The 53,382-nt window shown below is 61.4% G+C and carries 72 protein-coding genes (1 of these 72 only partly in view); 40 read left to right on the top strand and 32 right to left on the bottom strand.

All coding sequences use genetic code 11. The annotated features are described in order from the left end of the window. From rplS to trmD, 4 genes are all read right to left on the bottom strand, one after another. Positions 1-201 carry the 5' portion of a 50S ribosomal protein L19 gene (gene rplS / locus AB1E33_RS25425; RefSeq protein ID WP_306198144.1) on the bottom strand. It extends 183 nt beyond the left edge of the window, so 201 of the gene's 384 nt are visible here — the first part of the coding sequence; its start codon is at positions 199-201; its stop codon lies beyond the left edge, outside the window. Between the two features lie 273 nt (positions 202-474). Beyond that, positions 475-807, bottom strand: a complete 333-nt coding sequence (locus AB1E33_RS25420; RefSeq protein ID WP_372580035.1) for a YegP family protein — start codon at positions 805-807, stop codon at positions 475-477. Positions 808-1,212: 405 nt separating this feature from the next. Next, on the bottom strand, positions 1,213-1,353 hold the full coding sequence (locus tag AB1E33_RS25415) for a hypothetical protein (protein WP_372580034.1): 141 nt from the start codon (positions 1,351-1,353) through the stop codon (positions 1,213-1,215). A 152-nt stretch (positions 1,354-1,505) separates the two neighbouring features. After that, positions 1,506-2,300, bottom strand: coding sequence for a tRNA (guanosine(37)-N1)-methyltransferase TrmD (gene trmD, locus AB1E33_RS25410; protein WP_372580033.1), 795 nt, complete (start codon positions 2,298-2,300; stop codon positions 1,506-1,508). A 56-nt stretch (positions 2,301-2,356) separates the two neighbouring features. Between trmD and AB1E33_RS25405 the strand changes: the two genes are divergently transcribed. Then, the gene (locus tag AB1E33_RS25405; RefSeq protein WP_372580032.1) at positions 2,357-3,385 is read left to right on the top strand and encodes an aminoglycoside phosphotransferase family protein; all 1,029 of its coding nucleotides are present in this window, start codon (positions 2,357-2,359) and stop codon (positions 3,383-3,385) included. Here the strand turns inward: AB1E33_RS25405 and rimM are convergent. The 8 genes from rimM to ffh form a co-directional block, all read right to left on the bottom strand. Next, positions 3,377-3,880 (bottom strand): ribosome maturation factor RimM, encoded by a 504-nt coding sequence (rimM, locus tag AB1E33_RS25400; protein ID WP_372580031.1) that lies wholly within the window; start codon positions 3,878-3,880, stop codon positions 3,377-3,379. The two genes, AB1E33_RS25405 and rimM, sit on opposite strands and share 9 nt — an antisense overlap. Continuing rightward, positions 3,873-4,022, bottom strand: coding sequence for a hypothetical protein (locus AB1E33_RS25395; protein ID WP_372580030.1), 150 nt, complete (start codon positions 4,020-4,022; stop codon positions 3,873-3,875). Before AB1E33_RS25395 ends, rimM begins: the two co-directional genes overlap by 8 nt. A 6-nt stretch (positions 4,023-4,028) precedes the next feature. Further along, positions 4,029-4,664, bottom strand: coding sequence for a 5,6-dimethylbenzimidazole synthase (bluB, locus tag AB1E33_RS25390; RefSeq protein WP_372580029.1), 636 nt, complete (start codon positions 4,662-4,664; stop codon positions 4,029-4,031). Between the two features lie 11 nt (positions 4,665-4,675). Beyond that, positions 4,676-5,041, bottom strand: coding sequence for a 30S ribosomal protein S16 (gene rpsP / locus AB1E33_RS25385; protein ID WP_372580028.1), 366 nt, complete (start codon positions 5,039-5,041; stop codon positions 4,676-4,678). An 85-nt stretch (positions 5,042-5,126) separates the two neighbouring features. Next, positions 5,127-5,423: a chorismate mutase gene (locus tag AB1E33_RS25380; protein WP_372580027.1), complete on the bottom strand. Its 297-nt coding sequence runs from the start codon at positions 5,421-5,423 to the stop codon at positions 5,127-5,129. Positions 5,424-5,463: 40 nt separating this feature from the next. Then, positions 5,464-6,042 (bottom strand): GNAT family N-acetyltransferase, encoded by a 579-nt coding sequence (locus tag AB1E33_RS25375; protein ID WP_372580026.1) that lies wholly within the window; start codon positions 6,040-6,042, stop codon positions 5,464-5,466. Then, positions 6,039-6,593, bottom strand: a complete 555-nt coding sequence (locus AB1E33_RS25370; RefSeq protein WP_372580025.1) for a GNAT family N-acetyltransferase — start codon at positions 6,591-6,593, stop codon at positions 6,039-6,041. The genes AB1E33_RS25375 and AB1E33_RS25370 overlap by 4 nt, the downstream gene beginning before the upstream one ends. A 1-nt stretch (position 6,594) precedes the next feature. Further along, on the bottom strand, positions 6,595-8,103 hold the full coding sequence (ffh, locus tag AB1E33_RS25365; RefSeq protein WP_372580024.1) for a signal recognition particle protein: 1,509 nt from the start codon (positions 8,101-8,103) through the stop codon (positions 6,595-6,597). 304 nt (positions 8,104-8,407) lie between these two features. Between ffh and AB1E33_RS25360 the strand changes: the two genes are divergently transcribed. Continuing rightward, complete coding sequence (locus AB1E33_RS25360) at positions 8,408-8,938, top strand: prolyl-tRNA synthetase associated domain-containing protein (protein WP_372580023.1); 531 nt, start codon at positions 8,408-8,410, stop codon at positions 8,936-8,938. On the opposite strand, the gene AB1E33_RS25355 is transcribed toward AB1E33_RS25360, so the two are convergent. Continuing rightward, complete coding sequence (locus AB1E33_RS25355; RefSeq protein ID WP_372580022.1) at positions 8,935-9,690, bottom strand: aspartate/glutamate racemase family protein; 756 nt, start codon at positions 9,688-9,690, stop codon at positions 8,935-8,937. The two genes, AB1E33_RS25360 and AB1E33_RS25355, sit on opposite strands and share 4 nt — an antisense overlap. Before the next feature lie 104 nt (positions 9,691-9,794). Continuing rightward, positions 9,795-10,376 carry an FMN-dependent NADH-azoreductase gene (locus AB1E33_RS25350; protein WP_372580021.1) on the bottom strand — a complete coding sequence of 194 codons (582 nt, stop codon included), beginning with the start codon at positions 10,374-10,376 and terminating at the stop codon, positions 9,795-9,797. 113 nt (positions 10,377-10,489) lie between these two features. On the opposite strand from AB1E33_RS25350, the gene AB1E33_RS25345 reads away from it, so the two are divergent. From AB1E33_RS25345 to AB1E33_RS25335, 3 genes are all read left to right on the top strand, one after another. Beyond that, positions 10,490-11,368: a LysR family transcriptional regulator gene (locus AB1E33_RS25345; RefSeq protein ID WP_372580020.1), complete on the top strand. Its 879-nt coding sequence runs from the start codon at positions 10,490-10,492 to the stop codon at positions 11,366-11,368. Beyond that, a complete protein-coding gene (locus AB1E33_RS25340) occupies positions 11,356-12,279 on the top strand; it encodes a DMT family transporter (protein WP_372580104.1) in 924 nt (307 codons plus the stop codon). Before AB1E33_RS25345 ends, AB1E33_RS25340 begins: the two co-directional genes overlap by 13 nt. A 64-nt stretch (positions 12,280-12,343) precedes the next feature. Next, positions 12,344-12,628 (top strand): hypothetical protein, encoded by a 285-nt coding sequence (locus AB1E33_RS25335; RefSeq protein ID WP_372580019.1) that lies wholly within the window; start codon positions 12,344-12,346, stop codon positions 12,626-12,628. Positions 12,629-12,708: 80 nt separating this feature from the next. Here AB1E33_RS25335 and AB1E33_RS25330 read toward each other — a convergent pair whose 3' ends face one another. Further along, a complete protein-coding gene (locus tag AB1E33_RS25330; protein ID WP_372580018.1) occupies positions 12,709-13,059 on the bottom strand; it encodes an ArsR/SmtB family transcription factor in 351 nt (116 codons plus the stop codon). 79 nt (positions 13,060-13,138) lie between these two features. Between AB1E33_RS25330 and AB1E33_RS25325 the strand changes: the two genes are divergently transcribed. The 8 genes from AB1E33_RS25325 to AB1E33_RS25290 all read left to right on the top strand — a co-directional run bounded on the left by AB1E33_RS25325 (position 13,139) and on the right by AB1E33_RS25290 (position 17,682). Next, positions 13,139-14,050 carry a DMT family transporter gene (locus AB1E33_RS25325; RefSeq protein ID WP_372580017.1) on the top strand — a complete coding sequence of 304 codons (912 nt, stop codon included), beginning with the start codon at positions 13,139-13,141 and terminating at the stop codon, positions 14,048-14,050. A gap of 183 nt (positions 14,051-14,233) precedes the next feature. Further along, positions 14,234-14,563, top strand: a complete 330-nt coding sequence (locus AB1E33_RS25320; protein ID WP_372580016.1) for an AtpZ/AtpI family protein — start codon at positions 14,234-14,236, stop codon at positions 14,561-14,563. A 53-nt stretch (positions 14,564-14,616) separates the two neighbouring features. Beyond that, positions 14,617-15,324 (top strand): F0F1 ATP synthase subunit A, encoded by a 708-nt coding sequence (locus AB1E33_RS25315; RefSeq protein ID WP_372580103.1) that lies wholly within the window; start codon positions 14,617-14,619, stop codon positions 15,322-15,324. 48 nt (positions 15,325-15,372) lie between these two features. Next, the gene (locus AB1E33_RS25310; protein ID WP_249710612.1) at positions 15,373-15,597 is read left to right on the top strand and encodes a F0F1 ATP synthase subunit C; all 225 of its coding nucleotides are present in this window, start codon (positions 15,373-15,375) and stop codon (positions 15,595-15,597) included. 90 nt (positions 15,598-15,687) lie between these two features. Then, the gene (locus AB1E33_RS25305; RefSeq protein ID WP_372580015.1) at positions 15,688-16,245 is read left to right on the top strand and encodes a F0F1 ATP synthase subunit B'; all 558 of its coding nucleotides are present in this window, start codon (positions 15,688-15,690) and stop codon (positions 16,243-16,245) included. 5 nt (positions 16,246-16,250) lie between these two features. Beyond that, on the top strand, positions 16,251-16,811 hold the full coding sequence (locus AB1E33_RS25300; protein WP_372580014.1) for a F0F1 ATP synthase subunit B: 561 nt from the start codon (positions 16,251-16,253) through the stop codon (positions 16,809-16,811). A 259-nt stretch (positions 16,812-17,070) separates the two neighbouring features. Beyond that, on the top strand, positions 17,071-17,373 hold the full coding sequence (locus AB1E33_RS25295) for a class I SAM-dependent methyltransferase (RefSeq protein ID WP_372580013.1): 303 nt from the start codon (positions 17,071-17,073) through the stop codon (positions 17,371-17,373). Positions 17,374-17,412: 39 nt separating this feature from the next. Beyond that, entirely contained in the window at positions 17,413-17,682 is a 270-nt protein-coding gene (locus tag AB1E33_RS25290) for a hypothetical protein (RefSeq protein WP_372580012.1), read from the top strand. Between the two features lie 77 nt (positions 17,683-17,759). On the opposite strand, the gene AB1E33_RS25285 is transcribed toward AB1E33_RS25290, so the two are convergent. From AB1E33_RS25285 to AB1E33_RS25275, 3 genes are all read right to left on the bottom strand, one after another. Continuing rightward, positions 17,760-18,668 carry a hypothetical protein gene (locus tag AB1E33_RS25285; RefSeq protein ID WP_372580011.1) on the bottom strand — a complete coding sequence of 303 codons (909 nt, stop codon included), beginning with the start codon at positions 18,666-18,668 and terminating at the stop codon, positions 17,760-17,762. A 123-nt stretch (positions 18,669-18,791) separates the two neighbouring features. Then, a complete protein-coding gene (locus tag AB1E33_RS25280) occupies positions 18,792-20,012 on the bottom strand; it encodes a glycosyltransferase (RefSeq protein ID WP_372580010.1) in 1,221 nt (406 codons plus the stop codon). Positions 20,013-20,181: 169 nt separating this feature from the next. Further along, positions 20,182-20,952: an FCD domain-containing protein gene (locus tag AB1E33_RS25275; protein ID WP_372580009.1), complete on the bottom strand. Its 771-nt coding sequence runs from the start codon at positions 20,950-20,952 to the stop codon at positions 20,182-20,184. 158 nt (positions 20,953-21,110) lie between these two features. Between AB1E33_RS25275 and AB1E33_RS25270 the strand changes: the two genes are divergently transcribed. The 5 genes from AB1E33_RS25270 to AB1E33_RS25250 all read left to right on the top strand — a co-directional run bounded on the left by AB1E33_RS25270 (position 21,111) and on the right by AB1E33_RS25250 (position 27,131). Further along, the gene (locus AB1E33_RS25270) at positions 21,111-22,319 is read left to right on the top strand and encodes an aminotransferase-like domain-containing protein (RefSeq protein WP_372580008.1); all 1,209 of its coding nucleotides are present in this window, start codon (positions 21,111-21,113) and stop codon (positions 22,317-22,319) included. Positions 22,320-22,366: 47 nt separating this feature from the next. After that, positions 22,367-22,714: a hypothetical protein gene (locus tag AB1E33_RS25265; RefSeq protein WP_372580007.1), complete on the top strand. Its 348-nt coding sequence runs from the start codon at positions 22,367-22,369 to the stop codon at positions 22,712-22,714. Positions 22,715-22,836: 122 nt separating this feature from the next. Further along, positions 22,837-26,292, top strand: a complete 3,456-nt coding sequence (locus AB1E33_RS25260) for a chromosome segregation SMC family protein (RefSeq protein ID WP_372580006.1) — start codon at positions 22,837-22,839, stop codon at positions 26,290-26,292. Between the two features lie 262 nt (positions 26,293-26,554). Next, on the top strand, positions 26,555-26,716 hold the full coding sequence (locus AB1E33_RS25255; RefSeq protein WP_372580005.1) for a hypothetical protein: 162 nt from the start codon (positions 26,555-26,557) through the stop codon (positions 26,714-26,716). 55 nt (positions 26,717-26,771) lie between these two features. Continuing rightward, the gene (locus AB1E33_RS25250) at positions 26,772-27,131 is read left to right on the top strand and encodes a hypothetical protein (RefSeq protein ID WP_372580004.1); all 360 of its coding nucleotides are present in this window, start codon (positions 26,772-26,774) and stop codon (positions 27,129-27,131) included. On the opposite strand, the gene AB1E33_RS25245 is transcribed toward AB1E33_RS25250, so the two are convergent. From AB1E33_RS25245 to AB1E33_RS25235, 3 genes are read right to left on the bottom strand one after another with little or no spacing between them, the layout of a single operon-like run. Then, on the bottom strand, positions 27,126-28,295 hold the full coding sequence (locus AB1E33_RS25245) for a lytic murein transglycosylase (protein ID WP_372580003.1): 1,170 nt from the start codon (positions 28,293-28,295) through the stop codon (positions 27,126-27,128). The genes AB1E33_RS25250 and AB1E33_RS25245 overlap by 6 nt on opposite strands. Positions 28,296-28,307: 12 nt before the next feature. After that, entirely contained in the window at positions 28,308-29,228 is a 921-nt protein-coding gene (cbiB, locus tag AB1E33_RS25240; protein ID WP_372580002.1) for an adenosylcobinamide-phosphate synthase CbiB, read from the bottom strand. Further along, positions 29,225-30,187, bottom strand: coding sequence for a threonine-phosphate decarboxylase (locus AB1E33_RS25235; protein WP_372580001.1), 963 nt, complete (start codon positions 30,185-30,187; stop codon positions 29,225-29,227). Before AB1E33_RS25235 ends, cbiB begins: the two co-directional genes overlap by 4 nt. A gap of 193 nt (positions 30,188-30,380) precedes the next feature. Between AB1E33_RS25235 and AB1E33_RS25230 the strand changes: the two genes are divergently transcribed. Beyond that, positions 30,381-30,743: a response regulator transcription factor gene (locus AB1E33_RS25230; protein WP_372580000.1), complete on the top strand. Its 363-nt coding sequence runs from the start codon at positions 30,381-30,383 to the stop codon at positions 30,741-30,743. Here the strand turns inward: AB1E33_RS25230 and AB1E33_RS25225 are convergent. After that, complete coding sequence (locus AB1E33_RS25225) at positions 30,725-31,714, bottom strand: glutathione S-transferase family protein (protein ID WP_372579999.1); 990 nt, start codon at positions 31,712-31,714, stop codon at positions 30,725-30,727. The genes AB1E33_RS25230 and AB1E33_RS25225 overlap by 19 nt on opposite strands. 207 nt (positions 31,715-31,921) lie before the next feature. Between AB1E33_RS25225 and AB1E33_RS25220 the strand changes: the two genes are divergently transcribed. After that, complete coding sequence (locus tag AB1E33_RS25220) at positions 31,922-32,272, top strand: hypothetical protein (RefSeq protein ID WP_372579998.1); 351 nt, start codon at positions 31,922-31,924, stop codon at positions 32,270-32,272. Here the strand turns inward: AB1E33_RS25220 and AB1E33_RS25215 are convergent. Both AB1E33_RS25215 and AB1E33_RS25210 read right to left on the bottom strand, forming a co-directional pair. Next, on the bottom strand, positions 32,269-32,799 hold the full coding sequence (locus AB1E33_RS25215; RefSeq protein ID WP_372579997.1) for a L,D-transpeptidase family protein: 531 nt from the start codon (positions 32,797-32,799) through the stop codon (positions 32,269-32,271). The two genes, AB1E33_RS25220 and AB1E33_RS25215, sit on opposite strands and share 4 nt — an antisense overlap. 1 nt (position 32,800) lies before the next feature. Next, positions 32,801-33,973, bottom strand: coding sequence for a MalY/PatB family protein (locus AB1E33_RS25210; protein WP_372579996.1), 1,173 nt, complete (start codon positions 33,971-33,973; stop codon positions 32,801-32,803). A 95-nt stretch (positions 33,974-34,068) separates the two neighbouring features. Here AB1E33_RS25210 and def (AB1E33_RS25205) point away from each other — a divergent pair, with 95 nt between their 5' ends. Genes def (AB1E33_RS25205) through AB1E33_RS25185 form a run of 5 tightly spaced genes read left to right on the top strand, consistent with a single transcriptional unit; the run spans position 34,069 to position 36,479 of the window. Beyond that, positions 34,069-34,587, top strand: a complete 519-nt coding sequence (gene def, locus AB1E33_RS25205; protein ID WP_372579995.1) for a peptide deformylase — start codon at positions 34,069-34,071, stop codon at positions 34,585-34,587. Next, on the top strand, positions 34,584-35,078 hold the full coding sequence (gene def, locus AB1E33_RS25200; protein WP_372579994.1) for a peptide deformylase: 495 nt from the start codon (positions 34,584-34,586) through the stop codon (positions 35,076-35,078). Before def (AB1E33_RS25205) ends, def (AB1E33_RS25200) begins: the two co-directional genes overlap by 4 nt. 5 nt (positions 35,079-35,083) lie before the next feature. Beyond that, entirely contained in the window at positions 35,084-35,989 is a 906-nt protein-coding gene (fmt, locus tag AB1E33_RS25195) for a methionyl-tRNA formyltransferase (protein WP_372579993.1), read from the top strand. 12 nt (positions 35,990-36,001) lie between these two features. Further along, positions 36,002-36,238: a hypothetical protein gene (locus tag AB1E33_RS25190; RefSeq protein WP_372579992.1), complete on the top strand. Its 237-nt coding sequence runs from the start codon at positions 36,002-36,004 to the stop codon at positions 36,236-36,238. Between the two features lies 1 nt (position 36,239). Continuing rightward, positions 36,240-36,479: a GlsB/YeaQ/YmgE family stress response membrane protein gene (locus tag AB1E33_RS25185; protein ID WP_372579991.1), complete on the top strand. Its 240-nt coding sequence runs from the start codon at positions 36,240-36,242 to the stop codon at positions 36,477-36,479. Positions 36,480-36,482: 3 nt separating this feature from the next. Here AB1E33_RS25185 and AB1E33_RS25180 read toward each other — a convergent pair whose 3' ends face one another. The 6 genes from AB1E33_RS25180 to AB1E33_RS25155 form a co-directional block, all read right to left on the bottom strand. Next, a complete protein-coding gene (locus tag AB1E33_RS25180) occupies positions 36,483-37,106 on the bottom strand; it encodes a trimeric intracellular cation channel family protein (RefSeq protein WP_372579990.1) in 624 nt (207 codons plus the stop codon). After that, the gene (gene rnhA, locus AB1E33_RS25175) at positions 37,103-37,570 is read right to left on the bottom strand and encodes a ribonuclease HI (protein ID WP_372579989.1); all 468 of its coding nucleotides are present in this window, start codon (positions 37,568-37,570) and stop codon (positions 37,103-37,105) included. Before rnhA ends, AB1E33_RS25180 begins: the two co-directional genes overlap by 4 nt. Beyond that, positions 37,563-38,147, bottom strand: coding sequence for a class I SAM-dependent DNA methyltransferase (locus AB1E33_RS25170; protein WP_372579988.1), 585 nt, complete (start codon positions 38,145-38,147; stop codon positions 37,563-37,565). Before AB1E33_RS25170 ends, rnhA begins: the two co-directional genes overlap by 8 nt. Further along, positions 38,144-38,596: a DUF3429 domain-containing protein gene (locus tag AB1E33_RS25165; protein ID WP_372579987.1), complete on the bottom strand. Its 453-nt coding sequence runs from the start codon at positions 38,594-38,596 to the stop codon at positions 38,144-38,146. The genes AB1E33_RS25170 and AB1E33_RS25165 overlap by 4 nt, the downstream gene beginning before the upstream one ends. Next, positions 38,593-39,543, bottom strand: a complete 951-nt coding sequence (ispH, locus tag AB1E33_RS25160) for a 4-hydroxy-3-methylbut-2-enyl diphosphate reductase (protein WP_372579986.1) — start codon at positions 39,541-39,543, stop codon at positions 38,593-38,595. Before ispH ends, AB1E33_RS25165 begins: the two co-directional genes overlap by 4 nt. 190 nt (positions 39,544-39,733) lie before the next feature. Beyond that, the gene (locus AB1E33_RS25155; protein ID WP_249710646.1) at positions 39,734-40,306 is read right to left on the bottom strand and encodes a LabA-like NYN domain-containing protein; all 573 of its coding nucleotides are present in this window, start codon (positions 40,304-40,306) and stop codon (positions 39,734-39,736) included. A 133-nt stretch (positions 40,307-40,439) separates the two neighbouring features. Between AB1E33_RS25155 and folK the strand changes: the two genes are divergently transcribed. The 15 genes from folK (at position 40,440) to recO (ending at position 52,432) form a co-directional block, all read left to right on the top strand. Then, a complete protein-coding gene (gene folK / locus AB1E33_RS25150; protein ID WP_372579985.1) occupies positions 40,440-41,009 on the top strand; it encodes a 2-amino-4-hydroxy-6-hydroxymethyldihydropteridine diphosphokinase in 570 nt (189 codons plus the stop codon). A gap of 91 nt (positions 41,010-41,100) precedes the next feature. Further along, positions 41,101-41,454 carry a DNA-directed RNA polymerase subunit omega gene (gene rpoZ, locus AB1E33_RS25145; RefSeq protein WP_249710648.1) on the top strand — a complete coding sequence of 118 codons (354 nt, stop codon included), beginning with the start codon at positions 41,101-41,103 and terminating at the stop codon, positions 41,452-41,454. A gap of 28 nt (positions 41,455-41,482) precedes the next feature. Further along, positions 41,483-43,615 (top strand): RelA/SpoT family protein, encoded by a 2,133-nt coding sequence (locus tag AB1E33_RS25140; RefSeq protein ID WP_372579984.1) that lies wholly within the window; start codon positions 41,483-41,485, stop codon positions 43,613-43,615. 33 nt (positions 43,616-43,648) lie between these two features. After that, positions 43,649-44,338 carry a DUF2062 domain-containing protein gene (locus AB1E33_RS25135; protein WP_372579983.1) on the top strand — a complete coding sequence of 230 codons (690 nt, stop codon included), beginning with the start codon at positions 43,649-43,651 and terminating at the stop codon, positions 44,336-44,338. Position 44,339: 1 nt separating this feature from the next. Continuing rightward, positions 44,340-45,086, top strand: a complete 747-nt coding sequence (locus AB1E33_RS25130; protein ID WP_372579982.1) for a pyridoxine 5'-phosphate synthase — start codon at positions 44,340-44,342, stop codon at positions 45,084-45,086. Next, complete coding sequence (locus tag AB1E33_RS25125; protein ID WP_372579981.1) at positions 45,083-45,703, top strand: LysE family translocator; 621 nt, start codon at positions 45,083-45,085, stop codon at positions 45,701-45,703. The genes AB1E33_RS25130 and AB1E33_RS25125 overlap by 4 nt, the downstream gene beginning before the upstream one ends. A 43-nt stretch (positions 45,704-45,746) precedes the next feature. After that, a complete protein-coding gene (locus AB1E33_RS25120; protein ID WP_372579980.1) occupies positions 45,747-46,370 on the top strand; it encodes a LysE family translocator in 624 nt (207 codons plus the stop codon). A gap of 52 nt (positions 46,371-46,422) precedes the next feature. After that, complete coding sequence (locus AB1E33_RS25115) at positions 46,423-47,400, top strand: NADPH:quinone reductase (protein ID WP_372579979.1); 978 nt, start codon at positions 46,423-46,425, stop codon at positions 47,398-47,400. Between the two features lies 1 nt (position 47,401). Further along, a complete protein-coding gene (acpS, locus tag AB1E33_RS25110) occupies positions 47,402-47,845 on the top strand; it encodes a holo-ACP synthase (RefSeq protein ID WP_372579978.1) in 444 nt (147 codons plus the stop codon). Between the two features lie 30 nt (positions 47,846-47,875). Continuing rightward, positions 47,876-48,712: a signal peptidase I gene (gene lepB / locus AB1E33_RS25105; RefSeq protein ID WP_372579977.1), complete on the top strand. Its 837-nt coding sequence runs from the start codon at positions 47,876-47,878 to the stop codon at positions 48,710-48,712. Beyond that, positions 48,709-49,395, top strand: coding sequence for a ribonuclease III (gene rnc / locus AB1E33_RS25100; RefSeq protein WP_372579976.1), 687 nt, complete (start codon positions 48,709-48,711; stop codon positions 49,393-49,395). The genes lepB and rnc overlap by 4 nt, the downstream gene beginning before the upstream one ends. After that, positions 49,392-50,300 (top strand): GTPase Era, encoded by a 909-nt coding sequence (era, locus tag AB1E33_RS25095; RefSeq protein WP_372579975.1) that lies wholly within the window; start codon positions 49,392-49,394, stop codon positions 50,298-50,300. Before rnc ends, era begins: the two co-directional genes overlap by 4 nt. Further along, positions 50,297-50,626 (top strand): DUF1491 family protein, encoded by a 330-nt coding sequence (locus tag AB1E33_RS25090; RefSeq protein WP_372579974.1) that lies wholly within the window; start codon positions 50,297-50,299, stop codon positions 50,624-50,626. The genes era and AB1E33_RS25090 overlap by 4 nt, the downstream gene beginning before the upstream one ends. Positions 50,627-50,898: 272 nt before the next feature. Continuing rightward, on the top strand, positions 50,899-51,639 hold the full coding sequence (locus AB1E33_RS25085) for a DUF6268 family outer membrane beta-barrel protein (protein ID WP_372579973.1): 741 nt from the start codon (positions 50,899-50,901) through the stop codon (positions 51,637-51,639). A gap of 67 nt (positions 51,640-51,706) precedes the next feature. After that, positions 51,707-52,432, top strand: coding sequence for a DNA repair protein RecO (gene recO / locus AB1E33_RS25080; RefSeq protein WP_372579972.1), 726 nt, complete (start codon positions 51,707-51,709; stop codon positions 52,430-52,432). Here the strand turns inward: recO and AB1E33_RS25075 are convergent. After that, positions 52,416-52,808 (bottom strand): META domain-containing protein, encoded by a 393-nt coding sequence (locus AB1E33_RS25075; protein ID WP_372579971.1) that lies wholly within the window; start codon positions 52,806-52,808, stop codon positions 52,416-52,418. The two genes, recO and AB1E33_RS25075, sit on opposite strands and share 17 nt — an antisense overlap. Positions 52,809-52,941: 133 nt before the next feature. Then, positions 52,942-53,382, bottom strand: a 441-nt coding sequence (locus AB1E33_RS25070; RefSeq protein WP_372579970.1) for an electron transfer flavoprotein subunit alpha/FixB family protein, incomplete at its 5' end; no start/stop codon positions are given.

Here is a 53,382-nt window from a genome sequence, read left to right as displayed (position 1 = left end):
AATCTTGCGAACGGTGAACGAACCGGCAATGCCATTGCCGTTCTTGCGGCTGATGCAAACGCCTTCGTAGTTCTGCACACGGCTCCGCGTGCCTTCGGTCACCTTGTAGCCGACGCGAATGGTGTCGCCGGGTTTAAAATCGGGAATGTCCTTCCCAAGAGCAGAGATCTGCTCCGCTTCAAGCTGTGCGATCAGGTCCATCTGATCTACTCCTATCTGCTCGCGGTTGATCCACGAAGTTGGTGTCGCCTCAGAGCTCTTGGTCTTCACCGGGTCCGCCGTGGCGCCCGCCAGAGATCAGGTCGTCATTTCTTCGGTTTTTGGATCTGTGGCCTTTGACCTGTCGAAGAAACAGGCATGCCAATAAACCCAAGCCGGGCGACTCATCTCTGAGCCCCGGCCAGCGGTGTATAAGAGCAGATGCGCGACAGATCAAGAGGCCCCGAGCATGGCGGGACCCGCTTGCCCGACAGTTCAGGTCTTGTCGTCGGTCCCGGCGTCGGCGGCGTTCTTTTTGACCGACTCGATGCCATTGTCGCGGCCCGAGGCGCTGGCATAGCTCTGCGAGGTTCCGATCACCTGACCGTTGCTGGCCTTGAGATTGAACATATGCTTGCCCGCAGCGGTTTCCTTGCGCTCATACCGTGCATCATCACCGGCGTTTTCCTTAACCGACTTGATGCCGTTTTCAGCGCTGGCCTTCTGCTTATAGCCTTCGCTGGCCAGAATGTTCTCACCATTGCCCGCCTTCAGCCGAAAGCGAAATTCACCAGCATTGTCTGTGTAGAGTTCGAATTTTGCAGCCACGGTACACCTGTCCCTAATCGATAATGTTGGCCGAGCTTACACAGGAGCGACGATCTGCGGCAACAGGCTATTTCTGAGTGCCGAAACGCGCGCTTTTGGCGCGCGACCGGCTTTCCCCTTCGGGTGATATTCAGAACGAATTTGCTGCAGTGGTCTGAAATCCGCTGCCGATCAGCTCATCCAGCAGGACGCTCCGTTGCTAGGGCGCGCTGGGCATGAGTTCCCGCAACTCAGTTGCCGGAAGCTCGCGACGCTGAAAACCGCGCCGCGACAGGTGCCCGTCGATGCCGTCATATTCTCCGTTGGTCCGGGTTTCCTGTTCATTTGGGGCGACGATGACGACACCAACAAGCCCAGTTAGAACCAGCCCTCCGGCATATCCCCCACAACGGCGTTCAGCCCCGATTACAGCGCGGTTGGTGCGCAAGCTTGGAAGGCGGCGCGCGCGCTGTCGAGGTTCTGCCCCGACTGATAGGGCACAGAAGGACCGGGCAATTGGCCGCAGGCCGACGGCAGCGTGACCGCAGCCAAAGCAGTTCTTCTCATGGAAAGTTCCCCAAAAAGTAGTTTCAGTCTACCCGGTAGAGGACTCACCTTTGGCGGATAAAATCGATCAAAAATGATGGCACGAGGGTTGATCGTGCTAACTTTTCGGTTGGGAGGCGTCGAGTTTAAAAAATTGAGATCTTGGCGTAGCATCAGCCATCGTCATCCGACAGCTTTTGCCACAGATCCGGGCGGCGGATCCGGGTGATTTCCCTGCTCATGTCCCGCCGCCATTGGGCTACCTTGCCGTGATGGCCGGACATCAGCACATGGGGGATAGTGCGGCCCTTCCATTCGGCGGGGCGGGTATATTGCGGGTGTTCCAGCAGCCCCGAGGAAAAGCTCTCCTCCTCGGTCGAGGCCTGATTTCCCAGCACGCCGGGGATCAGGCGGACCGTGGCGTCGATCAGCGCCTGCGCCGCGATCTCGCCGCCGGTCATCACGAAGTCACCCAGCGAGACCTCCTGGATACCGTAATGCTCCAGCACCCGTTCATCCACGCCCTCGAAACGGCCACAGAGCAGGGTGACGCCGTCGGCGCGGGCCAGGGACTGCATCATCTGCTGGTCCATGGGTCGCCCGCGCGGGCTGAGATAGATCATCGGCCAGTTGCCCTGAACCCCCGCCATTGTGTGTTCAATCGCGTCGCTCAGCACATCCGCGCGCAGTACCATGCCCGCACCACCACCGGCGGGCGTGTCATCGACATTGCGGTGCTTGCCGACCCCGAATTGGCGTAGATCGACCGTTTCCAACTGCCAGAGCCCCTCTTGCAGGGCCTTGCCGGTCAGGCTTTCGCCTAGCACGCCGGGAAAGGCGGTGGGAAAGAGCGTGATGATCTTGGCTTTCCACACGCCATGCAGGTCTGGCGTGGTGGACATGAGTTCTTGGGGCCGCAGTGTCGGGCGAATCGCCTTGCGGCCATGAGATTTGCTTGGCGCTGTCATGGGGTGCTTGTAAAACAAACCCAAGCCTAAGCAACCATAAGCAAATTGAGGCGGCAGTGAAGCAGATTGAGATCAACCGGCCCCTCGTGGCCGGACCTAGCGTGTTGGAGGGTGCGGCCAGCCTTCTGTGGCAGGATGTGGCATCGGAAATCGGTTGGCCTGCGCAGGCCTGTTCGATGCGGGCGCTCAAGCTGGACCCCACCAGATCGGTTGCAGTTGTGAAAGTCACCGGTGCAGATACCAAGGCGGTTGTTCTGAAAGGTGAATTCGGCCGCTATCGCCCCGACAGGCTGGCCCGCGATCTGGAAGCGTTGGAGCGCGCCCGCACCGTGCTTGCCCCGTTTTCCGATCTCGTAGTGCCCGAGATATTGTGGAGCGATCCGGCGCGCGGTGTGTCGATCCAGTCCTTTGTGCCGGGCGACAGCGGCCGCAAGGCGCTTGCCTGGGCGCGGTTCGGGCTGGGTGACCGGCGCGACATCCTGCGCCGGTGCGGACGCTATGCCGCAGCCTTGCATCGGGGTGGGATGGATCAGACGGGCGGTTTCAGGCCGGGTCGCTTTCTGGGCAAAGTCTCGGAACGCGCGGCAAAAGTCCGGGAAGGCGCGGTGGCGATGCCCCGGCCCAAGCGGTTCCTTGGCCTCTGCGCCTATCTGCACCGTGCCGGGCGCCGCTGCCGGAGCGCCCCGGCCCAGCTTTGCCGCACCCATGGCGATTTCCATCTGCTGAACCTGATCGTCACCGATGACAGACTGACCGCGATCGATTTTCGCAGCCGGGGGCGCGATCATGGCTATCGCGATCTGGCCCGCTTCTGGCTGAATGCCGGTGACGCTTTTGATCCGACCGGTTCAGAGGCGTTGGGCTTCGCGGGGCTACCTCTGGCGGACCTGCAAGCGTTTGAAGAGGGATATGGGCGTCGCGCCCATGAAGACCCGGTTTTTGTGTTTCTCTTCGCAGTCCAGATGTATGGGGAGTGGTGCAAACTGGCTGGAACCGGCGGCAAGTTGCGACCGGATCAGCGGCAACAGCTCAACCGGCTGACATCGCGGCTGGATGCGTTGCAGGCTGCCGAGCGCCTAGAATAAACCTTCGGGCGGATCGGCGACGATCCGGCCCTGCGCAAGATCGACGGTCGGCACGACCGCAAGCGTGAAGGGCAGCAACACCGTGGCTTTCAGGCCGGGACCGTGGATTTCCAGCAGGTCCGCCGCGCCGTGGTTTAGCACCGATTTCACCCTACCCAGCAGAGCGCCGCCGGTGTCATATACCTCCAGCCCGATCAGGTCGGCGTGGTAGAACTCATCGTCGGGAAGCGACGGTAGTTGATCGCGTCGAGCAAACAAACGCAGGCCGCGTGCGGCGTCGGCCTGTTCCTTGGTCTCGACCCCGCCCAGCCGGGCGGCAAAACCGTTCTTGATGGCGCGGGTCAGCGTCAGCGAATAGCTCTTGTCGCCGACCTCGTCGGTGAGCGGCGAGTATTGCTCGATGTCTTCGGGGATGGCGCAGAAGCTCTTGAGACGAATCTCTCCCCGGACCCCGAAAGAGCCGGACACGGCACCCACGCAGATAAGGTCACTCATTCGGCAGCCCCGTTCCAAGACATAAACCATCGCGCCAGACACCGCGTTCCTCGCAGACCGCGTGCTGGTTATTGCGCTCATAAAGAACACCGGCCACGAAGGCGACCATCAAAAGCACGGGCAGGCGTATCAATCCGAACATCGGTCCTCAGCGGGTCTCAAGATTGAGCGCCTTGTTGCGGGTTTCCCAGCCCGCGCGCTCAAGCTCAGGGCTGTCTGATACCTCTTCGGGCCAGCCGATGCAAAAATAGCCAATCAGGCTCCAGTCTTCGGGCGCGTTCAGATCGCGGGAGAGTTGGGCGGGATCGAGGATCGAGACCCAGCCCAGCCCCAACCCTTCGGCACGCAATGTGAGCCAGAACAGCGTTATCGCGCAGGCAACGGAATATCGCCGCATTTCGGGCATGGTGCCCGCACCGAGCCCGCGGCCTTTGCCGGTACTGTCATCGCAGAACACCGCCAGCTGCACCGGCGCGTCCTGCATGCCCGACAGTTTCAGCTTGCTATATGTGGCGGCATCGACGCCGGAATAGCCCGCCAGCGCAGCGCTATTGGCGGCTCGGAAATTGTCCAACGCGGCGGCGCGGGCATCCGCGCTTTCGATGCGCAGGATGCGCCAGGGTTCCGACAGTCCCACCGAAGGGGCCGTCGAAAAGGCAGAGAGGCAACGCATCAGCGCTGCCTCTTCCACCGGGTCGGTCCGGAATCGGCGCACATCGCGCCGGAGCCGCATCAACAGGTCAAGCTGTTTGCGGAAATCCTCGCTGAAACTCAGATCCCGCACCTGGCCCTCCCTTATTCTTCCGCAGCAGCTTCGGCGGCTTCAGCAGCCTTGGCGGCTTTCTCTTCGGCACGCTCCTGGGCTTTCTTGCCGGGTGCGCCTTTGTTCGGGTTGTTGCGGTCGGCCTTGTCGCGGGTGCCTGCTGCTTCCAGCATACGTGCGATACGGTCGGTGGGCTGGGCGCCCTGGTCCAGCCAGTACTGAACGCGCTCGACGTTCATCTTCACGCGCTCTTCGCTGTCTTTCGGCAGCAGCGGGTTGTAGGTGCCCAGTTTCTCGATGAAACGGCCATCGCGCGGCATGCGGCTGTCAGCAGCCACGATGCGGTAGAAGGGGCGTTTTTTCGAGCCACCACGGGCCAGACGGATCTTCATTGCCATTGTGTTTTCTCCTTTGAATGGCGGTCACACCAAAGGTGTGCATTTGGGGGCATGCGATGGGATGAAGTCCCATCCTGCAGATTGGTTATTCCTGTTGTTTCTTGTGGTGCCGGATGACTTCCTGAATGATGAAATTCAGGAAGGCCCGGGCAAAGTCGGGGTCTAGATCGGCTTCTTCGGCCAATTGTTCGAGCCGCTCGATTTGCGCCGCTTCGCGGTTGGGATCGGACGGGGGCAGGTCGTGTTGCGCCTTGAGACGGCCCACGGCCTGGGTGTGCTTGAACCGCTCGCCCAGCGTGTAGACGAGGATCGCATCGAGGCGGTCGATGCTTTCACGGTGGTCCTTGAGAAGTTCCGCGGCGCGGCTGACGGGATCAGTCACGGGAAGATCCTTTCGCAGTGTCGGGCTGTTTCGTGTCGCATCAGGCCACCTCCGGCTTCGGGTGGCGGTAGATGATCGAAGGGGCGGGATCGCCCGAATAGGCCAGCGTGCCATCGGCAAAGGCGCCGATGCGCTCGGCCAGCGCGATGGATCTGTCATTGCCCGCGTCGATATAGCTGACCAGCGAGGGCAGCTTCATATGCTCGAACCCATAGGCACGGGCGGCTTCGGCGGCCTCGCTTGCAAAGCCGTGGCCTTCGGCCTCTTCGGTCAGCATGAAGCCCAGTTCCGGCTCTTCATCACCCGGCTCGAACCCGAGCACAATAAAACCCAGCAGCGTGCCATCCTGCCGCGCTGTGACAGTCCACAGCCCGTGGCCGCGCAGCAGCCACCCCGCGACCATGTTCGAGAAATCGTACCAGGCCTCGGCACGTGTCGCGTGGCCCAAATGCGCCCCGCGCGGGCTGAGCGCGATATCGGCATAGACGCGGAAATCTTCGATCCTCGGCGCGCGCAGCACCAGACGGCGGGTTTCCAGCACCGGTATCCGGTCGGCCAGTTGTCGCGCCTGCATCGCGCAGGGGCCTTTGACGGGAAGTTCGCACATCATGCGGCTCATGCGTAGGCCTCCATCCCGCCGTTTTCGAGCTGATCGGGGGAGGGATGACGCCAGACCAGCATCTTGCCGAATTCGGGGTGCTGAATGGGCGCTTCGGGCGTTGCGCCCATCCGTTTCGCCAACGCGATCGAGCGGGTGTTGTCCGCCATCATGCAACTGACGACGGTGTTCCAGCCAAGCACATCGTAGGCATAGGCGCGACTGGCGAACGCGGCCTCCAGAGCGATACCGCGCCCCTCCGCGACGTCAAAGACGGACCAGGCGATCTCGGGTTCGGGCCAGTCTTCGCGATAGAACAGCCCGACAACGCCAAGCGCATTGCCCGTGGCGGTTTCCGTTACCATCCAGCGCCCATATCCCCACAAATGCCATTGCCCGATCAGCGCTGACATCCTGTCCAGCGCCTGCGCGCGCGAAAACGGCCCGCCAACTCCGGCAGAGCGTGGCGAGGCGCAGAAAGCCGCATAAGCGTCGAGATCCGACAGGCGCGGGGCCCGCAGGATCAGACGCTCGGTTTCAAGCGTGGGGATATGGAGGGTAGTTCCGTTCACGTTACTTCTTCTTGCCGAACCCGCTCAAACCCGGGGGCAGGCCCATGCCGCCACCCATGCCAGGCAACCCACCGGGCATCTTGCCGCCCATTGCCTTGGCCGCCTGTTCCAACGCCTTGGGGTCCATGCCCTGCGCCATGTCGTCGGGAGAAGGGCCGCCTTTGCCGAACATGCCCTTCATGGCCTGTTTCAGCATCTTGCCTTTGCCCATCTTGCCCATCTTCTTCATCATGTCCGACATCTGCCGGTGCATCTTGAGCAGCTTGTTGATGTCGCTGACATGCATGCCCGAGCCCGTCGCGATACGTTTCTTGCGGCTGGCCTGCAAAAGCTGCGGATTGGCGCGTTCTTTCTTGGTCATCGACTGGATCACCGCGATCTGCTGGCGCAGCATCTTGTCATCCAAACCTGCGGCATCCATCTGCTTGGACATCTTGTTCATGCCCGGCATCATACCCATGACGCCCTGCATGCCGCCCATCTGGATCATCTGTTCCAGCTGCATCTTCAGGTCGTTCATGTTGAACTGACCCTTCATCATGCGCTTCATCATGCGCTCGGTCTGTTCGATCTCGAGCGTTTCCTGCGCCTTCTCGACCAGCGCGACAATGTCGCCCATGCCCAGGATACGGCCTGCGATCCGGTCCGGCTCGAAGGTTTCCAGCGCGTCCATCTTCTCGCCCAGGCCGACAAAGCGGATGGGCTTGCCTGTGACCGCGCGCATGCTGAGCGCCGCACCGCCGCGCCCGTCGCCATCCATCCGGGTCAAAACAACGCCCGAGATACCGATCTTGGCGTCAAACTCCTCGGCCACTTCGACGGCGACCTGACCGGTCAGGCCATCGACCACCAGCAGCGTCTCGCGCGGGGTGACCACATCGCGGACATCCTCGACCTCCTGCATCAGCACTTCGTCGATCTGCAACCGGCCAGCGGTGTCGAGCATATAGACGTCATAGCCGCCCAGGCTGGCCTGCTGTTTTGCGCGTTTGGCGATATCGACCGGTTTCTGGCCGGGCACGATGGGCAGGGTATCAACGCCGATCTGGTTGCCCAGCACCGCCAACTGGTCCATCGCAGCCGGGCGGTAGACGTCGAGCGAGGCCATCAGGACTTTCTTGCCCTCTTTGTCCTTCAGCCGTTTGGCGAGCTTGCCGGTGGTGGTGGTCTTACCGCCGCCCTGCAGGCCAACCATCAGGATCGGCGCAGGCGGGCTATCGATTTTCAGCGTGCCGGGGTCTTCTTCTCCGCGCAGCACATCGACCAGCGCGTCATGCACGATCTTGACGACCTGCTGGCCCGGAGTGACCGATTTGGTCACTGCCTGACCGGTGGCCTTGTCCTGGACCTTTTTGACGAACTCGCGTGCGACGGGCAGCGAAACGTCCGCCTCAAGCAATGCGACGCGCACCTCGCGCAGGGCGGCCTTCACATCCTCTTCCGAGAGTGCGCCCTGCTTGGTCAGTCGGTCAAAGACGCCTGAGAGGCGTTCGGATAGATTTTCAAACATGCCTCGGCCTCCTTAGCCGTTTTACGCGTGGCGCTTCCCAGATAAGAAACACCGGTGAATTACACAATCGCCCCCGCCCCCTTAATGTGGAGGCAATCCAAATGGATTTGCCCCCACGGGCGAAACTCGCTGGTGGGGGGCGATCCCTTTGATGAAAGGGACCGGAAGGTTTCACGCTTCCGGATGTTTGGGGTGGCGATACTAGAGACCCTCTGCGTTGTCAACTCAGACACTGGACTTCAGGGCGCTCTTGCCTCTGCCGCCATTTCGTTTCAAGAGCGATATGTCGTCAAAGGAGCAGATCATGGACGCCTCATCCGCCTTTCAGGACAGCTTACCGATCACGTCCGATGCGCTTTTGGCGCAGTTGGATGAATGGGGGCTGACATATCGCCTGCACGAGCATGCGCCGCTCCGAACAGTCGAGGATGCGAAATCGGTGGAGAGTGATTTGCTGGTGCCGGGTGAGACCGCGCTGCGGGTCAAGAACCTCTATCTGCGCGACCGCAAGAAACGGAACTATCTGGTCACGTTGCAACAGGACCGGGAAATCGACCTCAAGGTGCTGGGTGCGGAACTGGGGGTCGGCAATCTCTCGTTTGGCTCTCCTGACCGGCTGATGGAGAACCTCGGTATCCGACCGGGGGCCGTCAGCCCGCTGGCGATGATCACCGGGGTCGGTAAGGGCGTGCGGTTCTTTCTGGATCATGCCGCGCAGGAGGCGGATGTGATCAACATGCATCCTCTGGTCAATGACCGGACGGTGACCATGCCGCGTGCCGATGCGATGACCTTCTTTGAGCGTGTGGGCTGCGAGGTCAACTGGCTGCCCTAACCGGCGGCGCGCTCTTCCTCCAAAGCCAGATCCAGAGCGGCGGCCACATGTGCGGCGGAGGGATTCACGAAGAGGTGCCCAACGGCCTGAAAGCTCACGTCGTCCAGATGGTTCGGCCAGGCCAGGGGTAATTCGGTACAGGCCAGCAGGATTGCGGTTCCGGGTGCTGCATGGCGATCGCAAAAGCTCAGCAGGCGTTGCCGGGCCGTATCTGATGCGCCGCCATAGAACTCTTCGTCGATCAAGGCCTGCATCTCAGCAATCTCTGGATAGGGGAGTGGTTCGTTGGCCGCGATACCATGCACGGAAAGCGTCCGCGCGTAGTCACGCGACTGCATCGTGACGGTGGTGCCCAGAACCAGCGCGGATTGCGCGCCGGTGGCTGCGGTGGCTTGCGCCGCAGCGTCATAGATGCTGAGGATCGGGATCGTGACGCCTTCGCGGATCGCGTGCAGTCTAGCATGTGGTGTATTGCTGGCGATCAGCGCGACATCACAGCCCGTGCGTTCCAGATTGAGCAAGGCTTCGCGGAAGACTGCGTCAAACGCCGCCCAGCTTGCCTCGTCACCGGGAGTGCCGCGCAGGGCGCGCGTTTTGGCTTGGGTGACGGATTCGATGTTCATCGGCGGCACTGGCAGTGGCGATCCTGCGCCGCGCGCGGCAAAGAACTGGCCCGCGCCCTGACAGAGGGCACGGTAATAGTCCACGGTGGAGGCCCATCCGACGCCGCCAACGATACCGATTTTCTTCATGAACCTGCCTCCTCCGACGCACCTATCGGGGCGACTGTGTGGTCTGACGGGGTGGATTTCCAGCAAAAACCCGCCCCGTCTTGCCGTGAGTGGCGGCGGGGAGGTCAGGCGGCGAGGGTTTCGATCGCGTCATAGGCGTTTGCCAGAGCCGCGTCGGCATCGATCGCCATCTGGTCGGCGGCGACGATGTCCACATTGGTGATGCCCACGAAACCCAGCACATGGCGCGCATAGCCGGTGGCAAAGTCGACATCCGACCCTACTGCCGTGCCGCCCGAGGCAACAGCGAGCACGGCGCGCTTGCCGCTCAGCAGGCCGACGGGACCGTTTTCGTTGTAGGCAAAGGTCAGCCCGACGCGCGCGATCAGGTCGAGCCAGGCCTTGAAGGCGGCTGGGACCGAGAAATTGTAGATCGGCAGTCCAATCACGATTGTGTCGGCGCGTTGCAACTCATCAACCAGCGCGTCCGACAGGGACAGCACATCGCGCTGCACCGCGTCGCGATCCTCAGCAGGTGTGAAATTCGCATTGATCCAGTTTTCCGTGATCAGCGGTAGCGGCGCCGACAGATCGCGGCGGATGATCCGGCTGGCACCAAGTGTGCGTACGATCCGGTCGGACAGGTCACGGGTCGTGGAGTCCTTGAGGCGGGCGGAGGCATCGATATGCAGGATGGTCTGGGGCATGGGTATGGCCTTTGGCATGGGGTTGAATATGGGGAATAGATTGGGCATTGCAAATTCGAACGCAACTGTGGAAAATCAACAGGTATTGTTAGAATTTGCACATAGGCGCGAATATGGATAATTGGGATGAAGTGCGGACGGCCTATCAGGTCGCGCGGATGGGGACGGTGAGTGGCGCGGCAGAAGTGCTGGGCGTCCACCATGCGACGGTGATCCGTCATATCGATGCGATTGAGGCGCGGCTGGGCGTCAAGCTGTTCCAGCGCCACGCGCGCGGCTACACACCCACCGAGGCGGGTGAGGATCTGTTGCGGGTGGCGCAGGCCACCGATGATCAGTTCAGCCAGTTGGTCGGCCGTCTGAAAGGCCAGGGCGACGATGTCTCGGGCGAGCTGGTGGTGACCTCGCTTGCGTCACTGGCTCCGATGCTGGTGCCGACGCTGACGCGGTTCCAGCAGGCTCATCCGGGACTGATCGTACGCTATCTGACCGGCGACCGGCTGTTCCGGCTGGAATATGGCGAGGCGCATGTGGCAATTCGCGCCGGAACCGCGCCGGATCAGCCAGACAATGTGGTGCAGCCATTCATTAGTCAGGATATCGGGCTCTATGCCAGCAAGGCTTACATCGCGCGCTATGGCAAACCGAGCGGTATCGCGGATTTTGCGCAGCACTTCTTTGTCGCGACCGATGACGAAAACAGCCGCGCACCATTTTCGCGCTGGCTGCGCGAACATACTACGAGCGACAGGATCTCGTTTCGCTGCACCAATGGCTTCACCATGCAAGAGGCCGTGATGGCCGGGGCCGGCGTCGGCTTCATGGCCCGGTGGGAGGCAGCGCGCCAACCCGATTTGGTCGAGGTGATGGACCCGTTGCCGGACTGGGCGGGCAAACTGTGGCTGGTGACCCATGTGGACCTGCACCGCACGACCAAGGTGCAGGCCTTTCTGAGCTTCCTCAAATCAGAGGCCACCGACTGGTGCCCCTGACCCAGGCGCAAAGCGGCCATCTGGCGATGCTCACCTTCTCGGCGCTGGTCGCGGGAAGTTTTTCGCTGGGGGCCCAGATTGCCAATGAGATCGACCCGGCCGCGCTGAATGCGGTCCGCTTCGCCATCGCGACTGTCCTGATCGGCGCGCTTGTCTGGCACACCGGCGGATTGACGCGCGCGGCGGCTCGGGCGCCGTGGCGCTACGTGGTCCTGGGCGGGCTGATGGCGGTCTATTTCGTTCTGATGTTCGAAGGGCTCAAGACCGCAAGGCCGGTGAGCGCGGCGGCGGTCTTTACCATGACCCCGGTGATGTCGGGCTTTGTCGGGTGGCTGTTGCTGCGTCAGGTGACGACGCCACGGATGGCGCTAGCGCTGGCGATCGGGGGGGCAGGTGCGCTCTGGGTCATCTTCCGGGCCGATCTGAGTGCCTTGCTGGCCTTCGATATTGGTGGCGGAGAGATCATCTATTTCTGGGGCTGTATCGCGCATGCGATCTACACGCCGATGATCCGCAAGCTGAACCGGGGCGAGCCTGCAATGGTGTTCACCTTCGGGATGCTGGTTGCGGCGACGCTGCTGCTGTTCCTCACCGCGTGGTCCGACATTGTTGCGATGGACTGGCGAGCGCTGCGCCCCTTTGCTTTGTGGACGATCCTGTACCTGGCGGTGTTTTCGACCGGGACAAGCTTTGTCCTGACCCAATATGCCGCGCTGCGACTACCGGCGACTAAGGTCATGGCCTATACCTATCTGACGCCCAGCTGGGTTCTGCTGTGGGAGCTTGCCCAGGGGCGCGGCGCACCTCCACTTCTGGTTCTGGGTGGGGTCGCCTTGACCGTTGTCGCGCTGATCCTGCTGCTGAAAGACGAAGATACCACGCAGGCACTGCAGCGCCAGACCCCTGAATAGGGGTTCGTCGCCGGAGCGTCTCGTGCAAATGTGGCGGCGGTACAAACCAATCAGGGGTGGCGTGATGCGGATTGAGGCAATGGGCCTGATGCTGGGGCTGGCAATGCTCTCGGCCTGTGGCAACGGGTCGTCGAGTGGCGACGAAACTGCCATTTTGCAGGATAGTTGCGAAGCGTTGGTGGCGGCTGAAACCAATGTGCAGCCAAGTGCGGTCATGGCGATCACGACGAAGGATGTCCCCGGCGGTACGCTGACCACGGTCGAAGTGACCGGCGCGGTGGCGCCCTGGCTTTGCGCCGCCGACCCGACCGGTGTGATCCAAGGCATCGAGTTCTCTCAGGAAGGTTAGAGCGCAGCCCAAAAAAGTGGGAGCCGATTGTTGGAAAAAAACTGCGTGCCAAAACAAATGAATAGAGCGCGGGTCGTGCTCTATTTGCCGGTCTGCCCGTCGCTGTCCGGCTGGGTCAGCTCGCGTTCCAGAAACCGTTCGAACGCGTCCAGATTCACCGGTTCGAACTGACCGAAGCCTTGCATCCAGACCGACGCCGCGCGCATCGCGTCGGGTTGTAGCTTGCACCATTTGACCCGCCCGCGCTTTTCCTGCGCGATCAGGCCGGCGCGGGTCAGGATGCCCAGATGTTTCGAGATTGCCGCCAGCGACATCTCGAATGGCTCGGCTACATCGGTCACCGCCATGTCATCCTCAAGCAGCATGGCGAGGATGGCGCGGCGGGTCGGATCGGCAAGCGCCGAGAAAACAGTGTCGAGGTGATCGGACATGGGCCCTTCCTAATGTGGCGAAAGCGGTTTGACAAATCTCGCCCGCCCTCCAAGGTGCACGGGTGGGAGAGGGGCGAAGATGGCGCTGAAATACTGGATCGTGATCTTTGTCCTTGGCATCGGCTGGGGCATGTCCTTTATGTTCAACGCCATTCTGCTGCGCGAGCTGGGGCCATTGTCCGTCTCGATGGGCCGGGTCGGTCTGGGCGCGCTGGGCTGCTGGGTCTTTGTGATCGGTGCGCGCAAACCGGTGCGACTTGGTTGGCGGCGCGCGCTTGCACTGCTGGGCTTTGGCGCGCTCAGCTATGCTGCGCCTTTTGCGTTCTACGCGCTGGGGCAACAGCATATCGCGTCAGGCGTGGCGGGTATCGTCAACGCCACCACCCCGGCCTTCACCGTGATCGTGTCGCATTTCTGGCCGGGCAGCGAACGCGCGACGCTGATGAAGACGCTCGGGGTCATCTGCGGGTTTGCGGGCATCGTGTTACTGTCGCTGCCGGTGCTGGGGCGTGGTGCCTCGTCAGAGTTCTGGGCGATCCTGCTGACAGCCTGCGCGCCGCTTTGCTATGCATTCTCGGTCAATATTGCCCGGGCGTTTCGCGACATGCAGCCGGTGGTGCTGACGGCGCTGGCGCTGACCGGTGCGACGATTGCCATCGCGCCCCTCGCGCTGTGGGTCGACGGCATCCCGGTCATCACTAGAGCCGAGACATGGGCCTCGCTGGGTTTCATCGGGATTGTTCTGACCGCTGCGGCCTTCATCGCCTTTTATTGGATCCTGCCCAAGGTCGGGCCGACAAATATCTCGACGGTTACGTTTATCGCGCCAATCTCGGCGCTGATCCTTGGCACATGGGTGCTGGGCGAAACTCTGCTGCAGGAGCATCTGCTGGGCATGGTGGCGATTTTCGCGGGTCTGGTGCTAATCGACGGGCGCCTCATTCGCTGGCTGTTGAAAGCGCGTAGGGGCGAAAATCAACCAAAAGGTTGAATATGGCCAAAGGTGGCAAATCCGAGTTCGCTGGCCAATCCTGTCCGAAGTTTGTGAATTTCCCAGCGCTTAAAATTGTTATATAACAGTGCTTTAAATCCGAAGTGGGTGCGTCATATCGGTCGTTGACTCTCTGCCCAACCCCCCTTAGCACCATGACCAAGACGACAAGGGGCAAAACCGTTGACCGAGGACGACCAAAAGCAGCGGATGTCGCAGCTTGAGGCGCGGATCTCAGCGGCGAAAAAGGTGCAGGAGCCTGCGCCCCGAACCGACAAGGACTTTTCCCAAGGCGAGTTGGCCTGGCGGATGGTCATCGAAATGACGGCCGGCATCGTGATCGGCTTTGGCATCGGATACGGGTTGGATTACCTGCTGGGAACGATCCCGATCTTTCTGGTGCTATTTACATTGTTGGGCTTCGCGGGCGGCATCAAGACGATGATGCGCAGCGCGCAAGAGGTTCAGGATAAGAAATTGGCTGAACAGGCCAAGAGAGACGAGAGGGACTAGACGTGGCAAGCGACGCACACGGCGCAGAAGAGGGTGGCCTGGTTTTTCACCCGATGGATCAGTTCATCGTTAAGCCGCTTTTCGGTGGTGACACGGTTGCCTGGTACACCCCCACCAACATGACACTGTGGTTGGGTTTTGCCATTCTCGCCGTGATTGCCGTGCTGGTACTGAGCACTTCGAAACGCGCCATCGTGCCCGGTCGCGGCCAGTCGGTCGCAGAACTGGCTTATGGCTTCATCTACAAGATGGTCGAGGATATCTGCGGTAAGGAAGGGGTGAAATTCTTCCCCTATATCATGACGCTGTTCATGTTCATCGTCTGCGCCAATTTCCTCGGCATGATCCCGACGGCCTTTACACCCACCTCTCATTTCGCCGTGACGGCGGTGATGGCGCTGATGGTGTTCCTGACCGTGACCATTCTGGGCTTTGTCAAGAACGGCACCGCGTTTCTGGGACTCTTCTGGGTGTCCAGCGCGCCGCTGGCGCTGCGTCCGGTTCTGGCGATCATCGAACTGATTTCCTACTTTGTCCGCCCGGTCAGCCACTCCATTCGTCTGGCTGGTAACGTGATGGCGGGCCACGCGGTGATCAAGGTGTTTGCGGGCTTTGCCGCGATTGCCGTGATCTCGCCCGTCTCGGTTCTGGCGATCACCGCCATGTATGGTCTGGAGGTCCTCGTGTCCTTCATCCAGGCCTATGTCTTCACCATTCTGACCTGCGTGTATCTGAAAGATGCGCTGCATCCGTCACACTAAGGTCCGATACCCCAAAATCGAAACTTCCAAATCGTAAGGAGAACTCTCATGGAAGGCGAACTCTCGCACATCGGCGCAGGCCTGGCAGCAATCGGTTCCGGCGCAGCCGCAATCGGTGTGGGCAACGTGGCAGGCAGCTTCCTGTCCGGCGCTCTGCGCAACCCTTCGGCAGCCGCCAGCCAGACCGCGACCCTGTTCATCGGCATCGCGTTTGCAGAAGCACTGGGCATCTTTGCATTCCTGGTCGCCCTGCTGCTGATGTTCGCCGTCTAAGACCCCGCGAAACACATATCCTTACGGCCGGGCAGGGCGCGACAATCGCGATACTGCCCGGTGTAAGTTCACGTTTCCTCGGAGTACGACATGGCAACTCAGACCCAAGACGCAGGCCACGGCGCAGCGGATGCGGCACATGCCGCCGCTGACAGCGCTCCGGGCATGCCGCAGCTGGCATTTGAAACATTCCCGAACCAGATTTTCTGGCTGCTGGTCACGCTTGTCGTGATCTATCTGGTCCTGTCGCGCGTGGCCCTTCCCCGTATCGGGGCAATCCTGGCCGAACGTCAGGGGACCATCACGAACGATCTGGCCGCCGCCGAAGATCTCAAGGCCAAGGCCGTTGAGGCGGAAGAGGCCTATAACAAGGCGCTGGCCGATGCCCGTGCCGAGGCACAGCGCATTTCCGCTGAAACCCGCGCCGAGATTCAGGTCGGGCTGGACGAGGCAATCGCCAAGGCCGATGCCGAGATCGCAGCCAAGACTGTCGAGTCGGAAAAGGCCATTGCCGATATCCGCGCCGGTGCGCTGGAAAGCATTCAGGCCGTCGCCATCGACACGGCGGGCGAGTTGGTCACCGCATTGGGTGGCGAGTCGGATGCCAAGGCTGTTTCGGGCGCCGTTCAAACCCGGATGAAAGGATAAGCGTCATGCGCAATATCATCGCCCTTGTCCTGACCGCTGGCGTCGCCAACCCCGCCTTTGCCGCGAGTGGCCCATTCTTCTCGCTGGGCAACACCGACTTCGTGGTGCTGCTGGCTTTCCTCGTCTTCATTGGCGTGTTGTTCTATTTCAAGGTTCCGTCCCTGATCGGCGGTGCCCTGGATACCCGCGCCGAAGGCATCCAGTCGGAACTGGATGAGGCGCGCGCGCTGCGCGAAGAAGCCCAGACGCTGCTGGCCTCCTACGAGCGCAAGCAGAAAGAGGTGCAGGGTCAGGCGGATGCCATTGTGGCTGCGGCCAAGGACGACGCTTTGCTGGCGGCCGAGCAGGCCAAAGTCGATCTGGAGCAATCCATCGCACGCCGTTTGGCGGCTGCGCAGGACCAGATCGCATCGGCCGAAGCCTCCGCCGTCAAAGAAGTCCGGGATCAGGCCATCTCGGTCGCGGTTGCCGCTGCAAGCGAGGTGATCGCCAAGCAGATGACCGCTGCCGAGGCCAACAAGCTGATCGACAATGCAATCGCGGATGTTGGTGCAAAGCTGCATTGATTGATCAGGCCCGCCGCTCTTGCGTTGTCGGGCCTGACGCCACTGCTTTGTTGATCGTTCAACAATTGCTGTCTTCTGGCATCGAACCGAACTAAGACTGTTCCACCACTGTGCCGAGCGTAGTGCACAGCAGTGAGTTCGGTGATTGATGGTCCCCGCCCACCGCCTTAAACCTCGACCAAGGGCTTGTTTAATGACATCCAAATTGTTGCGCAAACTGAGCAAGAAACTCTAAGGGGCCGTTGGATACCGGGACAATATGGGGACCCATGGGACCTATGTATTCAGCCATGGCAGGCATCCGGCGTCTCGCATTTCCCTCGTCAATCATCTGGTGTCGCTCTACGGGTATGAAGACTATCTTGAGATTGGAGTGCGCCGAAAAGCGGACATGCATGACAAGATAATTGCACCAAATCGAGTCTCGGTTGATCCAGCAGAAGACGCAGAGGCTGATTTCAACATGACCTCGGATGACTTCTTTGCCCAGAACAAGCGGGAATTCGATATTGTATTCATCGATGGTCTGCACACGGGTGAACAAGTCTATCTTGATATCTAAAACTCGTTGGCCGCGTTGAAACCGGGCGGCGTTATCCTGTTGCACGATCTGAACCCTCCGACGGCGCAGCATGCCCGGGAAGTCTATGAGCTGAACGGAGAGTTTCCTGCGTGGAACGGAACCAGATGGCAAGGATATGCGCAGTTTCGCAAGGAAGAACCCAATCTGGAGATGTGTGTTGTCGATGTAGATTGGGGCGTGGGTTTTGTCAGGGTGGGCCGTCAAAATTGCTACGCAGGGCCGATCGAATCTTTTTGGGGACCTCGATCAGAACCGGAGCGAATTGCTGAATCTGATTTCGGTGCGTGACTTTCTTAGACGCCACCCATCGTCAAATCTCGAATGGTCGCCGCTTGATCCGATGAAGAGTTGAGCCGTCCGAGCCGCTAGGTCAGATACGATACGATATCCATGAATTGACGCGAAATGGCGCGACGGGAACAGTAGTTCTGAAGCGACAGAACTCGCTCTTTCGCATCCAACCAAGCCGGGCCGCCGAAGGTCAGGTCGATGTTTCGCAGACCGGTCAGAATGCTCTCTTCGGATGTGTCTGGAATGAGGTAAGGGTAGTCCTCGCCCAGCAGCAATTGTGCGTCATCTACAGATCGGTCAATCAGCACAGGCACGCCAAATTGGCTTGCGACAAAGCCTTTGGTAAAGGGTTTCGCAATCACTTCGGTCGTTAGGTTTGGTGTCCTGACGCAGTAGTGCAGGTTGAACTGTTCAAGTTGGTGGAAAAGTTGAGAGACTTCGTCGGCTCGGTCAGCTCTCAGGAATGTCACGGTTTCAGCGATGCGCTCGGTTTGGACCGTGTTTTCCAATGCACCAAAGTAAACCGGCCTCAGGCGGTCGGTTGGGCAGGATGCAGGTGCCGACATACGCTCATCCAGATTGTGATGCAGCAACATGACCTTGCCGCCAGTTTCAATTCGTCCCGATGTCAGCCTTTCCAGGCTTCTGGCAGCGGTCAACGAGGCTGCCACGTGCACGTCCGGATTTAAGTCAGCTGCAATCCGCAGGTCTATGTCGACATAGTCGATACAGGTAAATGCTCCTTTCCAGCGCAGTATGTCCAGAGTGCGTTGCTGGAGCCGCAGGAGCGACCATTTTGAGAATACCATAATCGCACCAGCAGGCTGTCGGATGGCCCATGCGTCTTGCCTGAACTGCTTGGATTTGGGCAGCTTGGTGACAGATATTGACAGCCTGTCACCGGTGCACTCTTCGAGCAGCCGGATGAGTTGGAATACGCGCAACTCCACACTGCCTGCAATGTTTAGGCCGGGATCAATCACGAAGATAACTTTGGTGGCCAAGGTCGGCTTCTTTCGGTTTCTGAACTCTGATCGGGGTCGTCGCAAGCGACTCTCGGTATTTGGGCTCAATAGGCCCCATGTCGGGAGAATTTCAAAGGCTTATCATGGAAGGGCTCGCGACGCGTCCACCAGAGAACTGCACAGGTCGAGGTACCTTTTCGCTGATTGTTTTTCGCAGAATTGTTCAAGCATAAGAGCGCGGCATTTCCTGGCCATCGACATCCGGAGAGTATCGTCAAAAAAAACTCTTGCGACGTGTTCGGCGAGCGTGCCTGCATCTTCTGGAGGCGCCAGAAATCCAGTTTCCCCATCGTGGACAAAGTCGATCATGCCCCCGACGCGAAACGACAAAACAGGTAGTTCGCAGGCCATCGCTTCGAGAGCGACATTAGGTAGATTGTCCGCCCGAGTGGGTAGCACGAATGCGTCGGCAGCGCTGTACGCTGTCGACAATGCATCTGCGCCGTCAAGCTTACCTAGATACCGTATACCCTCGTGTTGTTTGTCAGCCTTGCCCATAGCAACCGGGGTGATGCTCAAGTCCTTCGGCAGTTTGTGAAGGACTTCAAGAAGAAGGTCGAACCCTTTTCGATGTTCGTTGACATTGTCAGCCGCAAAAAGAAGAATCTTGTCTTCTGAGCCAAGTCCCAATTTTTGTCTGGCCTCCAGCTTGTCGATCGGGCGGTAGCGTTCTGTGTTCACTCCGGTTGGAATATGGGCAGTATCGAAACGCTTCAATACATTGCTCCGTTCGGCTTCTTTCTTAAGCCAAAGGCTGGGTGCAACCGGACGGAAGCGGTTGGGGTCGACTTTGGCAAAGGTCTCGAGTTTGCGGGTCAAAGCATAATGCGATAAATCATCGGGTCCAGGATGTTCCAACATCGGGCAATCACCGCAGGTGCGCGTGAAACCCGTGCAACCCATTGAGTAGTGGCATCCTCCGGTCATCGGGTTCATATCCGCCATGCGCCAGAATGCCGGTCTTTGTCCTATCTTCGCCATGAGCGGCTTCAGGTCGACCAGTTCTGAACTCCAATGAAGCGCATAGATGTCCGCGTCCGGTAACTGTCGCGCAAGAGAATTGCCCAAAGACCCAACGCCAATGGAAAACAGCCCAACTTGTTCGATCGGTCGCGGTTGGTATTTCCGCCGCAGTTTTTTGTTCCGCCTGCGGCAAATCTTGTAGTCTATCCAGTCACGCAAGGTCAGGTTGTCGCGAACGCTTATGAAACTGGGGTCGCTCCCGGTCTTGATGCGTACCAGGACACTGCTGTCCATCCCAAGGCCCGATAGCGCGGCGTGCAGCTTGGCAGCCGCCAGCATGGCACCTCCGCCAGAGTCGGCCTCGCAAATATGCGCAATCTTCATTAGGTCGGTCTCGGGTCGGTTTCAGTTGCTGATTTCCATCGGGAAACTCGCTGCACGATAGTTAAGAGGCCAATCAAGCTCAATTAGTGAATTCCAATCCCTGCACCGAAATTCGGAAGGGCGGTTATTCAAACCCCGTTTCATGTTGCAGCTTCTGCCGGGCGATGGCTTCGTTGCGTTCGGCTTTCTTTTGATCGGACAGGCATTGTTCGACATAACTCAGATGAGCTTGGACGGCGGCGCGGGCCGTGCCGGGGTCGCGTGCCTGCAAGGCGGTGTTTATCGTCCGGTGCTGATCCAGCAACGCGCTGCGGGTGGTGCGCTGGCGGAACATGACCTGTCGGTTATAAAAGACGCCCTGGCGCAGCAGGTCGAACATCGATCGCATCATGTGCAGCATGACGACATTGTGGCTGGCTTCGATGATCGCCATGTGAAACTGCGCGTCGAGCTTTGCCTCAGCTTCGGCATCGCGCGCGTCTTGTGCGGTCACCATCTTGTCGAACACCGTCTGGATCACCTTCAGATCGCTGTCCGACCCCAACCGCGCGGCGCGTTCCGCCGCCAGCCCCTCCAGGTCGCGCCGGAACGCGAGATAGTCGAAGACCGCTTCGTCATGGGTGGCGAACAGGCGCGTCAGCGCCGGGGAAAAGGCCGACCCCAGAACCTCGGCCACATAGATGCCAGAACCGGCCTTGCTGGTCAGCAGACCCATCTCCTGCAGCTCCGCCACCGCTTCGCGCAGCGACGGTCGTGAAACGCCCAGGCGTTCGGACAGTTCCCGCTCGGCGGGCAGGCGCTCTCCGGGCCGCAGGATGCCGCGCAGGATCAGCAGCTCGATCTGCCGCACCACAGAGGTGGAAAGCTTTTCGGGGTGAACTTTCTGGAACGGCATCGGAGTCTCGGGTCAAATTGGTCAATCGACATGACCACATCCCGAGGATCACCGCAAGCATGTGGGTTCACGATAGGCTGTAACAATAGGTCAGTATTGTTGACTTTATGGCCATCCCTGCTCAAGCTCCTCACCGCAGGGGAAAGTGCGAGGGAGCGATGGTCGAGCATATGATGGCCAGCCGGATGGCCGGGATGAAAGCATCCGAGATCAGGGAATTGCTGAAACTGCTGGATCAGCCCGGCATCATCTCGTTTGCGGGCGGAATTCCCGATCCCGCCCTTTTTCCAACCGCGGATTTTGCCGAGGCAACGGCCGAGGCGCTGAGCGACGCAAACTGCGCGCAGGCCCTGCAATATTCGGTCAGCGAAGGGTACCTGCCCCTGCGCCGCTGGATCGCGCTGCATATGGCTGGGTTGGGCATCCCCTGTGCGCCGGATCAGGTGATGATCACCTCGGGCTCGCAGCAGGCGCTCGACTATCTGGGCAAGATGTTCCTGTCGCCGGGCGACACCGCCCTTGTCGGCTGGCCCACCTACCTGGGCGCGCTGGCGGCGTTCAACGCCTATGAGCCGTATTACGAACAGCTGAATCTGAATGGCAACCGGGCGGCGGAGGATTACCGGGCGGCGGCGCAGGCGACAGGTGGTCTGGTCAAGTTCGCCTATCTCTCGGCCGATTTCTCCAATCCCACCGGAGAGACCGTCGACCGGGCCGGGCGTGAGCGGCTTCTGGCGCTGGCCGAAGAGCTCGATTGCCCGATCCTTGAGGATGCCGCCTATCAGGCGCTGCGCTACGATGGCGCGCCTGTGCCGCCAATCCTGGCGCTGGAACTGGCGCAAAAACGCGATCTGGATTCCTGCCGCACGATCTATTGCGGCAGTTTCTCGAAAACGCTTTCTCCCGGGCTGCGGCTGGGATGGGTTGTAGCGGCGCGGCCGGTTATCTCGAAACTGGTGCTGCTGAAACAGGCCTCGGACCTGCATACCGCGACACTGAACCAGATGGTGGTCTGTGCCGTGGCCGAGCGCGCCTTCGACAGTCATGTGGCCCGCCTGCGCACGGTCTATGGGCGGCGGCGCGACCGTATGCTGGCGGCGCTGGCGGAACATATGCCAGAGGGTGTCACCTGGACACGGCCCGAAGGTGGCATGTTCATCTGGGTCACGTTGCCGCCGCATCTGGATGGCGCGACCCTGCTGGCACAGGCAATTGACACCGCCAAGCTGGCCTTTGTGCCGGGACAGGCCTTCTTTGCAGATGGTAGCGGTGGCAACACCTTGCGTCTGGCGTTTTCCTGCGCGGATGAAGCGGCGACAGACGAGGGCATCCGTCGGCTCGGCGTGTTGCTGCGCGCGCAAATGTGACGGCGGGACTCATCCTTTGTTAACCCCGATCATGCGAGCCTGCCTGCATGTGGCGTTCCCTATTGCCTTTCGCGCTCGCGGCCTGCAGCACCGCCAGCCCCGAGTTCCGCGGCACGCCGGTTACCCGGGTCGAAGTGGGCGGTAGCGTCTTTGATGTGCGCGTGCGCGGCGGGCTGGCCGAAGCGGTGCGCCGCAACTCGCAATATGCCCCACGCCTCGGCCCGATCGGACCGCGTGCGGGCTCCGCGATGGCGCAGGTTTCGGGCTGCGAGGTTGTGGGGGTTCTCGGCGATCAGGCGGTGATGACCGGTGTGCTGAATTGCGACCGCAGACCGAAAGACTGGGCCTTGCCAGCCGCAACGGGGCCGGGCGAGGGGTCCGGCAGGGGCAGATAGGCCCTGATGCCCAGATGTTGTGGATAACTGCGCCAACGCGCCCATATAGGGCGTCTGTTCCGTTGACTTGCGGTCTCTCCGAGCGCAGTCTCGGGTGAGACAGGAATCACGAAAGCCCGCAATTGCGCTTCACGAAACTCAGATTGACAGGCTTCAAGAGCTTTGTGGACCCGACCGATCTGGTGATCGCGGACGGGCTGACCGGCGTCGTCGGTCCCAATGGCTGTGGCAAGTCCAACCTGCTTGAAGCGCTGCGCTGGGTGATGGGCGAAAATCGCCCCAAAGCGATGCGCGGCGGCGGTATGGAGGATGTGATCTTTGCAGGGGCTGCGACCCGGCCAGCCCGCAACTTTGCCGAGGTGTCGCTGCTGCTCGACAATGGCGAACGGCTTGCGCCTGCGGGGTTCAACGACAGTGACAATTTGGAAATCGTGCGTCGGATCACCCGCGATGTGGGCAGTGCCTACAAGGCCAACAGCAAGGATGTGCGCGCCCGCGATATTCAGATGTTGTTTGCCGATGCCTCGACCGGGGCGCATTCGCCCGCGCTGGTGCGGCAGGGGCAGATTTCGGAACTGATCAACGCCAAACCCAAGGCGCGGCGCCGTATTCTGGAAGAGGCGGCCGGTATCTCGGGGCTGTATCAGCGCCGGCATGAGGCCGAACTGAAGCTCAAGGGAACCGAGACCAACCTGACGCGCGTCGATGACGTGCTGGAACAGCTGGCCGCGCAGCTGGCGCAGTTGGCCCGGCAGGCCCGGCAGGCGGCGCGCTATCGCGAGATCGGCGAACAGTTGAGGCAGGCCGAAGGCATGCTCCTCTACCGGCGCTGGAAAGAAGCGGATGTCGCCCGCCTGACCGCCGAGGACGTGCTGCGCGACCGCACCACCGAGGCAGCCCGGGCCGAGGCCACCGCCCGGCAGGCGGAAAAGATCCGCGCCACTACCGAAGAGGCTCTGCCGTCCCTGCGTGAGGAAGAAGCGATTGCGGCTGCAGTGTTGCAACGCTTGATCGTGGAGCGAGGCGCGCTGGGCGATCAGGAAGCGCGCGCGCGCCAGACGGTCGAGACGCTGACGGCCCGCGTCACCCAGCTTGGCCACGATATCGAGCGCGAAGCCGGCTTGAACAAGGATGCGGGCGAGACCATCGAGCGTCTGGAATGGGAAGCGCGCGAGCTTGCCAAGGCGGGAGAGGGGCATGACGAACGTCTAGCCGAGGCCTCCGAGGCGGCACGCGAGGCCGCGAAGATCCTGCAGCAGCGCGAGGATCACCTGTCTCAGGTGACCGAGGATGTGGCGCGTCTGGCCGCCCGCCACCAGTCGGCCCAGCGGTTGGTCGAGGATGGTCGCAAGACGTTGGCCCGCTCAGAGGGCGAAGAGGCCAAGGCGCGCGCTGCGATGGAAGAGGCCGATCGGGCCGTGGCGCAAGCCGAAGAGGATTTCGACACCGCTCGGCAAGCTCAGGAAGAGGCAAGCGAAGCCGCCGAGGCCGCCGAAGAGGCGCTGGCCGCCGCCGACGAGCTGCGCAACGAGACACAGTCACGCGAGGCCGAAGCCCGCGCGCAGCGCTCCGAGGCCGAAGGTGAGGCCGGGGCGATCCGGGCGGAAACTGCCGCGCTGGCCAAGCTGGTTGAACGCGACACTGCCGAGGGTGGGCAGGTTCTGGACCTTATGCGGGTGGCTGCGGGCTATGAAAAAGCGTTGGGTGCGGCTCTGGCGGATGATCTGCGCGCGCCGCTGGCCGATGATGATGGCCCCTCGGGCTGGGTTCAAATCGCGGGGTATGACGCGGATCAGCCATTGCCGGATGGGCCAGAACCACTAGCGCTGCATGTTTCGGGTCCTGACCGACTGACCCGGCGGATTGGGCAGATCGGGCTGGTCGACAGCGAAGACGCAGCACGCCTGCAACCCTTGCTGAAACCGGGCCAGCGGCTGGTCAGTCGCGGTGGCGACCTTTGGCGCTGGGACGGGTTCCGGGCCTGGGCCGAGGACGCGCCAAGTGCGGCTGCTCTGCGGCTGGAACAGCTCAACCGGCTTGAGGGTTTGAAACAGGAACTCACCCGTGTCGAGGCACAGGCCGAAGGCGCGCGCGCAGCGCATGAGGCGCTGTCGCGGCAACTGGCCGAGGTCACCGAGTCCGACCGCCGCGCCCGTGACGCCCGCCGGGCCGCCGATCAGCGCGTCGCGGAAGCCGCCCGCGCGCTCAGCCGGGCGGAGGCGGAACGCAACTTGTCCCAAGGTCGGCTGGAAACCCTGAGCCTTGCGGTGAACCGCCACAAGGAGGACGCAATGGCCGCCCGCGCCAGCCTGAAAGAGGCCGAGGCCGGGCTGACCGATTTGGGTGATCTCGATACCGCGCGCGGTCATGTCGAAGACATCAAGCAGACGGTCGAGGCGGCCCGGATCACCATGCTCACCTACCGATCCAGCCATGACGAGGCGCGCCGAGAGGGCGAGGCGCGGACCCGCCGTGCGCAAGAGGTGACCAAGGATATCAGTGGCTGGCGGCACAGGTTGGACACCGCTGAAAAGCGGATCGCCGAACTGGCCGAGCGCAAGGCCAGGTCCGAAGAGGAACTGACCGAAGCGATGTCGGTCCCTGCCGAGATCGCCGAGGCGCGTGAGGAGCTGAGCGAACAGATCAGTACCGCCGAGGCCCGCAAAGCCGCCGCTGGGGACGCGCTGGCTGCTGCCGAGAACGCGCAGCGCGAGGCAATGATTGCCGAGCGTGACGCGGAGCGTCTGGCCTCGGAAGCGCGCGAGGCGCGCGCTGCCGCCGAGGCCCGCGCCGAGGCTGCGCGCGAAACAGTATCCGCCGCTGCCGAACGCATCGCCGAGGATCAGCAACTGACTCCGAACCAGTTGCTGAACCAGTTGGCGAGCGATCCCGACAGTATGCCCGACGCCGACACGCTCGAGGCCGAGGTCAACCGGCATAAGCGCCAGCGCGACGCCATGGGCGCGGTCAACCTGCGCGCCGAGGAAGATGCCCGGGAGGTGCAGGAAGAGCATGACGCGCTGCACTCCGAAAAGGCGGATCTGGAAGAGGCGGTGAAGACCCTGCGCAGTGGCATCGCCAGCCTCAACCGCGAAGGCCGCGAACGGCTGCTAACCGCGTTCGAGCAGGTCAATTCCAACTTCTCGATGCTGTTCAAGCACCTCTTTGGCGGTGGCGAGGCCAATCTGGTCATGGTCGAAAGCGACGATCCGCTGGATGCCGGGCTTGAGATCATGTGCCAGCCGCCGGGCAAGAAACTGTCGACGCTCAGCCTGCTCTCGGGTGGCGAACAGACCCTGACCGCGATGGCGCTGATCTTTGCGGTTTTCCTGGCCAACCCGGCCCCGATCTGCGTGCTGGACGAGGTCGACGCGCCGCTTGATGACGCCAACGTGACCCGGTTCTGCGACCTGCTGGACGAGATGTGTCGCCAGACCGAAACCCGTTTCCTGATCATCACCCACCACGCTGTGACGATGGCGCGAATGGACCGGTTGTTCGGTGTCACAATGCAGGAACAGGGGGTCAGCCAGCTGGTCTCGGTCGACCTCAAGAAAGCCGAGGCCATGGTGGCCTGAGCGCCTCGGATTCGCGTTTTCGGCGGATTCCTGCTAATATACCCTTATGTTTCGATTTTGTGTTGTGTTTGTTTTTGTGGTTTCCGCCGGGGCGATTCGTGCCGATGAGGACAATTTGGGCAAGGTGGGTTGGTCCGGCTATGGCACTCATTTCAGGATGTTTTCCGACCTAAGGCCAAAGATGTTGCGGCCAGCAACTCGTCGCCGCAGGCCGGTTAGAACGCCAAATTCGCTCTATGACAGGGTAAAGGACGGCATTTCGATGGGCATGCTCAAGCTGCGCCGCGAGGGCGACCTATGCCTGAGCTTTCGCAAGACCTTCAGCCGCTGCGATCTGGCATTAACCGAGGATCGGTTGATCCTGTTCAACCGGCGCAGCAACGGACGATTGCCGGTGCAGATAGAACTGGGGATCAGTCGGTAGCGGGTTCACTGTAACGTGACTCCCCTCGCGGTGCCGGGCAGGTCATGATACCGGCATGAGATGCGCCGCTTTCTCACTTCTGCTATTGGGCCTTCCGGTCAGCGCAGCGGACTGGTCCCTGCGCCCCGGCGAAGAGCCGCTGACCCGGGCCGAGCTTGAGGCATTCGAGGGTCGCACGCTGACCTTCTATGATGACGGCCAATCCCGATATTCCGCCGAGGGTGGGTATTCCTACACCTATGCGGGCGGCGGCACCGCTTTTGGCACATATCAAATCTCCGAAGACGGCAGCATCTGCACCGCCTTTGACCACGGATTCAACCGCTGCGACCTGTTCGTGCATCGGGGCGGTCGGCTGATCCTGATCGATGAAAAGGGCCAGCGTTTTCCGGTCCGGCCCGAAGAGGGGTCATAGCTGGCGCAGTAACTCGGGTGTTGGCCAGGCATCGGCGGGCAGTCCCAGCCGCTGCTGTTCGGTCTGCACCGCCGCCCGCGTGCGTGCGCCCAGAATACCGTCCACCTCGCCCACGTCATAGCCGCGCTCTTGTAGCTTGGTCTGTAGCTGTTTCATCTGCGTACCATTGAGCCCGGTCTCGGGCGCGCCAGCCTGATAGGCCGACGCGCCTTCCAATTGGTTGGCGAAATAGGCGGCGGTCAGAACGTAGACAAAGCTTTGGTTCCATTCGAAATAAACGTTGAAATTCGGATAGGCGATAAAGGCTGGTCCCTTGTGCCCCTGCGGCAGGATGATTGTCGCCTGCATGTCGCCCGCGGCCAGGTCGCCCTCGTGCGCGGTCACGCCCATGGCCTGCCATTCCGCGACGCTACGCGGTTTCGAGGCGCCGGTCAGCGACCAGTCCAGCGTGTCGGGCACGACCACTTCCTGCAGCCAGGGCTCATTCGCGCGCCAACCCATATGTTCAAGCATCTTGGCGCCGGATACCAGCGCATCAGGGGCCGAGGTTGCAAGCTCGACCTTGCCGCTGCCATCGGCGTCCACTCCGTTCACCAGAATATCGCGCGGCAGCATCTGCACCATGCCGATCTCACCCGCCCAGGCGCCTTTGGTGCGGTCTGGGTCGAAATCGCCACGCGCATGCAATTCCATCGCGGCAAAGATCTGCGGGCGGAACAACTCGGGGCGGCGGCAGTCATGGGCCAACGTCACCAGCGCATTGCGCGTGTTGAAATCGCCCTGATAGCCGCCGTAGTCGGTCTCGAACGCCCAGAAGGCCAGCAGAACTCCCCGGTTCACGCCATATTCGGCCTCGATCCGGTCAAAGACATCGCTGTATTTCTCGGCCATTGCCGCGCCCCGGTCGATGCGGTTCTGCGAGATCAGGCGGTTGGAAAAGTTGATGAAGGGTTTCTGAAACACCCCCTGTGCGCGATCGGCCCTGAGCACCTTGGGGTCCTGTCGCACTGTTTTGAAGAATGTATCAACCGTCTCGGGGTCAAGACCGGCGGTGGTGGCTTCGGTCTTCAGCGTGTCCACGAAGGTTCCGAAATCACCGCCGCATTGCGCCAGCACCGGAGAGGCCCCCAGCAGGGCAAGGCCCAGGACAGTCGCTCTGATCATTCTAGTCTCCTCTTACCACAGCAGCGAAGTTGCGATTCCAACCATGACAAGGCCAAGCGTCAATGCCCAGACCTGCCAGAGAATTTTCATCGCACGCGCGATCTCTTGCGCGCCGATCTCTTTGCGGGCGTCCTCGTTCACCCAGGCCAGATGCCGGATCTGGCCATGATAGCTGCGCGGGCCAGCCAACGCGACACCCAGCGCGCGCGCCATCGCCGCCTCGGGCCAGCCCGCATTGGGCGAGACATGCCGCTTGGCGTCCATGACGATCTCATGCCACTGCGATTGTGTGTTGGCCAGCAGCGCGATCATCAGGCCAGTCAGCCGCGCAGGCACCAGGTTGAGCAGGTCGTCCAGCCGGGCGGCGGACCAGCCGAACTCGGCATATCTTTCGTTCCGATAGCCGATCATGCTGTCGGCGGTATTGATCGCCTTGTACAGTAGAAGGCCGGGCAGACCGCCCAGCAGGAACCAGAAGGCGGGCGCGATCACGCCGTCCGACAGGTTCTCGGCGGCGCTTTCGATTGCGGCGCGGGCGACGCGGGGGCCGTCCATCTCGCTGGTGTCGCGCGAGACGATGCGCGCGACGGTGCGGCGCGCGTCGGGCAGGGACTGGCGCAGGGCCGTTGCCACATCGCTCACATGCTGGACCAGTGATTTCTGGGCCAGCAGCGTCGCGCAACAAAGGATTTCAACAACAGGCCCCAGCGCCGACAGGCCGTAGCCGATCAGCCAAGCCCCAAGTGCAAGCACCGTGGTGGCCGCAACGCCCTTGAGCCGTTTTTGGACGCCGTTGTTCAACCGCTGATCCAAAAACCGAACCGCATCGCCCAGCAGCACAGCCGGATGCCGCAGCCGCGACCAGAGCCAGTCCGGCTCTCCCAATGCGGCGTCCAGCAGCATTGCGCAGGCCAGCAGGACAGCGGTGTTCATAGCGCAGTCTCCAGCCGCTCCCAACCCGATGCGGGCGGCAGACCGAGGCGCAGGTAGTGCGGCGAATAGGGAAAGATGCGGCTCCAGATGTGCGCCTGGGCCAATCGCTCCTGCCAGGCGGCTGCATCGTCGACCCGATAGAGTCGGAACAGCGATGTGCCGCCTTCCAGTTCACCCCCGGCGCGGGTCAGCAGCCGGTCCAACCGAGCGGCGTCGCAAGTCAGCCGTGCCCGCGTCTGTGTGGCCCAGTCGGTATCGCGCAAGGCATGCGCGCCTGTTCGCAGCGCCGGTCCCGACACGGCCCATGGACCGGTGAGGTCAGCAAGGCGGTCAATGATCTCAGGTCCCGCGATGGCAAATCCGAGACGCAGACCGGCAAGCCCCCAGAACTTGCCAAAGCTTTTCAGGATGACGGTGCCGGTCTGATCCGCCAGATGTACAAGGCTGCGCGAAGGCATCACATCACAGAAGCTTTCGTCGATGACGCTCAGTGGTGCGTATGCATCCGCTTCCGTCCAGACCCGTCCGTCGGGGTTGTTAGGGTGCACGATAACACGGGCCTCGGTCGGGCCCGACCCGGTGACCTGCCAGCCCTGCGCGGCAAAGGCCGCCGCGTGCTCGTTATATGAGGGCAACGTAATCTGAACCCGGCCCGCCGGTGCCAGCGCGGGCAAGCGCACGATCAGGGCCGAGGCGCCGGGTGCAGGCAGGATGCGGGCCCGATCCGGTACGTGCCAGAATTGCCGCGCGGCAGCCTCAAGCTCAGCAAAGGCGGCGTGGTCGGGAAGCGCGGCCCAATCTTCGGGCGTAAAGGCGGGCAGAGGGTAGGGTTCGGGGTTGATGCCGGTCGACAGGTCCAGCCAGCCCGCGCGGGTTCCGCCATAGGCCGCGATGGCGGCATCGATCCCGCCGCCGTGGTCCCGGGGCGCTCTGGATTGGGTCGGTGACATTTGGTCCATTTGTGCAATCAAGTCGGATTTGGGCAGTATTCACCACTGCTTCAAGCGGAAATCCGCCTGTGATACAAGCGTGAAGGGCGTTCCGGGCGTCACCCCGTGACCCGTTAAGAGTTTGTTAAGCAAATGACCACAAGACCAACGTAGGGGAGTGGTGCCACCAGAACTGCCCTAGCGCCGGCACCCGAAGTCTGAGATGAAGGTATTGATTGTTGAAAGCAACCCGGATCTGGGTTCGCTCTGGCAGCGCCACCTGCGGCGGCAGGGTGGTGAGGTCACGCTGGTGCCGTCACAAGAGGCGGCGATTCTTGCGCTCTATCGTGATGTGTTTGACATCATCGTTCTGGATCTTGTGCTGGAAGAGGGTAGCGCGCTGGCGGTTGCCGATTTCGCCAGCTACCGCCGTCCCGAAGCGCGAGTAATCTTTGTGACCAACACTACGTTCTTTTCCGACGGATCGGTCTTTGCCCACAGCCCGAACGCCTGCGCCTTCCTGCAGAGCGAGATGCCGCCAGAAGATCTGGCGGCCATGGTCGAGCATTACGCAGCAGGCCGCTGACCCCGCCCATGTGGCGCATCATAGTCTAGAACCGGATTGGTCGGAATGATGCGGTGCGGATTGATGCTGTCATGGCTGTAGTGATAGTGGCGCACGATGTGATCCATGTTCACGGTCTGTGCCACGCCCGGCCATTGATATAGCTCGCGGGTATAGGCCCAGAGGCTGGGGTAATCTACCAACCGCTTGCGGTTGCACTTGAAATGCAGGTGATAGACCGGATCGAAGCGGGTCAGGGTGGTGAAGAGCCGCCAGTCGGCCTCGGTCAGGTGTTCGCCCATCAGGTAGCGGTTGCGCGAAAGGTGGTCCTCAAGCCAGTCGAGACTGTCGAAGAGCGGATCGATCGCGGCGTCATAAGCCGCCTGTGTCGTGGCAAATCCGCACTTATAGACGCCATTGTTGACGCTGTCGTAGATGCGGGCATTCACCTCTTCAATCGCGTCGCGCATCATCTCGGGCCAAAAATCCAGCGTATTTCCGGTCAGCCCGTCAAACGCTGAGTTGAACATACGGATGATCTCGGAGCTTTCATTCGAGACGATGGTCTCGCGTTCCCTGTCCCACAGGATCGGCACGGTGACGCGCCCGGTAAAGGCGGGGTCGGCCTTGGTATAGACCTGATGGGCGTGGTTCAGCCCATAAAGCGTGTCGCCCGTTGCTCCGTGCTCATCTGTGTCGAAGGTCCAGCCCCGATCCAGCATGTCGGGATGCACCACCGAGACCGAGATGTGGTCGGCCAACCCTTTGAGTTGCCTGAAAATCAGGGTTCTGTGCGCCCAGGGGCAGGCCATGCTGACATAGAGGTGGTAGCGGCCTGACTGGGCCGGAAAACCGCCCTCGCCCGAGGGGCCGGGGCTGCCGTCTGGGGTGATCCAGTTGCGGAACTTTGCCTCGCTGCGCTTGAACGCGCCGCCAGTTGTCTTGGTGTCATACCACTGGTCGTGCCACACGCCGTCGATCAATAGGCCCATCTCGCTCTCCATTCCTGTGTTGTCCAAATCTAATCCCGAAGCGTGGTCTTGCCCAACGCCATCGGCGCGCAGACACCCTGCACGCATGCACAGGCGATGAGGATTTGACGCAACGTGAGTTCGATTTAACGCGGCCGTCATAAAATCTCAGCTTGATATATCCATATCCAGCGGCAGGATGAATCGGGCTGGAGTGAGGGGGGTCACATGAGCACATATATGTCGAAAGAGATTCGCGACGGGCTTGAGGCTGCGCGGATCGCAGGGATGAAAAAGGCCAGCCGCCTGCGGGTCGAGGCAGGATCGGAGTATTTTCCGATACTGGGCCTGTGGCGCACTGGCTTCTCGGTCGAGGCAGCCGCCACGCCGATGCTGCGCGGTTTGGTCGATCTTTATGACGGGGCGAACCATCTCTACCAATGCCTGATCGTGGCGTCGGAAGAAGAGGGCGGTGAAATGCGCTATGAGTTCAAGCGCAGCACGGCAGCAAGCGACCGTGCGCCGCTGGATTTCTACCGCGCGCCCGATGCGCCTATTGCGCTGCTTGGGAAAGACTAGGGTTTTATTTCCACCGGCGTTCCGATTGGAACCAGACGCCAGAGGGTTTCCATCTCGGCGTTGGATACTGCGATGCAGCCTGCGGTCCAGTCACCGGGTAGGGTGAGCATGGACAGCCCGTTGGGTTGGCCATGGATGAAGATATCCCCGCCGGGATCGACACCTTCGGCCTGCGCGCGGGCGATATCTTCGGGGCGGGGATAGTCCAGCCCAAGCGAGAGATGAAACGCACTTTGGGGATTGCGGCGGCTGATCGTGAAGTGGCCTTCAGGCGTTTTGCCGACACCTTCCATCTGCTTGTCTCCGCCGGGTTCAAACCCCAGCGCGATCTCGACCTGGAAGACCACATCGCCATCCACCGTCGCGCTCAGACGGCGTGCGGATTTTTCGATGAGGATATTGTCGACCTGTTCCACCGCTGGGACCATGTTCGGCGCAGGTGCCGTTGGACCGTAGCGGTCCCAAAGAACAAAGACGCCCGCAACCGCAAGGATCAGGAGCGCGCCGCGCAACAAGAATAGGCGCATTCTATTGCAGGTCGCGGAAGGCGTGCTGCATGCGGTGGCCAGCCTCTTCGACGCGGGCGCGCTGGGTGGCCAGATTGAACCGTTGGAACGTCTCGCCTCCGGTGCCAAAACCGGGGCCGGGTGAAACGGCGATTTTTGCCTCGTCACGAATGCGCGCGGCCACGTCCTCGGGCGGCATTCCGGTGCCCGAAAAATCGACCCAGGCCAGATAGGTGGATTGCAGCGGCAGCGACCGCACACCGGGGATCGCGTTGATGGCGGCATCAAATACCTGCCGGTTGCCATCCAGATGCGCGATCTGCGCATCAACCCATTCTGCACCCTCTGGCGAATAGGCTGCCGTGATCATGTGAATGCCCAGCGCGCTGGGCGAATAGTCCAGCGTGGCCAGACGGTGATCCATGGCGGCGCGCAGGTCCGGATCGGGTATGATCATGTTGCCGGTGCGCTGACCGGCGATGTTGAAGGTCTTGGAGGCCGCCGTCAGATAAACCATGCGGTTCCGGTACTCAGGCGCCGCGGTATCAATCGGCACAAAGCTTTGGCCGGGATAAACCAGATCGTGATGGATCTCGTCCGAGACAAGGATCAGGTCGTTGCGCTCCGCAAAACCGGCCACTTCGCGTAGTTCCTCTGCGGTCCAGACCCGGCCCGACGGGTTCTGCGGCGAGCAGAAGATCAGCATCGACTCGTCACCCATCAGGCGGCTTTGCGCATCGTCGAGGTCCAGATTGTAGGTGTCGCCTTCGCAAGTCAGTGGGCATTCCACCACGCGGCGGCCCGCTTTGTTAATCTTGTGCGCGAACTCGTGATAAACGGGCGAGAAGATCACCACGCCGTCACCCGGCTTGGTCCAGACATCCAGCGCCAATGCGATGCCGTTGCCCAGGCCTTGGGTGGTCAGCACCCAATCGGTCTCGATGTCCCAGTTGTGGCGCGTCTTCATCCACCACTGCACCGATTGCAGGTATTCGGGATAGATCCAGGAATAGCCGAACACGCCATGTTCGGCCGCCGCGCGGACCACATCGATCACGCAAGGCGCGGTCGGGAAATCGGAATCGGCGGTCCACATCGCCAACCCGTCTTCGGGCGAAACGCCGAACCCCCGCTCCATCTTGTCCCATTTGGTGCTGAACGTGCCGCGGCGGTCGTTGAGTGTGTTGAAATCCATGAGGTCGTCCCTTGAGTGTCAGAGGCAAGCTAACGACAATCGGGCCGTGTTCAAGAGGCGTTGCGGCGGCGCGGTCAATCGCCTACATCACCCTCATGAAACGCACGATCCTGATCCATCCCGATCCCCGCCTGAAAAAGGTCTGCGCGTCGGTTTCCGACCTGACCGACGAGTTGCGTGCACTGGCCGACGACATGCTGGAGACGATGTATGATGCGCCAGGCATTGGTCTGGCCGCACCGCAGATCGGGGTACTTGAGCGGCTGATCGTTCTGGATTGCATCAAGGAAGAGGGCGAGACGCCGCGCCCGATGGTGATGTTCAACCCGAAGGTGCTGGCTGCTTCCGATGAGGTCAACGTCTATGAAGAGGGCTGCCTGTCGATCCCAGAACAATTCGCAGAGGTGACGCGCCCTAAGGTGGTTGATGTTGAGTGGATCGACCGCGACGGCAATCCACAGAGCCAGACGTTCGACGGGCTCTGGGCGACCTGCGTGCAGCATGAGATCGACCATCTGAACGGCAAGCTCTTCATCGACTATCTCAAACCTCTCAAGCGCCAGATGATCACCCGCAAGATGCAGAAACTGAAACGCGAGCGGGCGCGGGCATGAGTGTCCGGCCCTGCTTGCCCTGGCCCGACAAGCGTTTGCGCAGCCGGGCCGATGAGGTGAGCGAGATCACCGACGAAATCCGCGCGATCTGGGACGACATGACCGACACGATGGAGGCGATGCCGGGCGTTGGCCTGGCCGCGCCGCAGATCGGGGTGATGTTGCGGCTGGCGGTGGTTGACGGCTCGGCTGAACGGGGGCGGGCGGTGCGTCTGGCCAACCCGGTGGTCCTGCACAGTTCGATCGAACTGCGTGAACATGAAGAGGCCAGCCCGAACCTGCCCGGTGTTTCGGCCAAGATCAAACGCCCGCGCGCGGTGACAGTGCGGTTCCTGAACGATCAGGGCGTGATCGACCGGCGCGACTTTGTTGGGATCGAGGCGACCTCGGTGCAGCACCAGATCGACCATCTGAATGGGCGTATGTATTTCGACAATCTCAGCAAGATCAAACGTGACATGTTGCTGCGCAAGGCGCGGAAGCTGGGGTAGAGCGAATGCGGATCATCTTCATGGGCACGCCCGATTTCTCGGTTCCGGTGTTAGAGGCCCTGGTCGATGCAGGGCATGAGATCGCCGCCGTCTATTGCCAGCCACCCCGACCCGCCGGGCGCGGCAAAAAGGACCGCCCGACCCCGGTACATGCCCGCGCCACAGCGCTGGGGCTCGAGGTGCGCCATCCGGTCACGCTCAAACCAACCGAGGAGCAGGCCGCATTTGCCTCGCTCAATGCAGATGTCGCGGTGGTGGTTGCCTACGGCCTGATCCTGCCGCAAGCGGTATTGGACGCGCCCGCACGCGGGTGCCTCAACATCCATGCCAGCCTGTTGCCGCGCTGGCGCGGCGCTGCCCCTATTCACCGCGCCATCATGGCGGGCGATGCGCGGACAGGTGTCTGCATCATGCAGATGGAGGCGGGGTTGGATACCGGCCCGGTTCTGTTGCGAAATGCCACCGAGATTGGCGCGTCCGAGACCACCGGCACGTTGCATGATCGTCTGTCCGATATGGGTGCTGGCTTGGTCGTCGAAGCGCTAACCCGGCTGGACGATCTGACACCCGAACCGCAGCCTGAGGTGGGTGTTACTTATGCGCACAAGATCGACAAGGGTGAAGCGAAGGTCGACTGGGCTCGTCCCGCCGCCGAGATCGACCGCCAGATCCGCGGTCTTGCGCCGTTTCCCGGCGCCTGGACCGAGATCGGTGGCGACCGTGTGAAACTGCTGGGATCGCACCTGGCCGAAGGTCAGGGCGCGGCGGGCGAGGTTTTGGACGACGTGCTGACCGTGGCCTGCGGCGCCGGGGCAATTGCTCTGACCCGGTTGCAACGGGCGGGCAAGGGCGCGCAGGATAGCGAAACGTTTCTGCGCGGCTGGCCGGTCGCCAGGGGTACAATGCTCTGAGGAGGGTGCACCGTGTTCATGGTTCTGTTCGGAACGGTCGTGATTGCCGGGATCGTTGGGTATCTGTCGGAAAAGACCGGTTTCACCCATAACGGGTACCTGCAATCCATCATCATCTGCGTGGGCGGGGCGTTTTTGTTCTATTTTGTGCGCATCATGTTCGGCTTCGGAATCGGCTCACCGGGCATGAACGCGATCCTGTCTTCGATCGGGGCGCTGATCATCGTGCCTACGCATTGGAGGAAATGAGTTGTCGGTCGTGGTGCTGATTGTCGTGGGGGCCGCCGCCGGGTTTCTGGCCACACGCCTGATGCGGATCGATGCCGATATTCCCACCACGATGTTCATCGGCATCGTGGGCGCATTGATCGGCGGATTTCTCCTGCGGTTTCTCACCACGGTGATGGGGGCACTAGCCGGATTTGTCGGTGCGGTGCTGGGCGCGCTTTTGGTCATCTGGCTTTGGCAGGTCTGGCGCAATCGGCGCTGAGCGCTATTGCCGCGGTGGTCGCGATTTGTAGACCGGCAATTGCCATCCGAACAGCAACGATCCGGCACGCAGACCCCAACAACTGGCGGCGCAGGCGGCCAGAACCACGATCTCGGGCAGGCCCTGCCAGTCAGACAGAACCGCAAGACACGCCCCGGCAAAGGCGCAGGAGACATAGAGCTGGCCCTGTTTCAGCACCAGCGGTAATTCATCATTCACCACGTCCCGCATCAGTCCGCCAAGGCATCCGGTGATCATGCCCATCAGCACGACAATCATCGGCGGCTGACCGAGTTGCAGCGCCACGCCCGATCCGGCGGCCACGGCGATCGAAAGCGCGAAACTGTCCAGCCAAACCAGCCAGTTATATCGGCTCTCAACCAGATGTGCGGTGAAAAAGACCAGCACCGCCGCACCCGTGGCGATCAGGATATAGGTGGGGTTTGCCACCCAAAACACCGGGTGGCGGTCAAGTAGCACGTCCCGTACCGTTCCGCCGCCCACTGCCGTCAGGCTGGCCATGAAGGCAAACCCCACCAAATCAAGCTGCGCCCGGCTCGCCACCAGCGCGCCCGTCAGTGCAAAGATCAGTACCGAGCCATAATCCAGCAGCGACAACAGCGTCATGCGTTGGCTTTTCCGGGTTTGAATGGCTTCATCCCCGCGCGTGCCAGTTCATCGGCGCGCTCGTTTTCGGGGTGGCCGGCATGGCCCTTGACCCATTCCCAGGTCACGTCATGGTGTCGCTGTGCCTCGTCCAGCCGTTGCCAGAGCTCGACATTCTTGACCGGTTTCTTGCTGGCGGTTTTCCAGCCATTGCGCTTCCAGCCGTGGATCCAGCCGGTGACACCATTCTTCACATAGGCGCTGTCGGTCACGATGGTGATTTTCGAAGCACGTTCCAGCGCCTCAAGCGCCGCGATCGCGGCCAGCAATTCCATCCGGTTGTTGGTGGTCAGAGCCTCGCCGCCTTTCAACTCGCGCTCCTTGACCACGACGTCGCCACGCATCGCCTGCATCAGCACACCCCAGCCGCCGGGGCCGGGATTGCCAGAACAGGCGCCATCGGTATAGGCAAAAAGCTCAGCCATGGGCGCGCACCACGATCCAGTCGGCCATTTTCCCATCCAACCCGGCAGAGGTCCCGAAATGCTGGTCGATCAAGGTGAAGCCGGCTTCGGTCATGCGATCCTCCAGCTCTTCTTGCGTGTAGTAGGTGTAATAGCGGCCCAACCTGTCGGGACCGGCGCCGGTGCCCAGCTTCATCCCGATATGGAACAACCCGCCGGGCTTCAACGCCTCTTTGATCGCCGCCAGATGTGTCGGGAAGGCGTCGCGGGATGCATGGAGCAGGCTGAAATTGGCCCAGACCCCGGCATAGAGGTCGCAGCCCTGAAGTTGCTCGAATGTGGCGAGTTTTGCGGTGACGCCGGGATTGGTGTCGGCCAACGCCACCATCTCTGCAGAGCCGTCCAGCGCATCGACCTTGTGGCCCGCTTTGGCCATCGCCGCCGCCGCGTCGCCGGGTCCGCAGCCCAGATCAAGCACAGAAGCCCCCTGCGGCAGGCGTGCGATGAAATCGTCCAGCAAGGGGTCGCTGGAATCACTGGTCAGATCAGCGTATTCGCCGGCTTTTTCGTTGTAGATACGAAGCGTGTCGTCACTCACAGGAACACTCCCACAGACAGGCAGGCAATCACGACCACCGTCAGCAGACTGCGCAACCGCATCCACCATGGCGGTGTCAGACCCCAGACAGAAAAGGCGGCGTCGAGGATCAGCAGCCCGGCAAAGCCGAAAATCAGGTTCATGCCTGCGCTGACCGGCCCGCCGCCGGTCATGAAAAACGCCCAGAGCGCGGGCAGGACCGACAGCGCATAGCCGGTCGCGGCGCGGCTGCCGGATGTCTTGGTGGCAAAGCCCCACAACACACCCGACATGAAGCTGAGGATCACCGAGCCGTAGAAAAGCTGCACGTAAGGCCCGACGAAACGCGGCCCCAGATGCTCCGCGCCCCAAGCCTGTAGCCCGCCATTCAGATAGGTGGCGGCGCCCCAGACAAAGGGAATCAGACCGGCAAGGCCCAGCAGCAGAGGCGCGGTCGGAATGCGGTTCATGCCGGGACGCGTAGAACGCGGGGGACTTTGAATTCCACGTTCTCGACGGCGGTTTCGACCATTTCGACCGTCACGTCATAGCGGGCGCGGAAGGCGTCGATTACCTCATTGACCAGCAGCTCGGGGGCCGAGGCACCTGCCGTGATGCCGACCGAGGTGATCCCCTCCAACGCGCGCCAGTCGATATGGTCGGCGCGCTGCACCAGCTGTGCATAGGCGCAGCCCGCCTTGGCGGCCACCTCGACCAGACGGCGCGAATTGGACGAGTTCGGCGCGCCCACCACCAGCAGCGCGTCAACCTTCGGGGCGACCTCTTTGACGGCCTCCTGCCGGTTGGTGGTGGCATAGCAGATGTCTTCCTTGTGCGGACCCACGATCAACGGAAACCGGGCCTGCAGGGCGGCGACAATGTCGCGCGTGTCATCTACCGACAGTGTGGTCTGAGTCACATAGGCCAGCCTGTCTGGATCGCGGACTACGACCTGCGCCACATCCTCGACCGTTTCGACCAGCAGCACTTGGCCCTCGGGCAGTTGCCCCATAGTGCCGATGGTTTCGGGGTGGCCCTTGTGGCCGATCATGATCATCTGCAATCCGCTATCGGCATGGCGCTGCGCCTCGATATGCACTTTCGAGACCAGTGGGCAGGTGGCGTCCACATAGACCATCTTGCGCTTTTCAGCCTCGGCAGGCACCGCCTTGGGCACGCCATGGGCCGAGAAGATCACCGGGCGGTCATCGGGGCAGTCTTCCAGTTCTTCAACGAACACCGCCCCTTTGGCCTTGAGGCCGTCCACCACGAATTTATTATGTACGATCTCGTGGCGCACATAGACCGGCGCGCCCCATTTTTCGATCGCCATCTCGACGATCTTGATGGCCCGGTCGACTCCGGCACAAAACCCGCGCGGGGCGGCCAGATAAAGGGTCAGGGGTGGGTTGGTCATCGCGGCATCTCCTTGCCGGGGACAGGTAAGGCTTTCGGAGGGGTTGGTCCAGCGCTTCGGGTGGGAATGTCACGAATCTGACATGCGCTAAAGGTAACAGGGTGGTATTTTCAGTACCTAACAAAAATGAAAGCGCGGTCCGGGGTAGCCCGGCCGCGCCTTTACTGTGCTTTCCGATTGACCCGTCAGGTCAGCTAGTGGCTGCGACCACGTTTCGGCTTTCCGCGGGCATCTCACGCGGAGGGCGGCCGATGACATCCTTCAGCTCTTCGAGCTCGATGAAGTTGTCGGCCTGGCGGCGCAGCTCGTCCGAGATCATCGGCGGCTGGCTGCGAATCGTCGAGACGACTGAGACACGTACGCCCTGACGTTGCAGGCTGGCCACCAGCGGGCGGAAATCCCCATCGCCCGAAAACAGCACGATATGATCGACGCGTGGCGCCAATTCCATGGCATCGACGGTCAGTTCGATATCCATGTTGCCCTTGACCTTCCGACGCCCCATGCTGTCGGTGTATTCTTTGGCTGGCTTGGTCACCATGGTGAAGCCGTTATAGTGTAGCCAGTCGACCAGTGGCCGTATCGGTGAGTATTCGTCATTCTCAAGCAGCGCGGTGTAATAAAACGCACGCAATAGCTTGCCCCGCCGCATGAATTCTTGGCGAAGCAATTTGTAGTCGATGTCAAAGCCCAAGGCTTTGGCCGCTGCATACAAATTGGACCCATCGATGAACAGCGCCAGCCGTTCGTCCTTATAAAACATAATTGTTCCTTCCGGTGTGTATCATCGCGCCAAATATTCCCGTGAGTGATCAAATGCGGCGGAATGATGGGCTTAAATGTAAGACAACTGTCATATATAGCAAGTAGAGCAGACATTAATTCCGAGGCCAAAAGTGACCGAAAACCGGTCAATTTCAGCCGTCGCGCTGGGCGCGAACCTGAAATTCCATGAAAATCCGCCCCAGGCGACGCTGAGCCACGCCATTGCGGCCCTCGCAACCAAGGGCGTGGTGATTCGTGCCATAAGCCGTTTTTTCACGACCCCATGCTTTCCCGCAGGCGCAGGACCGGATTACGTGAATGCCGCCATCCTGGTCGAAGCAGCGGATACGCCTCAGGAATTGCTGGGTTACCTGCATGAGGTCGAGGAATGTTTCGGGCGTCAGCGGGTGCAGCGCTGGGGGATGCGGACACTGGATATGGACCTGGTCCTGGCCGGTGACCGGGTCGAGCCGGATCTTGGGGTTTTTCGGTCCTGGAACGCGCTGGAGCCGCAGGAACAGGCGCACCGCGCACCTGATCGGCTGATTTTGCCGCATCCGCGCCTACAGGACCGCGCGTTTGTGCTGGTTCCGCTGGCCGATATTGCGCCGAATTGGCAGCATCCGGTGCTGGGGCAAACGGTGCGTGAGATGCTGGCGGTGCTGCCCGCGCAGGAGCGCGCCGCCGTGGTGCCGATCTGACCGCAGGCGCGCCCCATTTCCCGCTTGTCAACTGTTCTTTTAACGCTTAGATACAGCGCTTCTGATCTAGGTTGCACTGTGGAGGCCTCTAATGGCGCGCGTTACGGTTGAAGACTGCGTAGACAAAGTACCGAACCGGTTCGAACTGGTGATGCTGGCGGCGCACCGGGCGCGTGAGATTTCCGCCGGGGCGGGGATCACTGTGGACCGCGACAACGACAAGAACCCCGTCGTGTCGCTGCGCGAAATCGCTGACGAGACCCAAAGCGCCGACGAGCTGCGCGAGCGTCTGATCGAAAGCAACCAGACCCAGATCGAAGTGGACGAGCCGGAAGACGATCAGATGGCACTGCTGATGGGCGCCGAAACCGACAAGCCCGCCGAAGACGACATGTCCGAGGAAAAGCTGCTGCGCGCGCTGATGGAGGCCCAGGGCCAGGGCTGAACTTGCCGCCTGGAAGGATGCGGACCGGATGATTTCAGCAGACGACCTGATCGCGCTGGTCCGCAACTACAATCCCAAAACCAATGCTGATCGAATTTTCAGCGCCTATGAATTCGGTGGCGAAATGCATGAAGGGCAGGTCCGCCACTCGGGCGAGCCCTATTTTTCGCACCCTGTCGCTGTCGCCGCGATCCTGACCGAACAACGGCTGGATGACGCGACCATCATCACGGCGTTGCTGCACGACACGATCGAAGACACCAAGGCCAACTATGCGCAAGTGGCCGACCTGTTCGGCGACGAGGTGGCCAAGCTGGTCGACGGGGTAACCAAGCTGACCAATCTGCAGCTGACCAGCCTTGAGACCAAGCAAGCGGAAAACTTCCGTAAGCTGTTCATGGCGATGTCCAAGGATCTGCGGGTCATTCTGGTCAAGCTGGCGGATCGCTTGCACAACATGCGCACGATCAAAGCGATGCGTCCCGAAAAGCAGGTGATCAAGGCGCGCGAGACGATGGATATCTTCGCGCCGCTGGCGGGCCGCATGGGTATGCAGTGGATGCGTGAAGAGCTGGAAGACCTGGCCTTTCGCGTGTTGAACCCTGAAGGCCGCCAGTCGATCATCCGTCGTTTCATCATGCTGCAGCGTGAAACCGGCGACGTGATCCACCGTATCACCGGCGACATGCGGCATGAGTTGGAAAGGGCCGGGATCGAGGCCGAAGTGTTCGGCCGCGCCAAGAAACCCTATTCGATCTGGCGCAAGATGCAGGAGAAGGATCAGGGCTTCTCGCGGCTTTCGGACATTTACGGCTTCCGCATTATAACTGGCTCGGAAGAGGATTGTTATCGCACGCTGGGCGCAATCCACCAGCGTTGGCGGGCGGTGCCGGGACGGTTCAAGGACTATATCAGCCAGCCGAAATCCAACGGCTATCGTTCGATCCACACTACCGTCTCGGGCCGTGACGGCAAACGTGTCGAGGTGCAGATACGCACCCGCCAGATGCATGACGTGGCCGAAACCGGTGTTGCGGCGCATTGGTCCTATCGCGATGGCGTGCGATCGGAAAACCCGTTTGCGGTGGACCCGGCCAAGTGGATCGCCAACTTGACCGAACAGTTCGACAGCGAAGAGGATCACGAGGATTTCCTCGAAGCTGTCAAGCTCGAGATGTATTCCGACCAGGTCTTCTGCTTCACCCCCAAAGGCGATGTGGTGAAGCTGCCGCGCGGGGCCACGCCCATTGATTTTGCCTATGCCATTCATACGCGCATTGGCCATGCTTGTGTGGGGGCCAAGGTGGACGGGATCCGCGTGCCACTTTGGACGAGGCTCAAGAACGGCCAATCGGTCGATATCATCACTGCTGAAGGCCAGACTCCGCAGGTCAGCTGGCTTGAAATCGCGGTGACCGGCAAAGCGCGCACCGCGATCCGGCGCGCGCTGCGCGAGGTGGACCGGGAGCGGTTCATCAAACTGGGGCACGAACTGGCGCGTTCCGCCTTCGAGCATGTGGGCCGCAAGGTGACCGACAAGGTTTTAGACACGGCAGCGCGCCATCTGCGCTTCAAGGACCGCGGCGAGTTGCTGGCGAGGCTGGGCAGCGCAGAGCTTACCGGGCATGAACTGGTGCAGTCGGTCTATCCCGACCTTGCCCCCGACGAGGGCGATGCGATTTCGCCCCGGCGCGCTGTGATTGGTCTGGAACCGGGGCAGAGTTTTGAACGCGCTACCTGCTGTCAGCCGCTGCCGGGCGAGCGTATCCTCGGCATCACCTATCGCGGTAAGGGTGTGGTCGTGCATGCCATCGATTGCGAACGCCTCTCCGAGTTTGAGGAGCAGCCCGAGCGCTGGGTCGATCTACACTGGCACTCCGGCACACACCCGGCTGTCTACGGGGCGGGGCTGGATCTAACGATTGGCAATGATGCGGGTGTACTGGGGCGTATTTGCACATTGATCGGCGAGAAAAAAGCCAATATTTCAAACCTTGAATTTCTGGACCGCAAACCGGACTTTTATCGATTGATGATCAGTGTCGAAATCAGGGACCTGGAACAGCTGCATTCCCTGATGCTGATGCTGGAGGCCGAAAGCGATGTCGCTTCGGTCGAACGCTATCGGGAAAAGGCTCGAAAGCGGGTCGAGGCGGGATAAGGCCCGGACGGGCAAGGGAAAGGACGACACAGCGTGGTGTTCAAGCGCCGAGATCGCCGATCGCCCGTTCAGGTCGTCTCGGAATTCTTGTATCCGCGTGGCGGGTGGGCCCGCGCATTTCACTACGTGAAGCACCGGGTGCGGCGACTGCCGGATTCGCCTGAACGCATCGCGCGCGGGATCGGGGTGGGGGTGTTTGCCTCGTTCACGCCATTCTATGGGTTGCATTTCTTGGTTGCGGCGCTTGGCGCGCGCCTGATCAATGGCAATTTCTTGGCCTCGCTAAGCGGGACGTTCTTTGGCAACCCGCTGACCTATGTGCCGATCGGGGTCATCTCGCTTCAAAGCGGGCATTTCATACTGGGCACGAAATACAAGGAACGCGTCAGCAATTCCCTGCTTGAAAAATTCGCCGATGCTGGTCGCGACCTGTGGCGGAATTTCCTCGCCATGTTCAGCGACCGCCAGGCTCATTGGCATGGGCTTGAGGTTTTTTATGACGAGATATTTTATCCCTACATGATCGGTTGCGTCGCCCCCGGGCTGATTTTCGGGGTGGTCTGCTATTATCTCTCTGTGCCCCTTATCCGCGCCTACCAACAGCGCCGCCGCGCCAAAATCAAAGCCAAGTTCGAAGCGATCCGCAAAAAGGCCGAGGCAGAGGGTGACGCCATGCCACAATCGCGGCTAGTGTCCCCGGGAAAACCGAAAAAAGGCGACTGACATGTCTGACACTTATCTGCGGCTGGGCGTGAATATCGACCATGTGGCCACTGTGCGGAACGCGCGCGGCGGGGCTTATCCCGATCCGTTGCGTGCTGCGAAACTGGCCGAAGAGGCCGGTGCCGACGGCATCACTGCGCACCTGCGCGAGGATCGCCGCCACATCTCGGATACCGATATCGACGGGCTGATGGAGGTTTTGTCGGTGCCGCTGAATTTCGAGATGGCGGCCACCGACGAGATGCAGAAAATTGCCCTGCGCCACAAACCGCATGCGGTCTGCATCGTCCCTGAAAAGCGCGAGGAACGCACCACCGAAGGCGGGCTGGAAGTGGCCCGCGAGGAAAACAAGCTGGCCCATTTCATCGCACCCCTGCGCGACGTGGGCTGCCGCGTGTCGATCTTCATCGCCGCCGATCAGCGTCAAATTGAGGCGGCCCACCGCATTGGCGCCGAGGTGATCGAACTGCATACCGGCGCCTATTGCGACGCCCATGCCGAAGATCGCCCCATTGATGCCGCGCGCGAGCTGGAAGCTTTGCGCGAGATGTCCACTTTCGCCCATTCGCTGGGGTTGGAGGTCCATGCGGGCCACGGCCTGACCTACGACACGGTGCAACCCGTAGCCGCCTTCCCCGAAGTGCGCGAGTTGAACATCGGCCACTTCCTGATCGGCGAGGCGATCTTTCTGGGCCTCACTCCGGCGATTTCCGAGATGCGCCGCCTGATGGATGATGCGCGGGCATGATCGACCTGACATCCCTTGCCATCACCGCGCTTGCCTTCTTTGTTGTCGCCGTCTCGCCCGGACCCGCAAATATCTCAAACGCTGCGGTCGCGATGAGCTTTGGTCGAAGGACCAGTCTTGTCTATGGTACGGGATTGTCCTGCGGTCTGGTTTTCTGGGGATTGGTAGCGGCAAGCGGTATGGGTGCAGTTCTGCAAGGCTCACTCTATGTCCTGATAGTGCTCAAACTGCTTGGCGGCCTCTACCTGCTGTGGCTTGCCTGGCAATCGGGGCGGTCTGCCATGCGACCGGCTGCAGACAAGGTGCCGCTGCCGTCAAAGGGGCGATGGTTTTGGCGCGGGCTGATCCTTAACCTGTCCAATCCGAAATCGGTCATCGCATGGATGGCGGCTTTGTCCGTTGGTCTTGGTCCGGATGACGGATTGGCGTCGGTCGTAGCCGCGACAGTGGTCTGCATCGCTGCGGGATTTATCAACAATGTTCTCTATTCGCTGTTGTTTTCGGTCAGCGGCATGATGACTGGGTACCGCAGTTTCCGACGCTGGATCGACGGTGTCGTTGCCGGATTGTTCGCGCTTGCCGGTCTGGGCCTGATCAAATCGGCGTTTGCCAGATGAGGCGTCGCAGCAAAAACCTTCGCCCAATGGATGAGGCACCCGCATGATCACGCCGGCGTTTGTTGCTATCTGGTTCGCCTGGCTGATGGCGGGAGGCTCTCCGGGTCCGGCAACGATGGGCATTGCGGGCACGGCGATGAACGAAGGCCGCCGAGCTGGTTTGGCCTTTGCGCTGGGTATCTGTGCAGGCTCCGCCACATGGGGCATCGCCGCTGCGCTGGGTCTGTCGGCGATCATGCTGGCCAATGTCTGGGTGTTCGAGGTGATCCGTTATGTCGGCGTGGGCTATTTGGGCTGGCTAGCGCTGAAAGCGCTGCGCCGGGCGATGACGCCCGACGAGGTGGCGATGGGCAATCCGGTCTCCGGAACGCTGCCAACCATCTTTGCCAAGGGCGCGGCGATCCACCTGACCAACCCCAAGGCGATCCTCAGCTGGGGCTCGATCTATGCCATCGTCGCGCCCAACGATGCCAGCCTTGCGATGCTTCTGGGCTATTTCGGACTGCTCTACGCTGGCTCCCTGCTGATTTTCATCGGTTATGCGTTCCTATTCTCGTCGGCCCGCATGGTGCGCGCCTATCGCCGTGCCCGCCGCTGGTTTGATTTCGCCTTCGCCGGGTTCTTCGGGGTGGCCAGTTACAAGATCCTGACGGTAAGGCTGTCGTGATGGCCGCAGGAGTAGGACAGTGCGCGAGGCCAGTCGAGAGTGAGGGAACGTCATGAAAGCAGTCACTTACCGTAACTTTGGTGCGGCCGCTGACGTGCTGCAACTCGTCGACCTGCCTCATCCCGTCGCCGGGCCGGGCGAGGTACTGGTACGGGTGCGCGCGAGCGGAATTAACCCATCGGATGTAAAGCTGCGCGGAGGTGCGCGCCCCGGAGCGGTCATGCAGTTCCCAACCATCGTGCCGCATTCCGATGGCGCGGGCGTGATCGAAGCGGTCGGTCTAGGCGTTGATCCGGCCCGGGTCGGCGAGCGGGTTTGGATCTGGAACGGCCAATGGCAGCGCGCTTTCGGGACTGGGGCGGAATGTGTCGCTCTCCCCTCCGAGCAGGCCGTGTTCCTGCCAGACACAACCAGTTTTGCCGAGGGTGCCTGTTTCGGGATACCTGCGATGACGGCGTGGTACGCGCTCTATCGGGACGGCCTGATTGCCGGTCAGACGGTTCTGGTCACTGGCGGTGCTGGAACGGTCGGGCGCTATGCCTGCCAGATGGCGGCGCTGGGTGGCGCCCGGGTGATCACCACGGTCAGCTCTGATGCCAAGGCAGCGCATTCCGGCGCAACCGAGTGGGTCAACTACCGCACCCAGAACGTGACCGAGGCGGTGTTGGATATGACCGCGGGTGCGGGCGTCGACCGGATCGTCGAGGTGGATTTTGCCGCCAATCAGGACGCCTCGCTGGCGCTGATCCGTCCGGGTGGCACCATCGCAAGCTATGCGTCAGCTTCGCGGATGCGGCCAGAGCTCGACTTCTATGGTTTCATGTTCAAAGACATCCGGCTGCATATGTTGATTGTGTACCAGCTTTCCGGCGCGGCACGGCGTGCGGGCGAGGTTCAACTTACCCAATGGCTGAACCAAAACGCGCTGAGCCACGCCGTTGTGCGTGCGGGCACACTCGCGGATGCGGTTGCGGGCCATGAGATGGTCGAGGCGGGGCAAAAGCTGGGCACGGTGGTGCTGGAGGTGTGATGTGATCTTGGGCATCGGCACGGACCTCGCCAATATCGAGCGCATTCAAGGCACATTGGACCGGTTCGGCGACCGGTTCCGCAACCGTGTCTTTACCGAGATCGAACAGCGCAAGGCCGAGCGCCGCGCCGACACCGCTGGCACCTATGCCAAACGCTGGGCCGCGAAAGAGGCATGCTCCAAGGCGCTGGGCACGGGGTTGCGGATGGGTATTTCGTGGAAGGACATGGCGGTCAGCAACCTCAGGACCGGCCAGCCGGTGATGCAGGTGACCGGCTGGGCGGCCGAACGGTTGCGCGACATGACGCCCGTCGGGCACGAGGCGATCATCCATGTAACATTGACCGACGACCACCCCTGGGCGCAGGCCTTTGTGGTGATCGAGGCGCGGGTGCTGGATGGTGAGGGCGCGCCCTTGACTTACCCCGGCCCGCCCCGCATGTAGCGCGCGATCAGAATAAAATCGGAGAGCAGTATGGCCACCGAAGCCAAATCCGGAAATGCCGTCTGGGAGACGATCAAAACCATCGTCTTTGCCCTGCTCTTTGCGGGGATTTTCCGGACGCTGTTCTTTCAGCCATTCTGGATTCCGTCAGGGTCGATGAAAGAGACGCTGCTGATCGGTGATTTCTTGTTCGTGAACAAGATGGCCTATGGCTATTCCTACGCCTCCTGCCCGAACCTGCTGATGCCCGGGATAGGCATCAATATCGACGCCCAGAACATTTGCGGATTCATCGACGGCGACAACACCCGCGTCTTTGCCGGAGAGCCGAAACAGGGCGATGTGGCGGTCTTTCGTCATCCGACCTCGGGTCGGGATTTCATCAAACGCCTGATCGGGATGCCGGGCGACCGTATTCAGGTGCGGCAGGGCGTTCTGCATATCAACGAAACGCCCGTGGGTCTGAAGCCCGATGGCGTGTTCGAGGAAACATACGCGCCGCAAGGGCCGCAGGGCCTGCGCCCGCGCTGTGAAAACGGCCCCGTCGGGCTGGGTGGCATCTGCACCAAATCGCGCTTCATCGAAACGCTGCCCAATGGCGTGTCCTACACAATCCTGAATATAGGCAATCAGTCCTCAGACAATACCGGCGTCTATACGGTGCCTGAGGGACATTATTTCTTCATGGGCGACAACCGCGACAATTCCAGCGACTCGCGTTTGCCGGTTTCTGCGGGCGGCGTAGGTTTCGTGCCTTATGAGAACCTGATCGGTCGCGCGGATCGGGTCATGTTCTCGTCAGCTGGACGTTCGATGCTGTTCTTCTGGACCTGGCGCGGCGACCGTTTCTTCAAGAGGATCGATTGAAACTCTCGGCGGACCTGATCGCGTTTCAGGCGCGGATCGGCCATGAGTTCTCCCGGCCGGACCTGCTGGTGCGCGCGCTGACCCATGGTTCGATCTCGTCACCCACACGCGGCGACAACCAGCGGCTGGAGTTTCTGGGCGACCGGGTGCTGGGGCTCGTGATGGCGACCGCGCTGCTGGAAGAGGACAAGACCGCGACCGAAGGGCAACTGGCACCGCGTTTCAACGCGCTGGTGCGTAAGGAAACCTGTGCCGATGTGGCGCGCCAGATTGATCTGGGCACGGTGCTGAAACTGGGCCGATCCGAGATGAAATCTGGGGGTCGCCGCAAGCAGGCCCTGCTGGGCGACGCGATGGAGGCGGTGATAGCCGCCGTCTACAAGGATGCCGGATTTGAGGCAGCCTGCACCGTTATCCTGCGGCTTTGGGGCGAGCGTATCCATCAGGTCGAGGCAGATGCCCGCGACGCCAAGACCGCGCTGCAGGAATGGGCGCAGGCCCGCCGTCAGACGCCGCCATCTTACGTAGAAATCACGCGTTCGGGTCCCGATCACGCGCCTGTCTTCACCATCGCCGCTCGGTTGCAGGACGGGACAGAAGAGCACGCCACCGCCGGATCGAAACGGCAGGCCGAACAGATGGCGGCCAAGACCCTGCTGGACAAGCTGGAGCAAAATCAATGACCACACGCGCCGGATTCATCGCCTTGATCGGAGAGCCCAACGCGGGCAAGTCCACCCTGCTGAATCGCATGGTGGGGGCCAAGGTGTCCATCGTGACCCACAAGGTGCAGACCACCCGCGCCCGCATTCGCGGCGTGGCGATGGAGGGCGAGGCGCAGCTTGTCTTTGTCGACACGCCGGGCCTGTTCAAGCCGCGCCGCCGTTTGGATCGCGCCATGGTGGCGGCAGCCTGGGGCGGGGCGGCGGATGCTGATATCGTCGTGCTGCTGGTCGAGGCGCATCGCGGCGTCACCGAAGGGGTCGAGCGTATCCTCGAAGGCCTCGAAGAGATCGGGCAGGGTCGCAAGGTGGCGCTGGCGATCAACAAGATCGACAGGGTACAGCCCGGCCATCTGCTGGAACTCGCCAAGGACCTGAATGCGCGTTACGCATTTGCCGAAACCTTCATGATCTCGGCAGAGCGCGGCCATGGCGTTGAGGATCTGCGCAAATGGCTGGCCGGAGAACTGCCCGAAGGCCCGTGGCTTTATCCCGAGGATCAGATCGCCGACCTGCCCATGCGCATGATTGCCGCCGAGATGACGCGCGAGAAACTGACGCTGCGCCTGCATCAGGAATTGCCCTATCAGATGACCGTCGAAACCGAGAGCTGGCAGGAACGCAAGGACGGCTCGGCCCGGGTTGACCAGATCATCTATGTGATGCGCGACGGACATAAAGGCATCGTGCTGGGCAAGGGCGGCGAGACCATCAAGGCGGTTAGCCAGGCCGCGCGCGCAGAGCTTGAAGAGTTCCTGGATCGCAAGGTACACCTGTTTCTGCAGGTGAAAGTCCGGCCCAACTGGCTGGAGGAATCCGAGCGCTATTCCGAGATGGGTCTGGACTTCAAAGACGGCAATGCATGACCTGGCTGACGGCCGATTTCTGGGTCCATGCCTATCTGGCACGGCTGCGGTTTCAGGACATCCCCGCCTTTATCGTGGCCCACGGCGACGACACCGCAGGCGCGGTTCTGGTCAAGCTCAACACGCTGGATGGTCAGGCGACCGCCTTTCAGCGCAGTTTTGACCTGATGAGTGGCGAGCGCAAATGGGTCGAACTGTCCGGTGGCGCCGAGACTGACGTGGACGCCGCCATCCGACGCCAGCGCAGTTTTGATCCCGACCTCTGGGTGATCGAGGTCGAGGATCGTCAAGGGCGGCATCTGTTGGGGGAAGAGGGCTTGGAATAAAGGCCTGTCGCTCTGGGCAACACAGTTTTGCACTCTATTTCTGCTATGCGTTTTATCGTGCGTGGCGAAGTGTTATCCGCAACAGTGTTCCCATTCCTAAGAGCTTGGAATCCATGAAAACTCTCGTTCTGACCTGCCGCTTGGCTATTTTTCTTCTGGGCCTCACGGCGCTTCCTGCTGCCGCGCAACCGCGGCCAGGCTGGGTGTATCAAGTCGACGGCCTCGCAGCTTACCAGAGCGATGCGGGTTTGAGCGAGGGAGGAGAGTTTTCTGTGAGCCGTGCCTTTTTGCGGACCACGGCTCTGTATAATCTGGAAAGCGGCGCCTCTGTGGGAATGTCAGCCAGCTTTGGCAGGTTCGACTACAATTTCAGCCAGGCGGACAATCAACCGTGGGAGGACATCCGGGACATCCGTATTTCCGTGCCGGTGCGGTTTCTCGTTGGCGAAAGCGCGACCGTGTTTGTCTCACCGCAAGTCAGGTGGGATTATCAAAGCGGAGCTTCAGCCTCGGATGGGCGAACTTATGGGGTATTTGCCGGTGTTGCTTGGAAGCTGAGCGACAGCCTTACGATTGGTCCGGCATTTGGTGCGTTCTCACAACTTGAAGAGGGTGGAGCGGAGTTTTTTCCGGCCTTGCTGGTCGATTGGGACATCAATGATCGCTGGAACCTGAATACCGGTTCTGGCATCGGGGCAACGCAGGGGCCAGGTCTGACGCTCAGCTATGCGCTGAGCAAGACGATGACTCTGTCGCTGGCGGCACGGTCCGAGAGGATTCGGTTCCGGTTGGATGGGGACGGGCTTGCCCCTGATGGCGTAGGTGAGGACAAGAGCGTCCCCGTGGTCTTGTCCTTCGGCTATAATCCCAACCCCGGCGTGTCGCTGAACGTATTTGCGGGTGTGGAACTGGACGGCCGCCTGACTCTGGATGACCAGAACGGTACTGAACTCAGCCGCCAGAGCTATGACACGGCTCCGTTGATGGGGTTGGCGTTTCGAGTCAGGTTTTGATTGCATAAGTCGTTTGGCTCGCGTCTTTTTGACTTCATGAATCCAGCCGTGGACAGGAGGAGCACCGGTGGACTGGCGAGATCATGGCATCCTTCTGACTTCTCGCCGCCATGGCGAAACGGCCGCGATTATCGAGGTCTTTACTGAGGGCCATGGTCGCCATTCCGGTGTCGTGCGCGGCGGGACCAGCCGCAAGATCGCCCCGGTCCTGCAGCCGGGCGCGCAGCTTGATGTACTCTGGCGGGCGCGGCTCGAGGAGCATATCGGCACGTTTCAGGTCGAGCCTCTGCGCTCGCGTGCGGCGGCGGCGTTTTCGGGGCGGTTGGCGCTGGCCGGGTTGAATGCGGTGGTGGCTTTGTTGTCTTTCTGCCTCCCCGAGCGCGAGGCACATCCGGCGCTCTATACCCGCACTGAACAGCTGCTGGATCTGCTGGGACAGGACGAGATCTGGCCGCTGGCCTATCTGCGGTGGGAGATGGCCCTGCTTGACGAGCTGGGCTTCGGTCTTGACCTCAGCACCTGTGCCGTGACCGGCGCGCGCGAGGGGCTGATCTTTGTCTCGCCCAAATCGGGTCGCGCGGTGACCGCAGAGGGCGCCGGGGGCTGGGTCGACCGCATGTTGCCACTGCCTCCTTGCCTGCGTGGCGAAGGTCCCGCGCAAGACTCCGAGATCGCGCAGGCCTTTGCAACCACGGGTCATTTCCTTGAGAACCACCTTGCGCGCGGGCTGGGGCACAGACCTTTGCCCGAGGCGCGGGCCCGCTTCATCGAGGCATTCACTCGCCGGATCTGAAAACCATCTCATAGCCCTGTTCGTTGCGCAAGATCAGCACATCGCCCGACACCTCGGACTGGGTCATCGCCATCAGGGCCGCGAAATAGGTGCCTTCGGCCTCGAGTTCAGGGCAAGCCATCCTGGTTGCGCTCAGATCGGTCACCTCGAACCAGGGATAGGGCGAATCCGTCGTGCCGCTATAGCTGTTGCAGGGGGCCTTGCCTGCGATCTGCCCCGTTTCGGGAAAGGTCAGGGTGGTCGAGGCCGCCGCGGGCTCTCCGGCGATGCTTTCCAGAACCCAGGTTTCCTCCTCTGCACCATAGGCGGCCACGCTTTCGTCGGATTGACAATTGCCCAGGGCAATCAACGGAGTGAACAGAAACAGACGCAGCATGCGGAACCTCCTTGATGCGATCCCGGAGGTAAGCGTCCCCACCGTTCAGTGCAAGAGTGCAACGAAAAAGGCCCGCCAGATTGGCGGGCCTTGGTGTGTTCTGCGCCGGAAGGGGTCTTGCGCCGTCGCCTGCTTAACCCAGTTTTTCGGTCAGCTCGGGCACGGCCTGGAACAGGTCGGCAACCAGTCCGAAGTCCGCCACCTGGAAGATCGGCGCCTCTTCGTCCTTGTTGATCGCGACGATGATTTTGCTGTCCTTCATGCCGGCCAGATGCTGGATCGCGCCCGAGATGCCGACGGCGACATACAGATCGGGGGCGACAACCTTGCCGGTCTGACCCACTTGCCAGTCATTCGGGGCATAACCCGAGTCGACCGCCGCGCGCGAGGCGCCAACCGCGGCGCCCAGCTTGTCCGCGAGGCCCTCGATCAGTTTGAAGTCATCTTCCGAGCCAACGCCACGGCCACCCGAGACCACGACGCCCGCCGAAGTCAGTTCCGGACGATCGCTTTCGGCCACCTTGTCTTCGACCCATGAGCTGAGGCCGGGATCGGCGGCTGCCGACACGGTCTC

Source organism: Ruegeria hyattellae (assembly GCF_041537925.1).
Classification (GTDB): Bacteria; Pseudomonadota; Alphaproteobacteria; order Rhodobacterales; family Rhodobacteraceae; genus Ruegeria_C.
Note: the sequence above shows the minus strand (reverse complement) of the source record. Positions and strands in the feature narration are given on the sequence as shown.

Coding starts and splice junctions, on each gene's coding strand:
- AB1E33_RS25415 (WP_372580034.1), bottom strand. CDS start 1,353: ATGAGAAGAACTGCTTTGGCTGCGGTCACGCTGCCGTCGGCCTGCGGC.
- trmD (WP_372580033.1), bottom strand. CDS start 2,300: ATGACAGCGCCAAGCAAATCTCATGGCCGCAAGGCGATTCGCCCGACA.
- rimM (WP_372580031.1), bottom strand. CDS start 3,880: ATGAGTGACCTTATCTGCGTGGGTGCCGTGTCCGGCTCTTTCGGGGTC.
- AB1E33_RS25395 (WP_372580030.1), bottom strand. CDS start 4,022: ATGTTCGGATTGATACGCCTGCCCGTGCTTTTGATGGTCGCCTTCGTG.
- rpsP (WP_372580028.1), bottom strand. CDS start 5,041: ATGGCAATGAAGATCCGTCTGGCCCGTGGTGGCTCGAAAAAACGCCCC.
- AB1E33_RS25375 (WP_372580026.1), bottom strand. CDS start 6,042: ATGAGCCGCATGATGTGCGAACTTCCCGTCAAAGGCCCCTGCGCGATG.
- ffh (WP_372580024.1), bottom strand. CDS start 8,103: ATGTTTGAAAATCTATCCGAACGCCTCTCAGGCGTCTTTGACCGACTG.
- AB1E33_RS25360 (WP_372580023.1), top strand. CDS start 8,408: ATGGACGCCTCATCCGCCTTTCAGGACAGCTTACCGATCACGTCCGAT.
- AB1E33_RS25355 (WP_372580022.1), bottom strand. CDS start 9,690: ATGAAGAAAATCGGTATCGTTGGCGGCGTCGGATGGGCCTCCACCGTG.
- AB1E33_RS25350 (WP_372580021.1), bottom strand. CDS start 10,376: ATGCCCCAGACCATCCTGCATATCGATGCCTCCGCCCGCCTCAAGGAC.
- AB1E33_RS25345 (WP_372580020.1), top strand. CDS start 10,490: ATGGATAATTGGGATGAAGTGCGGACGGCCTATCAGGTCGCGCGGATG.
- AB1E33_RS25335 (WP_372580019.1), top strand. CDS start 12,344: ATGCGGATTGAGGCAATGGGCCTGATGCTGGGGCTGGCAATGCTCTCG.
- AB1E33_RS25330 (WP_372580018.1), bottom strand. CDS start 13,059: ATGTCCGATCACCTCGACACTGTTTTCTCGGCGCTTGCCGATCCGACC.
- AB1E33_RS25325 (WP_372580017.1), top strand. CDS start 13,139: ATGGCGCTGAAATACTGGATCGTGATCTTTGTCCTTGGCATCGGCTGG.
- AB1E33_RS25315 (WP_372580103.1), top strand. CDS start 14,617: ATGGATCAGTTCATCGTTAAGCCGCTTTTCGGTGGTGACACGGTTGCC.
- AB1E33_RS25310 (WP_249710612.1), top strand. CDS start 15,373: ATGGAAGGCGAACTCTCGCACATCGGCGCAGGCCTGGCAGCAATCGGT.
- AB1E33_RS25305 (WP_372580015.1), top strand. CDS start 15,688: ATGGCAACTCAGACCCAAGACGCAGGCCACGGCGCAGCGGATGCGGCA.
- AB1E33_RS25300 (WP_372580014.1), top strand. CDS start 16,251: ATGCGCAATATCATCGCCCTTGTCCTGACCGCTGGCGTCGCCAACCCC.
- AB1E33_RS25295 (WP_372580013.1), top strand. CDS start 17,071: ATGGGGACCCATGGGACCTATGTATTCAGCCATGGCAGGCATCCGGCG.
- AB1E33_RS25280 (WP_372580010.1), bottom strand. CDS start 20,012: ATGCTGGCGGCTGCCAAGCTGCACGCCGCGCTATCGGGCCTTGGGATG.
- AB1E33_RS25275 (WP_372580009.1), bottom strand. CDS start 20,952: ATGCCGTTCCAGAAAGTTCACCCCGAAAAGCTTTCCACCTCTGTGGTG.
- AB1E33_RS25270 (WP_372580008.1), top strand. CDS start 21,111: ATGGTCGAGCATATGATGGCCAGCCGGATGGCCGGGATGAAAGCATCC.
- AB1E33_RS25265 (WP_372580007.1), top strand. CDS start 22,367: ATGTGGCGTTCCCTATTGCCTTTCGCGCTCGCGGCCTGCAGCACCGCC.
- AB1E33_RS25255 (WP_372580005.1), top strand. CDS start 26,555: ATGGGCATGCTCAAGCTGCGCCGCGAGGGCGACCTATGCCTGAGCTTT.
- AB1E33_RS25250 (WP_372580004.1), top strand. CDS start 26,772: ATGAGATGCGCCGCTTTCTCACTTCTGCTATTGGGCCTTCCGGTCAGC.
- AB1E33_RS25245 (WP_372580003.1), bottom strand. CDS start 28,295: ATGATCAGAGCGACTGTCCTGGGCCTTGCCCTGCTGGGGGCCTCTCCG.
- cbiB (WP_372580002.1), bottom strand. CDS start 29,228: ATGAACACCGCTGTCCTGCTGGCCTGCGCAATGCTGCTGGACGCCGCA.
- AB1E33_RS25235 (WP_372580001.1), bottom strand. CDS start 30,187: ATGGACCAAATGTCACCGACCCAATCCAGAGCGCCCCGGGACCACGGC.
- AB1E33_RS25230 (WP_372580000.1), top strand. CDS start 30,381: ATGAAGGTATTGATTGTTGAAAGCAACCCGGATCTGGGTTCGCTCTGG.
- AB1E33_RS25225 (WP_372579999.1), bottom strand. CDS start 31,714: ATGGGCCTATTGATCGACGGCGTGTGGCACGACCAGTGGTATGACACC.
- AB1E33_RS25220 (WP_372579998.1), top strand. CDS start 31,922: ATGAGCACATATATGTCGAAAGAGATTCGCGACGGGCTTGAGGCTGCG.
- AB1E33_RS25215 (WP_372579997.1), bottom strand. CDS start 32,799: ATGCGCCTATTCTTGTTGCGCGGCGCGCTCCTGATCCTTGCGGTTGCG.
- AB1E33_RS25210 (WP_372579996.1), bottom strand. CDS start 33,973: ATGGATTTCAACACACTCAACGACCGCCGCGGCACGTTCAGCACCAAA.
- def (WP_372579995.1), top strand. CDS start 34,069: ATGAAACGCACGATCCTGATCCATCCCGATCCCCGCCTGAAAAAGGTC.
- def (WP_372579994.1), top strand. CDS start 34,584: ATGAGTGTCCGGCCCTGCTTGCCCTGGCCCGACAAGCGTTTGCGCAGC.
- fmt (WP_372579993.1), top strand. CDS start 35,084: ATGCGGATCATCTTCATGGGCACGCCCGATTTCTCGGTTCCGGTGTTA.
- AB1E33_RS25180 (WP_372579990.1), bottom strand. CDS start 37,106: ATGACGCTGTTGTCGCTGCTGGATTATGGCTCGGTACTGATCTTTGCA.
- rnhA (WP_372579989.1), bottom strand. CDS start 37,570: ATGGCTGAGCTTTTTGCCTATACCGATGGCGCCTGTTCTGGCAATCCC.
- AB1E33_RS25165 (WP_372579987.1), bottom strand. CDS start 38,596: ATGAACCGCATTCCGACCGCGCCTCTGCTGCTGGGCCTTGCCGGTCTG.
- ispH (WP_372579986.1), bottom strand. CDS start 39,543: ATGACCAACCCACCCCTGACCCTTTATCTGGCCGCCCCGCGCGGGTTT.
- AB1E33_RS25155 (WP_249710646.1), bottom strand. CDS start 40,306: ATGTTTTATAAGGACGAACGGCTGGCGCTGTTCATCGATGGGTCCAAT.
- rpoZ (WP_249710648.1), top strand. CDS start 41,101: ATGGCGCGCGTTACGGTTGAAGACTGCGTAGACAAAGTACCGAACCGG.
- AB1E33_RS25140 (WP_372579984.1), top strand. CDS start 41,483: ATGATTTCAGCAGACGACCTGATCGCGCTGGTCCGCAACTACAATCCC.
- AB1E33_RS25130 (WP_372579982.1), top strand. CDS start 44,340: ATGTCTGACACTTATCTGCGGCTGGGCGTGAATATCGACCATGTGGCC.
- AB1E33_RS25125 (WP_372579981.1), top strand. CDS start 45,083: ATGATCGACCTGACATCCCTTGCCATCACCGCGCTTGCCTTCTTTGTT.
- AB1E33_RS25120 (WP_372579980.1), top strand. CDS start 45,747: ATGATCACGCCGGCGTTTGTTGCTATCTGGTTCGCCTGGCTGATGGCG.
- AB1E33_RS25115 (WP_372579979.1), top strand. CDS start 46,423: ATGAAAGCAGTCACTTACCGTAACTTTGGTGCGGCCGCTGACGTGCTG.
- lepB (WP_372579977.1), top strand. CDS start 47,876: ATGGCCACCGAAGCCAAATCCGGAAATGCCGTCTGGGAGACGATCAAA.
- era (WP_372579975.1), top strand. CDS start 49,392: ATGACCACACGCGCCGGATTCATCGCCTTGATCGGAGAGCCCAACGCG.
- AB1E33_RS25090 (WP_372579974.1), top strand. CDS start 50,297: ATGACCTGGCTGACGGCCGATTTCTGGGTCCATGCCTATCTGGCACGG.
- AB1E33_RS25075 (WP_372579971.1), bottom strand. CDS start 52,808: ATGCTGCGTCTGTTTCTGTTCACTCCGTTGATTGCCCTGGGCAATTGT.